38 protein-coding genes and 2 pseudogenes (2 of these 40 cut by a window edge) are annotated in these 57,671 nt (G+C 67.5%); 21 read left to right on the top strand and 19 right to left on the bottom strand.

What is annotated here, in order from left to right:
* Window positions 1-1,176 carry the 3' portion of an alpha/beta hydrolase gene (locus tag IE075_RS10215; protein ID WP_189456160.1) on the top strand. It extends 66 nt beyond the left edge of the window, so only the last 1,176 of its 1,242 coding nucleotides appear in the window; its start codon lies off the left edge, out of view; its stop codon occupies window positions 1,174-1,176.
* A 228-nt stretch (window positions 1,177-1,404) separates the two neighbouring features.
* Here IE075_RS10215 and IE075_RS10210 read toward each other — a convergent pair whose 3' ends face one another.
* The gene (locus IE075_RS10210) at window positions 1,405-2,268 is read right to left on the bottom strand and encodes an energy transducer TonB (RefSeq protein ID WP_189456158.1); all 864 of its coding nucleotides are present in this window, start codon (window positions 2,266-2,268) and stop codon (window positions 1,405-1,407) included.
* Window positions 2,269-2,411: 143 nt separating this feature from the next.
* Between IE075_RS10210 and IE075_RS10205 the strand changes: the two genes are divergently transcribed.
* The gene (locus IE075_RS10205; RefSeq protein WP_189456156.1) at window positions 2,412-4,238 is read left to right on the top strand and encodes a monovalent cation:proton antiporter-2 (CPA2) family protein; all 1,827 of its coding nucleotides are present in this window, start codon (window positions 2,412-2,414) and stop codon (window positions 4,236-4,238) included.
* Between the two features lie 14 nt (window positions 4,239-4,252).
* On the opposite strand, the gene IE075_RS10200 is transcribed toward IE075_RS10205, so the two are convergent.
* From IE075_RS10200 to IE075_RS10185, 4 genes are all read right to left on the bottom strand, one after another.
* Complete coding sequence (locus IE075_RS10200; RefSeq protein ID WP_189456154.1) at window positions 4,253-7,546, bottom strand: ankyrin repeat domain-containing protein; 3,294 nt, start codon at window positions 7,544-7,546, stop codon at window positions 4,253-4,255.
* A complete protein-coding gene (locus IE075_RS10195; protein WP_189456153.1) occupies window positions 7,539-7,811 on the bottom strand; it encodes a YcgL domain-containing protein in 273 nt (90 codons plus the stop codon). The genes IE075_RS10200 and IE075_RS10195 overlap by 8 nt, the downstream gene beginning before the upstream one ends.
* A gap of 275 nt (window positions 7,812-8,086) precedes the next feature.
* The gene (cydB, locus tag IE075_RS10190) at window positions 8,087-9,100 is read right to left on the bottom strand and encodes a cytochrome d ubiquinol oxidase subunit II (protein WP_189456151.1); all 1,014 of its coding nucleotides are present in this window, start codon (window positions 9,098-9,100) and stop codon (window positions 8,087-8,089) included.
* The gene (locus IE075_RS10185; protein WP_189456149.1) at window positions 9,100-10,518 is read right to left on the bottom strand and encodes a cytochrome ubiquinol oxidase subunit I; all 1,419 of its coding nucleotides are present in this window, start codon (window positions 10,516-10,518) and stop codon (window positions 9,100-9,102) included. Before IE075_RS10185 ends, cydB begins: the two co-directional genes overlap by 1 nt.
* Window positions 10,519-10,744: 226 nt before the next feature.
* On the opposite strand from IE075_RS10185, the gene IE075_RS10180 reads away from it, so the two are divergent.
* The 6 genes and pseudogenes from IE075_RS10180 to IE075_RS15670 all read left to right on the top strand — a co-directional run bounded on the left by IE075_RS10180 (window position 10,745) and on the right by IE075_RS15670 (window position 18,953).
* Window positions 10,745-13,147 (top strand): alpha/beta hydrolase family protein, encoded by a 2,403-nt coding sequence (locus tag IE075_RS10180; RefSeq protein ID WP_189456670.1) that lies wholly within the window; start codon window positions 10,745-10,747, stop codon window positions 13,145-13,147.
* Window positions 13,148-13,368: 221 nt separating this feature from the next.
* The gene (hemF, locus tag IE075_RS10175) at window positions 13,369-14,313 is read left to right on the top strand and encodes an oxygen-dependent coproporphyrinogen oxidase (RefSeq protein WP_189456147.1); all 945 of its coding nucleotides are present in this window, start codon (window positions 13,369-13,371) and stop codon (window positions 14,311-14,313) included.
* A 529-nt stretch (window positions 14,314-14,842) separates the two neighbouring features.
* A complete protein-coding gene (locus tag IE075_RS10170; protein WP_229792458.1) occupies window positions 14,843-16,714 on the top strand; it encodes a M4 family metallopeptidase in 1,872 nt (623 codons plus the stop codon).
* Between the two features lie 256 nt (window positions 16,715-16,970).
* Window positions 16,971-18,368 (top strand): M20/M25/M40 family metallo-hydrolase, encoded by a 1,398-nt coding sequence (locus IE075_RS10165; RefSeq protein ID WP_189456145.1) that lies wholly within the window; start codon window positions 16,971-16,973, stop codon window positions 18,366-18,368.
* 12 nt (window positions 18,369-18,380) lie between these two features.
* Window positions 18,381-18,545, top strand: a pseudogene (locus IE075_RS15675) (PPC domain-containing protein); the annotation flags it as partial.
* Entirely contained in the window at window positions 18,543-18,953 is a 411-nt protein-coding gene (locus tag IE075_RS15670) for a proprotein convertase P-domain-containing protein (protein ID WP_308427823.1), read from the top strand. The pseudogene IE075_RS15675 and the gene IE075_RS15670, both read left to right, overlap by 3 nt.
* Window positions 18,954-19,124: 171 nt before the next feature.
* On the opposite strand, the gene IE075_RS10155 is transcribed toward IE075_RS15670, so the two are convergent.
* The 6 genes from IE075_RS10155 to tssJ all read right to left on the bottom strand — a co-directional run bounded on the left by IE075_RS10155 (window position 19,125) and on the right by tssJ (window position 28,441).
* Window positions 19,125-20,150 (bottom strand): PoNe immunity protein domain-containing protein, encoded by a 1,026-nt coding sequence (locus IE075_RS10155; RefSeq protein WP_189456143.1) that lies wholly within the window; start codon window positions 20,148-20,150, stop codon window positions 19,125-19,127.
* 2 nt (window positions 20,151-20,152) lie between these two features.
* Window positions 20,153-21,676, bottom strand: coding sequence for a hypothetical protein (locus IE075_RS10150; RefSeq protein WP_189456141.1), 1,524 nt, complete (start codon window positions 21,674-21,676; stop codon window positions 20,153-20,155).
* Complete coding sequence (locus IE075_RS10145) at window positions 21,673-25,266, bottom strand: type VI secretion system Vgr family protein (RefSeq protein WP_229792457.1); 3,594 nt, start codon at window positions 25,264-25,266, stop codon at window positions 21,673-21,675. Before IE075_RS10145 ends, IE075_RS10150 begins: the two co-directional genes overlap by 4 nt.
* A gap of 122 nt (window positions 25,267-25,388) precedes the next feature.
* Complete coding sequence (gene icmH / locus IE075_RS10140; RefSeq protein ID WP_189456139.1) at window positions 25,389-26,180, bottom strand: type IVB secretion system protein IcmH/DotU; 792 nt, start codon at window positions 26,178-26,180, stop codon at window positions 25,389-25,391.
* 15 nt (window positions 26,181-26,195) lie between these two features.
* Window positions 26,196-27,527, bottom strand: coding sequence for a type VI secretion system baseplate subunit TssK (gene tssK, locus IE075_RS10135; protein WP_189456136.1), 1,332 nt, complete (start codon window positions 27,525-27,527; stop codon window positions 26,196-26,198).
* Between the two features lie 179 nt (window positions 27,528-27,706).
* Window positions 27,707-28,441: a type VI secretion system lipoprotein TssJ gene (gene tssJ / locus IE075_RS10130; protein WP_229792456.1), complete on the bottom strand. Its 735-nt coding sequence runs from the start codon at window positions 28,439-28,441 to the stop codon at window positions 27,707-27,709.
* Between the two features lie 99 nt (window positions 28,442-28,540).
* On the opposite strand from tssJ, the gene IE075_RS10125 reads away from it, so the two are divergent.
* The 12 genes from IE075_RS10125 (at window position 28,541) to IE075_RS10070 (ending at window position 45,291) form a co-directional block, all read left to right on the top strand.
* Complete coding sequence (locus IE075_RS10125; protein ID WP_229792455.1) at window positions 28,541-29,182, top strand: hypothetical protein; 642 nt, start codon at window positions 28,541-28,543, stop codon at window positions 29,180-29,182.
* Between the two features lie 57 nt (window positions 29,183-29,239).
* Window positions 29,240-29,737, top strand: coding sequence for a type VI secretion system contractile sheath small subunit (gene tssB / locus IE075_RS10120; protein ID WP_189456129.1), 498 nt, complete (start codon window positions 29,240-29,242; stop codon window positions 29,735-29,737).
* The gene (tssC, locus tag IE075_RS10115) at window positions 29,734-31,221 is read left to right on the top strand and encodes a type VI secretion system contractile sheath large subunit (protein ID WP_189456122.1); all 1,488 of its coding nucleotides are present in this window, start codon (window positions 29,734-29,736) and stop codon (window positions 31,219-31,221) included. The genes tssB and tssC overlap by 4 nt, the downstream gene beginning before the upstream one ends.
* 281 nt (window positions 31,222-31,502) lie before the next feature.
* Window positions 31,503-32,030, top strand: coding sequence for an Hcp family type VI secretion system effector (locus IE075_RS10110; RefSeq protein ID WP_189456120.1), 528 nt, complete (start codon window positions 31,503-31,505; stop codon window positions 32,028-32,030).
* Window positions 32,031-32,236: 206 nt separating this feature from the next.
* The gene (gene tssE, locus IE075_RS10105) at window positions 32,237-32,728 is read left to right on the top strand and encodes a type VI secretion system baseplate subunit TssE (protein WP_189456118.1); all 492 of its coding nucleotides are present in this window, start codon (window positions 32,237-32,239) and stop codon (window positions 32,726-32,728) included.
* Window positions 32,729-32,739: 11 nt separating this feature from the next.
* Window positions 32,740-34,575 carry a type VI secretion system baseplate subunit TssF gene (tssF, locus tag IE075_RS10100; RefSeq protein WP_189456109.1) on the top strand — a complete coding sequence of 612 codons (1,836 nt, stop codon included), beginning with the start codon at window positions 32,740-32,742 and terminating at the stop codon, window positions 34,573-34,575.
* Window positions 34,539-35,618, top strand: coding sequence for a type VI secretion system baseplate subunit TssG (gene tssG / locus IE075_RS10095; protein ID WP_189456102.1), 1,080 nt, complete (start codon window positions 34,539-34,541; stop codon window positions 35,616-35,618). The genes tssF and tssG overlap by 37 nt, the downstream gene beginning before the upstream one ends.
* A gap of 31 nt (window positions 35,619-35,649) precedes the next feature.
* The gene (tssH, locus tag IE075_RS10090; RefSeq protein WP_189456100.1) at window positions 35,650-38,406 is read left to right on the top strand and encodes a type VI secretion system ATPase TssH; all 2,757 of its coding nucleotides are present in this window, start codon (window positions 35,650-35,652) and stop codon (window positions 38,404-38,406) included.
* 153 nt (window positions 38,407-38,559) lie between these two features.
* Window positions 38,560-41,670: a type VI secretion system Vgr family protein gene (locus tag IE075_RS10085; RefSeq protein ID WP_189456098.1), complete on the top strand. Its 3,111-nt coding sequence runs from the start codon at window positions 38,560-38,562 to the stop codon at window positions 41,668-41,670.
* A gap of 41 nt (window positions 41,671-41,711) precedes the next feature.
* On the top strand, window positions 41,712-42,218 hold the full coding sequence (locus IE075_RS10080; RefSeq protein WP_189456095.1) for a hypothetical protein: 507 nt from the start codon (window positions 41,712-41,714) through the stop codon (window positions 42,216-42,218).
* A 26-nt stretch (window positions 42,219-42,244) separates the two neighbouring features.
* Window positions 42,245-43,879, top strand: a complete 1,635-nt coding sequence (locus IE075_RS10075) for a TIGR02594 family protein (protein ID WP_189456093.1) — start codon at window positions 42,245-42,247, stop codon at window positions 43,877-43,879.
* Window positions 43,880-44,394: 515 nt separating this feature from the next.
* A complete protein-coding gene (locus tag IE075_RS10070; RefSeq protein ID WP_189456092.1) occupies window positions 44,395-45,291 on the top strand; it encodes a hypothetical protein in 897 nt (298 codons plus the stop codon).
* Window positions 45,292-45,593: 302 nt separating this feature from the next.
* On the opposite strand, the pseudogene IE075_RS15995 reads toward IE075_RS10070, so the two are convergent.
* From IE075_RS15995 to IE075_RS10050, 5 genes and pseudogenes are all read right to left on the bottom strand, one after another.
* A pseudogene (locus IE075_RS15995) lies at window positions 45,594-45,775 on the bottom strand (phage baseplate assembly protein V); the annotation flags it as partial.
* A gap of 52 nt (window positions 45,776-45,827) precedes the next feature.
* Window positions 45,828-47,255 carry a phospholipase effector Tle1 domain-containing protein gene (locus tag IE075_RS10065; protein ID WP_189456090.1) on the bottom strand — a complete coding sequence of 476 codons (1,428 nt, stop codon included), beginning with the start codon at window positions 47,253-47,255 and terminating at the stop codon, window positions 45,828-45,830.
* The gene (locus IE075_RS10060; protein WP_189456088.1) at window positions 47,252-47,794 is read right to left on the bottom strand and encodes a DUF3304 domain-containing protein; all 543 of its coding nucleotides are present in this window, start codon (window positions 47,792-47,794) and stop codon (window positions 47,252-47,254) included. The genes IE075_RS10065 and IE075_RS10060 overlap by 4 nt, the downstream gene beginning before the upstream one ends.
* Window positions 47,795-47,858: 64 nt before the next feature.
* Window positions 47,859-48,764: a DUF4123 domain-containing protein gene (locus tag IE075_RS10055; protein WP_189456086.1), complete on the bottom strand. Its 906-nt coding sequence runs from the start codon at window positions 48,762-48,764 to the stop codon at window positions 47,859-47,861.
* 35 nt (window positions 48,765-48,799) lie between these two features.
* The gene (locus IE075_RS10050; RefSeq protein WP_229792482.1) at window positions 48,800-51,655 is read right to left on the bottom strand and encodes a type VI secretion system Vgr family protein; all 2,856 of its coding nucleotides are present in this window, start codon (window positions 51,653-51,655) and stop codon (window positions 48,800-48,802) included.
* A 229-nt stretch (window positions 51,656-51,884) separates the two neighbouring features.
* Between IE075_RS10050 and tssA the strand changes: the two genes are divergently transcribed.
* Window positions 51,885-52,931, top strand: coding sequence for a type VI secretion system protein TssA (tssA, locus tag IE075_RS10045; RefSeq protein ID WP_189456085.1), 1,047 nt, complete (start codon window positions 51,885-51,887; stop codon window positions 52,929-52,931).
* A 39-nt stretch (window positions 52,932-52,970) separates the two neighbouring features.
* On the opposite strand, the gene IE075_RS10040 is transcribed toward tssA, so the two are convergent.
* The 3 genes from IE075_RS10040 to tssM all read right to left on the bottom strand — a co-directional run.
* On the bottom strand, window positions 52,971-53,732 hold the full coding sequence (locus IE075_RS10040) for an OmpA family protein (RefSeq protein ID WP_229792454.1): 762 nt from the start codon (window positions 53,730-53,732) through the stop codon (window positions 52,971-52,973).
* A 68-nt stretch (window positions 53,733-53,800) separates the two neighbouring features.
* Window positions 53,801-54,796 (bottom strand): type VI secretion system-associated protein TagF, encoded by a 996-nt coding sequence (gene tagF, locus IE075_RS10035; RefSeq protein WP_189456075.1) that lies wholly within the window; start codon window positions 54,794-54,796, stop codon window positions 53,801-53,803.
* A protein-coding gene (tssM, locus tag IE075_RS10030) for a type VI secretion system membrane subunit TssM (RefSeq protein ID WP_189456073.1) crosses the window boundary here: on the bottom strand, window positions 54,796-57,671 show its 3' portion. Its footprint extends 910 nt past the window's final position; only the last 2,876 of its 3,786 coding nucleotides appear in the window; the start codon falls outside the window, past its right edge; the stop codon is at window positions 54,796-54,798. Before tssM ends, tagF begins: the two co-directional genes overlap by 1 nt.

The raw sequence follows: 57,671 nt of genomic DNA, 5'->3' as shown, positions 1-57,671 counted from the left end.
GCTGCCGGCTGCCAGCGCGACGTCGACGTCGATGCGGCGGCCGTCGAGGGCCCCGCCGGCGCGGCGGTTGCGACGGACGCGCCGGCCACAGGCACGCCGGCCCGACCGGACGCGCAGATGCAGGCCGTGCTCGACCAGCTCGCCCAGCTCGGCGGCAAGCCGCTTGAGACGCTGACGCCGGAGCAGGCGCGGCAGCAGCCGACGCCGGCCGACGCGGTCGGCGCGCTGCTGAAGTCGCTCGGCAAGGACCCGGGCCCCGAAGCGGTCGCGAGCGTCGAGAACCGCACGATTCCCGGCCCGGCCGGCGAGATCCCGATCCGCATCTACACGCCGATCTCGGCGGCACCCGCGGCGAACCCCGGCCAGCGTCCGGTGATCCTCTACATCCACGGTGGCGGCTGGGTGATCGCCGACCTCGACACGTACGATTCCAGCGCACGTGCGCTTGCGAACGCCGCCAACGCGGTCGTCGTGTCGACGCATTACCGCCAGGGCCCGGAGGCGATGTTCCCCGCGGCGCACGAGGACACGCTGGCCGCCTACAAGTGGGTGCTCGACAACGCCGGCTCGTTCGGCGCCAACCCGAAGCAGGTCGCCGTCGTCGGTGAAAGCGCGGGCGGCAACATGGCCGCGAACATCGCGATCGCCGCGCGCGACCAGAAGCTGCAGATGCCGGTGCACCAGGTGCTCGTGTACCCGGTCGCTGGCGCCGACATGACCACCGCGTCCTACACCGAGCATGCGAACGCGAAGCCGCTCAGCAAGCCGATGATGGAGTGGTTCGCGCGTCAGTACGTCGGCGACATGAGCCGGATGAGCGACCCGCGCATTGCGCTCGTGCAGCAGCAAAACCTCGCGAACCTCCCGCCTGCGACCGTGATCCTCGCCGAGATCGACCCGCTGCGCAGCGAAGGCCAGCAGTACGGCGAGGCCCTGCAGAAAGCCGGCGTACCGACTGTGATCGAGCAGTACAACGGCGTGACGCACGAGTTCTTCGGCATGGGCGCCGTGCTCGACAAGGCGCGCGAGGCGCAGCAGCTCGTGGGCCAGCGGTTGCGGGCGGCGTTTGCGGGGGCGCCGGGCGGTGGCCAGCCGGCTACCACCGCCGAGAGACGCGGCACCACGGGCAACGCGAACACCTCCGCGCCTGCACCGACAACGCCCGACGAAGGTTGACGCAGGAGCGCAAGCCCCCTCCGACGCAGTCGCACGCTCCCGCACGGCCGACGCCTGCGCCGTGCCGTGACTCGCTGCGACCTCGCGGTCCGCGACGTTAATGACTGCTTCGGATCGGGGAGCAGATGGCAAGCGCGACCACTACCGCCTAGCCGCTGGTGCGCGGAGGAAGCCCCCGCACACGCATACCCCGGCACACGGGGGCGTCGCCGCAGCCGTCGAGTGCGGCTATTGCGCGCCGAGCGGCGCCCTCAACCTCAGACCGAGACCCGGCAGATGCACGGTGCCAGATGCGAGCGCATCGCCGCTTCGCGCCTCCTCGGCAGACTCGGCATCACGTGCCCATGGCAACGGCATCCGTGGCCCGGGCACGTAGGCTCGCCATTCGAATTCGTTTGGCGGCGGCCTCGACTCATCGTCCATCATCACGAAATCAACCGGCACGCGCACGGCCCAACGTCCTGCGCTGGCGTTGGGACCTGTTGCGGGAGGCTCGAATGTCCACTGCTTCGCACCGCCCACGGCTGCCTGTGCAAACACACGCCGCCAAGCCGCCATCTCTGTCTCGCTCGCAATCACGCCCAGGTTGACCTGCTCCGCCGCCGCTTCAACGACGCGTCCGTCGTGTCCGACCAATGCCACGACGTAGACCGTGCCACCGACACGCGCGTGCAACGCCGGCATGGGATACCGCGGCGGCGACATCGAGACCGACCGCACGACGTGATCTCGCCTGTGCGAACCGAACTGCGCCCCGCGTACTTCGATCCGGTAGTCGCCGCCGTCGAGTTTCTTCGCGACCAGACGCACGCTCATCGGCGCGCGGCCGCGATCGGTGTCCGGATCAAGCGTGACCGGCTCGAACTGCCATTGCGGCACGGTGCGCGCCAGCAACTGCTTGACGGCCGGCGCGAGCTTGTCGGCGTGGTCCAGTGCGTAACCAAGCACGCGACCGTCGGCGGTGATGTCGACCGTGCCCTTGACCACGAGACTCGATTCGACCTGCTTGCGCACTGCGCCCGGTCCGTTCGCAAGCGCTGCAACGCTACACAACGCCAGCAAAAGTCCGCCTACCCACGCTCGCATCCCCATCGTCCCGCTCCTGAGTCTTTCGCGGCGCGAGCATAACCGTGCGACGACGTGCGCACGACGCGATCCATTCTCGCCATGCACCGTCCTGCAGATGCGCCGCGGGTCGAGCCGTGCGCACGCAATAATCGCCAACGGAGGTGGCCATGCACGGCGGCGGACTCGAACTGGCTCTGGTGTTCCTGCTCGCCGCGGTGATCGCGGTGCCGCTGCTGCGTCGCTTCGGGCTCGGGGCGGTGCTCGGCTACCTCGCTGCCGGCGTCGCGCTCGGGCCGTTCGGGCTGCGCGTCGTCGATGACGCCGCGCCGGTGCTCGCCGCGTCCGAAATCGGCGTGGTGATGCTGCTGTTCGTGATCGGCCTGGAGCTCTCGCCGGCGCGTTTACGTGTGATGCGCAACCCGGTGTTCGGCTCGGGCGGGGCGCAGGTCGCGCTGTCGGGGCTCGCGCTCGCCGGGCTTGCTTGGCTGGCCGGGCTCGATGCGCGCGCTGCGATCGTGGTCGGCCTCGCGCTCGCGCTGTCGTCGACGGCGGTCGGGCTGCAGTTGCTCGCCGAGCGGCAGGCGCTCACGGCCGCGCACGGCCGGCTCGCATTCGCGGTCCTGCTGTTCCAGGACCTCGCGGCGATTCCCTTGCTCGCGGCGATTCCGCTGCTCGGCCGCGGCCTCGACACCGGCGACGGCGCGCTGTGGCCGGCGGTGCTGCAGGCGCTCGCCGCGATCGGGGCGCTCGTGTTCGGCGGCCGCGTGCTGTTGCGTCACGTGTACCGCGCGGTCGCGCGGACGAACATGCCGGAAGTCTTCACGGGCGCGGCGCTGCTCACCGTGCTCGGCGCGGCGTGGCTCATGCAGATCGCGGGACTATCGGCCGGGCTCGGTGCGTTTCTCGCCGGTGTGCTGCTCGCCGATTCGGAATTCCGACACGAGCTCGAAGCGCAGATCGACCCGTTCAAGGGCCTGCTGCTGGGGCTGTTTTTCATGGCCGTCGGCATGAGCATCGACCTCGACCGCGTCGCCGCCGAGCCCGGCCTGATCGCAGCAATAGTGGTCGTGCTCATGCTGACGAAGGCGCTCGTGCTGTTCGGCGTCGGACTGCATCCCGGCGGGCTCCGGCCGCGCGATGCGCTGCAGCTCGCCGCGGTGCTCGCGCTCGGCGGCGAGTTCGCGTTCGTCGTGTTCGACGAGGCGCTGCGCGCGCGCGTGATCGATGCGGTGCTGCGCGACCGGCTCGTCGCCGCGGTCGGCGTGTCGATGGCGCTGACGCCGCTGCTCGTGGTCGGGCTCGCGCGGTTGCTTGCGGCGCGGCCCGCGCCCGCGCCGAAGCGCGAATTCGACGCGATCCCCGACACCCAGCCGCAGGTGCTCGTCGCCGGCTTCGGGCGGTTCGGTCAGATCGTCGCGCGTCTGCTTGGTGCCCGGCGCATCCGCTTTGTCGCGATCGAGCACCGCGCCGAGCAGGTCGACTTCGTGCGGCGTTTCGGCAACCTCGTCTATTACGGCGACCCGGCGCGGCCCGAGCTGCTGCGCGCGGCCGGCGCGGCCGGCGTGTCGGTGTTCGTCATCGCGCTCGACGATCCCGCGCACGCGCTGCGCACCGTGCGCACGATCCGCCGCCATTACCCGCAGGCGAAGGTGTTCGCGCGTGCCCGCGACCGACGCCACGCCTGGGCGCTCATGGATCTCGGCGCCGACGCAATCCGCGAAACGCTGCATTCGAGCCTGCGCATGGGCGAGGACGTGCTCGTCGCGCTCGGCGAGGCGCCCGGCGCGGCGCAAACGCATGCGAGGCGGTTTGCCGAGCACGACGCGCACCTGCTCGAAGTTCAGTACCTGCTGCAGGACGACGAGGACGCGCTGCTGCAGTCGTCGAAGGACGCGCGTCGCGAGCTCGAGCAGTTGTTCGACGCCGACCGCGGCGAGGAGGCACTGGCCGCCGTCGAAGCCGATCCGGTGCGCGCTGCAACGCCCGCGCCCTGACGCGGCGCGTTGCGTCAGCGGTGGTCGCGCAGGAAGCGCGCCATCGACACCGGCCCGCCCGTCGCGGGTTCGAACTCGGCGGCGATATCGACAAAGCCGCGCATCAGCGCGATCTCGCGCGGCGTGCGCCCGAGGCTGTCGCGTCGGTCGGGGTCGGCGCCCGCGCGCAGCAGGCGCTGCACCACGCGCATGAGCCCGTGCAGCGCTGCCAAGTGCAACGGGCCGAAGCCGCGCGCATCGACGGTCTCCAGGCTCGCGCCGTCGTCGAGCAGCCGCTCGGTCGCGGCGATCAACACGTCCTCGTCGGCCGCCGTGCCGGGTTCGGCGCGCGCGCCGAGCAGCAGCAGCAGCGGCGTGGTGCCGCCGGCTTCGCGGTCGACCTCGGCGCCGGCCAGCAGCAGGGTGTCGAGCAACGCGAGCAGCCGCGCCCGGTCTCGCGCGGTGAAACCGTACATCGCTGCGCAATGCAGCGGCGTGCGCTGCTGCGCGTCGACGGCCTGCACGTCGGCGCCGGCCGCGAGCAGGCGGCCGGCCAGGTCCGGCAGGCCGAGCGCGCAGGCGACCATGAGCACGGTGAGATCGCCCGGCAGGCGCTGCTCGAGCGGTGCACCGGCCGAGAGCAGGCCGTCGACGATGTCGGCGTGGCGCATGCTGACGGCCGCCGACAGCGCGGTCGCGCCCGACTGTGAAGCGAGCTTCGGGTCGGCGCCGCGCGAGAGCAGCAGGTCGACCACCGCGCGATGGCCGCCGCCGGCTGCACGCAGCAACGCGCTGCAGCCCTGTGCGTCGATGGCGTCGACCGGCAGGCCGAGATCGAGCAGGCGGCGGACGGCGTCGGCATCGCCGATGATCGCCGCCGACGGCACGTCGGCCGGCTGCAGCACGCGCCGGGGCAGCGGCCAGCCGCGCCAGTCGAGCCAGTCGGCGAGGTCGCGGCGCCCGGCCGACAGCGCGACGCCGAGCGGCGTCTGCCCGTCTGCCGCGAGCAGGTCCGGCGTGGCGCCGCGCGCGATCAGCGCCTTGAGCGCGTCGGCGCGGCCGAGCGCGGCGGCGAGGTGCAACGCGCTCATGCCGTGGCTGTCGCGCGCATCGAGCGCGATGCCGCTGGCCAGCAGACGCTCGAGCAGCGCCATCCAGCCCAGCCGCACGGCGAGCGCCAGCGGCGGGTCGCCGGCCGGCGAGCGGCCGAACGGATCGGCGCCGCGATCGAGCAGTTCAAGCGCGAACGCCTCGGCGCCGCGCGCTGGCGCGGCGGCATGGCAGGCGGCGAGAAAGCGCGCGAGGCCGCCCGCGCCGGCCGGCGACGCCGCGCGTGCGAGCAATTCGCGCATCGACGCGATCGCCGGTGCGCCGCGGCCGAGCAGCACGAACAGCGGCGTGTCGCCGCGCCGATCGGGCACGTGTGGGTCGGCGCCGTGCGCGAGCAGCCAGGCGACCGCACCGGGGCGCGCGGCGAGGCCGTCATCGTGCAGCAGGGCGCCGAGTTCCGTCGGGGTCACCAGCGGCAGGAGCGTTGCGTCCGGGGCGCCGTCGCGCAGTGTTTCGCGCAGCAGGGCGAACGGTGCGAGGTCGGGCATCGGCGCATCACCTGCATCCGCGTTGACCGCGGCGGGCAGTGCGTACTGCGGGTCGAGCAGCGAGACGAGTGACCAGCGCCCGCCGGCCAGCGCGATATCGACGGCGTTGCGGCCTTCGGCGTCGCGTTGCTGCGCATCGACGCCGAGTTCGACGAGGCGCGAGACCAGCGACGCATCGGCGCGCTCGGCCGCGCAGGCAAGCATGAGCGCATTGCGGCCCAGCGCGTCGGTCGCTGCGGCCTCGGCGGCAACGCCGTGCGGCAGCGCGTCGATCACGCATTCGAGCATCACCGCATGACCGCCGCGGGCGGCTTCGAGCAGCGGCGTGCGGCCCTGCAGGTCGGCCACGCCCGCGTCGGCGCCGGCGGCGAGCAGCACGCGGGCGATCTCCACGTGGCCCGCGAGCGCGGCCTCGTGCAGCGCGGTGCGGCCGTGCGTGTCGCGGGCGTCTACGCGCGCCTTCTGGCGCAGCAGCAGCTGCACGCCGGCGGGGTCGTCGTCCTCGGTGCCGGCCGCGGCGAGCAGCGCGGGCTGCCCGCCCGGGGGCTCGGGCTTGGCGCCGCGCTCGAGCAGGAATTTCGCGAGCCGCCAGTTGCCGGCCGCGCAGGCGACGCCGAGCGGGGAGCGTCCGTCGCCGTTGAGCGATTCGAGCTCGGCCTGCGCGTCGCGCAGCAGCGCGGCGACGCCCGGGTCGGAGCTGCGCGCGGCGTGGTGCAGCGGCGTGTTGCCGTCGGCGTCGCGGGCGCGCGGGTTCGCGCCGTTCGCGAGCAGCGTCATGACCGCTTCCGGCCGGCCGTGCCAGCTGTCGCGCGTGGCGGCGAGCAACGGTGTCATGCCCGCATGCGGGCGGTTGACGTCGAGCCCGTGCGCGATGAGGGCGCGCAGCAGTCTGAGGTCGGGCAGCACCGCGGCGAGCACCGCGAGGCTGCGCTGGTCGCGTCCCGCAGGCGGCGGCGCATGCAGATCGGCGCCGGCTTCGACGAGCTCGAGCGCGCGGTCGACCCGGCCGCCGCGCGTTGCGGCGTAGAGGGCATCGGCCAGCGCGGCCGGGTCCTTGGGTGCGGGCGCGGGCTCAACCTCGACGACCGGCGCGGTATCCACAGCGTCCTCGATCTCGATGTCCTCGACGGACTCGAATGCGGACGGCGGCGTGAGCGGCGGCGCGATGCGCTGCAGCAGCAGGTGCAGCGGCGCCGACAGCAGCGCGAGCGCGATGCCGGCGCCCCAGCGTGCGGGACCGTCGAGCAGCCCGGGCCAGGCGAGCACGAGCACGCCCGCGAGCACGGCGGCCACCGCGAGCGCCGCGCCCAGCCCACGCCATGCGCCGACGTCGTCGCCGAGCAGCGCGGTCCAATGGGTCGACAGTGCACCGCCTTCGCGCTCGAGCCCATTCCACAGCGGCCACAACCGCCACAGCGCGAGCAGTGCGATGCCGGCAACAAAGCTCAGCGCGAACGCTGCGCCGAGCGTGCCGTGCGCACGCAACGCCTCGAGCGGCATCATCAGCGCCGCGGCCACAAGTGCGAGCGCGCCGGCCCACAGCAGCAACAGGGTCATGCCGTCGCGCGCACGCCCCGGATGCTGCTCAGGCGCGACCGCAAGCGCGAACAGCGGCTGCGCGCCGATGCCCGCAAGCGCAGCGATCCAGCCCCCGAACCCGCCGAGCGCGGCCAGTCCGGCGCCGCCCGCCAGCAGCAGCGCGCGACGCGCACGGGTGTGCACCTCAGGCATCCGTGCCCCAGTCCTCGGTCATCGGGTCGGCCGCGCCGGTCGGCGGCATCTGCAGATGGAAGCCGCGCGAGACGAGGTTCTCGCGCACGGTGTCGACATTCGCCTGCGCGAGCTTGCGTCCAGGCGTGAGTTCGACGTCGAGCACGAACTCCAGCCGACCGAGCTGCTCGAGCACCGGCGGGGGCACGCGATCGAAGGCCTCACGCTCGGCGAGGAACACGTAGGCGCCTTGCTTGCGCAGGCTCTTGTAGACGTAGGCGTGCATGGGGCCCTGTATTCGGGATCAGGAAAGTGGGCGGCGACGCTGCGTGCGTTGCGTTCGGCAGGCTGGGCCAAGCATAGAACAAGGCGTGACGTGCATCTCGCCTGAAACCCGCTTGATCCGCCTGCGAATGTTCAATTCGCGTCAACGCGGTCGCGTGCGCGGCATGATCGTGCGTCGACCAGCGGGCGGTGTGCGCGTGTGGCCGACGATTCACGTCGGCGTTGCACGCAGCGTCTCGACCGGTCACTCCACCGCGCCAACCGCGCTCGCCGCACTCAGTGATACCCGGAATCGGCCGCGACTTTCCCCGCGAACACCTTGTACGTCCACCACGTGTAGCCGAGGATCGCCGGCAGCAGCACGATCGCGCCGACGAGCACGAACTGCTGCGACGACGGCGGTGACGCGGCCTCCCAGATGCTCATCGCGGGCGGGAGGATGTTCGGCCAGATGCCGATCACGATGCCGGCAAAGCCCAGCACGAAGAACGACATCGTGAGCAGGAACGGCACGGCGTCGCGCCCCTCGCGCATCGCCACGCGCCACAGCGCGACCGCGTTGGCGAGCGCGAGCAGCGGCACGGGTGCCAGCCACCACAGGTTCGGGCCCTCGAACCAGCGCGCCATGATCCGCGAGTCGAGAAACGGCAGCCAAGCGCTGACAAGCCCCATGAACGCGACCACCACGAGCACGAGCGGCCGCGCCATGTACCGCGCGACGCGCTGCAGGCGGGCCTCGGTCTTGAGGATCAGCCAGGTGCTGCCGAGCAGCGCGTAGCCGAACACCACCGCCACGCCGGTGAGCATCGAGAACGGGCTGAACCAGCCGAACGGTCCGCCGATGTACTTGCCCTCCTGCAGCGGCATGCCCTCCACGACGGCGCCGAGGATTACGCCCTGCGCGAACGCCGCGAGCGTCGAGCCGAGCGCGAACGCGCTGCCCCAGAAGCGCTTGCCGCGGTTCGCCTTGAAGCGGAACTCGAACGCGACGCCGCGGAACACCAGCGCGATCAGCATCAGCAGCACCGGCAGGTACAGCGCCGAAAGCATCGTCGCGTAGGCGATCGGAAACGCCGCGAACAACCCCATGCCGCCGAGGATCAGCCAGGTCTCGTTGCCGTCCCAGATCGGGGCGGCGGTGTTCATCATGATGTCCTTGTCCTGTTCGTCGCGCGCGAACGGTGTGAGCACGCCGATGCCGAGCACGAAGCCGTCGAGCAGCACGTACATCAGCACCGAAAAGCCCACGATGAAGAACCAGATCACCGGCAGCACGGTCGCGACGTCCATCAGCGCGCCTCCCGGATTTCTTCATCGTCGAAATCGTCGACCGTCGACAGCGGGCGCTTGGGCCGTCGCTCGCCGTGCTCGGCGTCCGGGCCCGGATCGTGCGGCAGCGGGCCTTTCTTGACCTGGCGCGTGATGTACCAGATGCCCGCGCCGAAGATGATCGCGTAGACCACGAAGAACGTGATCAGCGACGCGAGCACGCTGCCGGCCTCGACCGTCGGGCTCACCGCTTCGGCGGTGCGCACGAGACCGTAGACCACCCACGGCTGCCGGCCGATCTCGGTCGTGTACCAGCCGCAGAGCAGCGCGATGAAGCCGGCAAACGTGAGCAGCCGCCAGCCGTGCAGCAGCCAGCGCGTTTCGAACAGGCGGCCGCGCTTGAGCGCCCACGCCGACAGCGCCGCGACGAACAGCATCGCAAAGCCGAGCCCGACCATGATGCGGAATGCGAAGAACACCGGCGCGACCGGCGGGCGGTCCTCCGGCGGGACCGCGGTGAGCGGCTCGATGTCGCCGTCCCAGCTGTGCGTGAGGATCAGGCTGCCGAGCCGCGGGATCGCGATCTCGTACTCGTTGCGCTCCTCGGCCATGTTCGGCCAGCCGAACACCACGAGCGGCAGACCCTCGCCTTCGAGCGCGGGCTCCCAGTGCCCCTCGATCGCGGCGAGCTTGGTCGGCTGGTATTTGCCCACATCGAGCCCGGCCAGGTCGCCGACGGCGATCTGCACCGGCACGGCAATCGCGGCGAACAGCACCGCCCAGCGCAGCATCTTCTTGGCGGCCTCTACGTGCACACCGCGCAGCAGGTAACGCGCGCTCACGCCGGCCACCACGAGGCAGGTGGTGATGTAGGCCGCGAGCACCATGTGCGCGAGCCGCACCGGGAACGAGGGGTTGAACACGATCTGCCACCAGTTCGCCGGCTCGAACACGCCCTCGGGCGTGATCGTGTAACCGGCCGGCGTGTGCATCCAGCTGTTCGCCGAGATGATCCAGAACGTCGACAGCAGCGTGCCGAACGCGACCATGCAGGTCGCGAGGAAATGCATCTTCTCGCTCACGCGCTTGGCGCCGAACAGCATCACGCCGAGGAACGTGGCCTCCATGAAGAACGCGGTGAGCACCTCGTAGCTCATCACCGGGCCCATGATGTTGCCTGCACGCGCGCTGAGCTCGGACCAGTTCGTGCCGAACTGGAAGCTCATCACGATGCCCGACACCACGCCCATGCCGAAGCTCAGCGCAAAGATGCGCAGCCAGAAGAAGTAGATGTCGCGCCAGATGCTTTCGCGCGTGCGCAGCCAGCGCCACTCGCAGAACGCGAGCCAGCTCGCGAGGCCGATCGTGAACGCGGGAAACAGGATGTGGAACGACACCACGAACCCGAACTGGATTCGCGACAGCAACAGGGCATCCACGCAGCGTGTCTCCGCGGCGCGCGGGGGAGCGCCGCGCGGGCCATTCTGCACAGCCCGGTGTGGTCACGCCTTCACCACATCGCGAACTGCGCGCTGAACCAGACCTGGGCCGCAGGTTTGCCGAAGCGGGCCACCTGACGATGCGTGCGCGGTGGCGCAGGTGGCCACGGTCGCGGCTGATACGCTCGCGCGGTCCTCGTTCGACCGGAACCGTTTAATGCGCCTGATGCCGCTTGCCTCGTCGCTCGCCCTGCTGCTGTCGTCCTCTGCGCTCGCGCAGACACAGCCCGCTCCGCCGCCTGCTTCTGCCTCCGCGCCAACGCCAATCACGCTCGATCAGGCGATGGCCGACCCGGACTGGATCGGCCCGCCGGTCGAGAACGCGTGGTGGTCGTGGGACGGGCGCGATGCGTACTACACGCTCAAGCGCGAGGGCGCGACGATCCGCGACACGTACCGCCAGCCGGTCGCCGGCGGCGCATCGGTCAAACTCGACGGCGCGGCGCGTGCAGAAATCGACGCCGCGCGCCCCGTGTTCGACGCGGCCGGCACGCGCATGGCGTTCGTCCGCAACGGCGACGTGTTCATCCGCGACCTGCGCAGCGGCGCGCTCACGCAGCTCACCGCGACCGAAGGCGCCGAGTCGCGACCGCAGTGGAGCGAAGCCGGTGATCTCGTGTTCCGCGCCGGCAACGAATGGCACCGCTGGCGCGCGGACGGCGGCGTGCGCCAGGCAGCACTCGTGAAGGCCGAGAAGGACCCGGCCGCCGCGCCGAAGCCCGACGACCTGCGCGACCGCCAGCTGCGCCTCATCGAAACGCTCAAGAACGATCGCGACCGCCGCGAGGCCGCACGCGTGCAGGACGCGCAGTGGCGCCGCGAGGACGCCACGCGTGCGCCATCGCCCGTCTACCTCGGCGATGACGTGTCGATCGTCGACAGTGCGCTTTCGCCCGACGGCCGCTGGATGCTCGTCGTCACCGAGCCGAAAAGCGGCGACCACGGCCAGGCCGGCAAGATGCCGAAGTACGTGACCGAGTCGGGCTACGAGGAGTTCGAAGAAGTGCGCGTACGCGTCGGCCGCAACGCGCCGATGCCGCACCGTCTGTGGCTCGTCGACGCCGCGAATGCGAGCGCGACCGAACTCAAGTTCGACAAGCTGCCCGGCATCAACGTCGACCCGCTCGCCGAAATGCGCAAGGCCGCGAAGCAGGACGCGCTCAAGGGCGACCGCCCCGTGCGCATCGAAACCGACGGCGACGGCAGTGGCCCGGCGATCGCGTGGAGCGGCGACGGCCAGGCCGCGTTGCTCGTGCGCGCGGTCGACAACAAGGATCGTTGGCTCGCCACGGTCGATCTCGGCAAGAAGGCGCTCGACGTGCGTCACCGCCTCACCGACCCGGCATGGATCAATTGGGGCTTCAACGAGTTCGGTTGGGTGCCGAAGACCGGCGCGCCGGACACGCTGTGGTTCCTTTCCGAGCACACCGGCTACTCGCACCTCTACCTCGGCGACGGCGGCAAGCCGCGCGCGCTGACATCCGGCAAGTGGGAAGTCTCCGCACCGCAACTCACGCGCGACGGCCGCACGTTCTACTTCACCTGCAACCGCGCGTGGCCCGGCGATTACGAGGTCTGCGCGGTCGACGCGTCGGGCGGCGCGGTGCGCGAGGTGACCTCGCTCGACGGCGTCGAAGACTTCACGCTCTCGCCCGACGGCACGCAGCTGCTCGTGCGCCATTCCGACAGCTACGTGCCGCCGCAGCTCGCGGTCGTCCCGGCCACTGGCGGCGAGGCGCGCACGCTCACCGATACGCGCACGCCGGAGTTCAAGGCGCGCACGTGGATCGAACCGGAAATCGTGCAGATTCCGTCCAGCGACGGCGCCGGCACGATCTGGGGCAAGTACTACGGCCCGAAGACGCTCGAGCCGGGCAAGCAGTATCCGGTGGTCATGTTCGTGCACGGCGCGGGCTACCTGCAGAACGTGCACGACAAGTACCCGGTGTATTTCCGCGAACAGATGTTCCACAACCTGCTCGTGCAGGACGGCTACATCGTGCTCGACCTCGACTACCGCGCGTCCGAAGGCTATGGCCGCGACTGGCGCACCGCGATCTACCAGCAGATGGGCACGCCCGAGCTGCGCGACTACCTCGACGGCCTCGACTGGATCGTCAAGAACAAGCAGGGCGACCGCGACCGCGCCGGCATTTACGGCGGCAGCTACGGCGGCTTCATGACGTTCATGGCGCTGTTCAAGGAGCCTGGCACGTTCAAGGCCGGCGCCGCTCTGCGCCCGGTCACCGACTGGTCGCAGTACAACCACGAGTACACGAGCAACATCCTCAATACGCCCGTGCTCGACCCGGAGGCCTACAAGCGCAGCTCGCCGCTCGAACTCGCGCACAACCTGCAGGACCACCTGCTGATTGCGCACGGCATGATGGACGATAACGTGTTCTACAAGGACTCGGTGATGCTCGCGCAGCGCCTCATCGAGCTCAAGAAGGACAAGTGGGAACTCGCGAGCTACCCGCTCGAGCGGCATGCTTATGCGCATCCCGAGGCGTGGTACGACCAGTACCGTCGCATCTACGAGTTGTTCGACGAGGCGGTCAAGAAATAACCGGCACGTTGTGATCGGTGAGATGCAAACGGGCGGCTTCGGTCGCCCGTTCGCGTTCTGGCGTGCAGTGACCTCCGCTTGGCCCCGTTTCCGAGTGCTGCGACCTCCGCTTGGCTCCGTTTCGGAGTGCTGCGACCTCCGCTTGGCTCCGTTTCGGATTCCTGCAATGTCCGTCGGTTTGCGTTCCGGGAAGCTGCAAAGGCCTCGGTAGAATGCCGGCCATGACCGAACACGCGCCTTCACCCGGACCGGATTTCGACCGCGTCCGCGATTACCTCACCGGACTGCAGGACCGACTGTGCGCGGCCGTCGAGGCGGCCGACGGACAGGCCCGCTTCGCCGAGGACCGGTGGACGCGCGCCGAAGGCGGCGGCGGCCGCACGCGCATCCTGCGCGGCGGCAATGTGTTCGAGCAGGCCGGCATCGGGTTTTCCGACGTGTCGGGCAGCACGCTGCCGCCATCGGCGAGCGCCGCGCGCCCGGAGCTTGCGGGCGCATCGTGGCGCGCGGTCGGCGTATCGCTCGTGTTCCACCCGCTCAATCCGTATATCCCGACGACGCACGCAAACGTGCGCCACTTCCGCGCGATGCGCGATGGCGAGACGGTCGCCTGGTGGTTCGGCGGCGGCTTCGACCTCACCCCGTTCTATCCGTTTGATGAGGACGTGCAGCACTGGCACCGCACCGCGCGCGAGTTGTGCGAGCCGTTCGGCGGACAGGCGCGTTACGAAGCGCACAAGCGCTGGTGCGACGAATACTTCTTCCTCAAGCACCGCAACGAAACGCGCGGCGTCGGTGGGCTGTTCTTCGACGATCTGCATGAGGACTTCGAGCGTGACTTCGCCTACCTGCGCGCAGTCGGCGACGGGTTCCTCGATGCCTATGCGCCGATCGTCGAGCGCCGCCGCGACATGCCGTACGGCGAGCGCGAGCGCGAATTCCAGCTCTACCGTCGCGGCCGCTACGTCGAGTTCAACCTCGTCTTCGACCGCGGCACGCTGTTCGGCCTGCAATCGGGCGGCCGCACCGAGTCCATCCTCATGAGCCTGCCCCCGCGCGTGCGCTGGGAATACGGCTTCAGCCCCGAGCCCGGCAGCGACGAAGCGCGTCTCGCCGACTACCTGCGTCCGCGCGACTGGCTTGGCGAGTCCACCGGTCCCGGCTGACCGGAGCGACTCGATCCCGAGGCATGGGCTTGGGCGCGTTCGATGGGCCGATCTCCTGCGCGTCAGCCCCACCCACCTGCCGACCAGGCGTCGGCGCTCTAGGGGCCGCCGGCGCGGCCGGCATGGCTCATCACCGGACTTTCATGTTGCGGCGCATGATGAACGCCGCATTCATGTTGTTGGCCCGTTTGACGGGATGACGCGGTCCGGTGCGTGGCAAGCCCCGCTGTATCAGGCGTTTCGCATTGCAGACGCTGCGTGGCGGCGGTTCGAACGCGGGTGCTGCAGCGCCGGCGCGTGCATGCGCGTGCAATCGATGCCTAGTGTTGCGCCTGTTGGCGCCGGGGGGAGCCGACAGGATCCCCTCGACGGTCGCCAGCGGCCTGCGGGTGGCCGCCGGCAGTGCCGCGCGGGCACTGGATGCACGGGCCCGACCCGGCCGATCGAGTGGATGGCAGGACCGGCGCGGACCGCCGGATGTTCGCACCGCGCCGCGGTGCGTCCACCATCGATCAAGGAGTCGCACGTGATGTCAGCTCATCCCCGCACCACCGCAATGTCGATGCTCGCCGTCGCAATCGGCCTGTCCGTTTCCTTCCAGGCGGCCGCTGCGGAGCGCGTCGCGCTTCGCTCGCAACCGCTCAATGCCGTCCCGCAGAACCTGCTCGCCGAACGCCTGGGCCTGGGCCCGCAGGCCACGCTGCAGGCGCGCGGATCGGCGCCGAACGCAAAGGGCACGCGCACCGTCCGCATGCAGCAGATGTACCGGGGCGTCCCGGTGTACGGCCACGTGGTGACGGTCGAGCAGGACGCGAGCGGCAACGCGCTGAGCGCGCACGGTGAGATCGCGCGCGACCTCGCGTTCGACCTGCCATCGGTGACGCCAAAGCTACGCGGCGCGCAGGCGGTCGGTCGCCTGATGCAGGTCCATGGCGTCCCGCCGAGGCAAGTGCAGGCCGCGATCAACCAGCGCGCCGAACTGTTCGTGCTGCCGCGCGGCAACGGCGCGAGGCTCGCATATCTGACGTCTTACTTCCTCGACAACGACGGCCACCCGACGCGTCCGCATGCGCTCATCGATGCGAACACCGGCGAAGTCATCGAACGCTGGGAAGGCCTGACGCATGCCAGCGCCGGCGGCCCCGGCGGCAACCAGAAGGTCGGCCAGTACACCTACGGCAGCGGGCTGCCGTATCTCAACGTCGCGCAGTCCGGCAGCACCTGCACGATGAACAATACGAACGTGAAAACCGTGAATCTCAATCACGGCACCAGCGGCAGCACCGCGTTCTCGTTCGGTTGCCCGACCAACACGGTCAAGGCGATCAACGGCGCCTACTCGCCGCTCAACGATGCCCATCACTTCGGCGCGGTGGTGTTCAACATGTACCGCGCGTACATGAACCAGGCGCCGCTGACGTTCCAGCTGACGATGCGCGTGCACTACAGCAACAACTACGAGAACGCGTTCTGGAATGGCTCGTCGATGACGTTCGGCGATGGCGCGACGAAGTTTTACCCGCTGGTTTCACTTGACGTCGCTGCGCATGAGGTCAGCCACGGCTACACCGAACAGAACTCGGGGCTGCAGTACTCCAACCAGTCCGGTGGCATCAACGAAGCGTTCTCGGACATCTCCGGCGAAGCGGCCGAGTTCTTTGATCGTGGCGCGAACGATTACCTGATCGGCTACGACATCGTGAAGGGCAGCGGCTCGCTGCGCTACATGTGCAACCCGCCGCAGGACGGCAGGTCGATCGACAACGCCGCGAACTACACGACCGGGATGAACGTGCATTACTCCAGCGGCGTGTACAACAAGGCGTTCTGCCTGCTGTCGAAGAAGACCGGCTGGGACGTGCCGCGGGGCTTCAAGGCGTTCGCGCGCGCGAACGACCTGTACTGGAGCGCGACCGAAAACTTCAACAGCGGCGCCGCCGACGTCGTACGTGCGGCCTGCGACCTGGGCTACAACGGCTCGGACGTGGTCTCTGCGTTCAGCGCGGTCGGCGTGAGTGCCGGCACTGTGCCGGCCGGCTGCGGCGGCAGCGGGGGCGGCGGCCAGACCTACACGAACGGCGCCGACTATGCGATCCGTGACAACAGCACGGTCGAAAGCCCGATCAGCGTCTCGGGCCGCAGCGGCTACGGCTCGAGCTCGACGCCGGTCGCGGTCAACATCGTGCACACCTACATCGGCGACCTCAAAGTCGACCTGGTCGCGCCGGACGGCAGTGTCTATGTGCTGCACAACCGCTCGGGCGGCAGTGCCGACAACATCAACACGACCTACAGCGTGAACCTGTCGACCGAGCTGCTCAACGGCACCTGGAAGCTGCGGGTGAATGACAACTATTCCGCCGACACCGGCTACATCAACAGCTGGAGCGTCACGTTCTGATGCGTAAGCGGACCGCTGCGGCCCAGGCCGTGGCGGTCCTTATCTGAGCCATCGCAATGCGCGGGCGATCCGCGCGATGCATCCGGTACGCGGCGACCCGCCGCGTCACCGCGCCGATCAGATCTGGTGCGACAAGGGGGCGCCTCGCCTGCGGGGCGCGGGCATCAGCGCTTCATCCAGCCGGACGCGTGCCCGCGTGGCTGCGCGTCCATCCCAAAGGACCGTCCCGCCGGACGGATGCGAAGGAGTCGACCCGATGAAACTGCCGCACCCCGCTGTGCTCACGGCCGCGCTCGCAATGCTCATCAGCTCGCCAGTGGCAGCGCAGACCTATGCGCCCCGCAACGACCATGTCCACACGACCGCCGCGCTCGATCGCAGCGCCGACCCGTTCGCGCAGGTCTACATCGTGACCTCACGCGAGCTCTACCGCCGCGGCATCCAGTCCATTACCGGCAACGGAGCCGCGATCGGCCGCCGTGACAGCCTGGGCCAGGAGCTCGTGATGCTGCCGGTCCGCGCGCACCAGCTCGACGACATCACCCGCTTCGTGCACGAAAACGAAAAGCGCTGCGGCGGCTACTTCGCGTTCGACAGCCAGGCCGAGGCCGATGCGTTCATCCGCTCAGACGCCGCTGCGCGGTCGGTCAACGGCACGTTTCTCGCGAGCTATCCGATCGACAACCGCGCGACCGTCGATCCGTGGCTGTCACAGGTCGTCGAGCGCAACATCTACGACACGATCAGCCACCTGTCGGGGTACCAGAACCGCTACTACACCAGCAGCACCGGCAAATCCTCGGCCGAGTGGATCCGTAACACCTGGCAGGGCCTCGCCGCCGGGCGCAGCGACTTGACGACCGAGCTGTTCACCGCGTGCAGCGACTGCTCCACGCAACCGTCGGTCATCCTGACCGTGCAGGGCAGCGAGCTGCCGAACGAAATCGTGGTGATTGGCGGGCATCTGGATTCGATCAACTCCAGCGCCGGCGGCAGCACGAGCCAGCGCGCGCCTGGCGCGGACGACGATGCCTCCGGCATCGCAACGCTGACCGAGATCATCCGCGTCTCGCTCGCCAGCGGCTGGAAGCCCAAACGCACCATCAAGTTCATGGGCTACGCCGCCGAGGAAGTCGGCCTGCGTGGTTCGAAAGCGATCGCGCAATCGTTCAAGAACCAGGGCCGCAACGTCGTCGGCGTGCTGCAGCTGGACATGACGAACTACAACGCCGGCGCGCCCGAGGAGATGCAGCTCGTCACCGATTACTCGAACGCCGACCTCAAGACTTTCGTCGTCAATCTGTTCGACACCTACCTCGCGCCAATGGGCCACACCCGCGGCACTTACACCTGCGGCTACGGCTGCTCCGACCACGCCTCGTGGACGCACGCCGGTTACCCCGCCGCGATGATGTTCGAAGGCGGCGACGTCAGTGGGCGACCGTTCTCGCAAATCCACACCGCGAATGACACGCTCGCGAACATGGGCGACAGCGCGCGCCACAGCGTCAAATTCGCCAGGCTTGGGCTCGCGTTCCTCGGCGAACTCGGTAAGACCGCCGGCGGCGGCGGTGGCGGCAACACGCTCGAGAATGGTGTCGCCGCGACCGGCCTGTCCGGCGCCCGTGGCGCAATGCTGCGTTACACCATGTAGGTCCCGGCCGGCGCATCAGGCCTGAAGTTTGTGACCGGCGGCGGCTCGGGCAATGCCGACCTGTACGTGAAGTTCGGCAGCCAAGCGAGCACGACGAGCTACGACTGCCGGTCCCAAGGCAGCACGAATGCGGAAACATGTTCGATCACCAACGCCCAGGCCGGCACTTACCACGTGCTGGTCTACGGCTACAGCGCGTTCTCGGGTCTGAGCCTCAGCGGCAGCTACGGCAGCGGCGGCGCGGCGCAGACTTACAGCAACGGCACCGACTACGCGATCCGCGACAACGCAACGGTCGAAAGCGCGGTGTCAGTCTCCGGTCGCAGTGGCAACGCGCCGTCTGACGCGAAGGTCGCGGTCAACATCGTCCACACCTACATCGGCGATCTGAAAGTCGACCTGGTCGCTCCGGACGGCTCGGTCTACATCCTGCACAACCGCTCCGGCGGCAGCTCCGACAACATTGCGACCACCTACACGGCCAACCTCTCCAGCGAGCCGCTCAACGGCACCTGGAAGCTGCGCGTGAATGACAACTACGCAGGCGACAGCGGGCGGATCGATAGCTGGAGTGTGACGTTCTGACGTGTGTGGGATGCGGGTATCGCCCGGCTGTGGATGCGTCGAGGCAGCTTGGACCCGGCTCGTGGTCGTCAGCCGCTGACGCGGCTGACGACCGGATGCCAGCGGTCACGGCGGCGCTAAATCACCGCTGGCCTCGTAGCCTGCCGACCGGAACCGGCAGGCTACGAGGCCTCACAGGGCCGGAGAGGACTGGTCCGGCGACCACTGCCAGAACGTAGCGCCGTAAGCGCTGTATTCGATGTCCGGGAAAACACTGCCCTGCTGGAAATGACGGCGACTGCCCTGCTGTGCAGCGCTGAACCACCAACCAGCACGGGGTGCCGGCTGACCCGCGGGCACTCGCAGAATTGCGGCGCCACTCGCGTCCGCTTCGGCGGCCCCGACCGGTGGGCGACCGACGCTGCGGGCGTAGTCGACCAGGTCCTTCGGATAGAACTTCTTGTCGCGGTAGCTGCTGTCGTCGATGCCGAGAATGAACGTGATCGCGGCGGCTTCCAGTGACCAGTAACCCGGGAAATAGCTGCTCTTGTGTCGGTCGTAGTACGGCTCGCGACGGCTCGCGTCGTACCACTCGTCCAGGTACTTCGCCATCAACGCAGGCCGCTGCTCCGGTTTCGCATCGAAGATCTTGCGTGTCTTCCGATAGGGCAACTGCCGCGTGTAGACCTTCGAACCGGGGCGGCCTGGCAGATAGGGCGCCACCAGATCCTCCAGCAACGCATCCTGGTCGTCGTTCTCGTAGACCAGCAGATCCATGATGGCCTGCAGCTGGTCCGAGTGACCTAGCAGGATGGCGAAGCAGACGAGCTGCAGGGCCTCCCAGTAGTCGCGATCGTAGAGATCCAAGTGTGGAACCAGGTGACCGTCACACTCTTTACTTTGGTGGAATGCAACGTGGTGCGTCGCGAACTCTTGCCAAAACGAAAGCGTAGAAGGAAAGCCCTGAGCCATGACTTGCACCTCGCCCCCGCCGGAGTAGCGGTAGAGCATCGCCCCGAGCGCGAGCTCTGATCGGAGGCGCGCGCAAGACATTATTCCTGCCTTGGTGTCGCTTTCCTCGATATTCGCCAGCGATTCGGTGGCAACAGCGATATCCTCGGTCGCCGATGAAAGACGCCGCTGATAGTCCGGATACTTCTGCAGTGGTTCACGACGACGCTGCTGCCATTCGTCTTTGGCAAGAAGAGATGAGGACATAGTTATTCGACCAACACATCATCGGGGATCAGCACGACAGGCGGCTGGACTAAATGTGTCTTTCCGCGCGCCCTATCGTGTATTTCATACTGTTTTCCGGTGACCATGAACAACTCTCGGTGATAGATGTCCGGGAGTCGCTTGCGAATCAGGGAGCGCCTGATCGATTCAAGCAAATGTTCTTTGTGGGCGCTAGAGACCGTGCTATCTGCTTCTAGCGATTGCCTGACCCACCGATGACCCATCTGCCGCCCCTTGGTCTTGTTTGTCGACAAGGTGCCCCCGCCCCCTTTGCTGCTCGCCAACGCACTCTCGTCACGTATCGGGACCGATGAGCTTGCCGGTTTGTCGGGCGTCATCGCCTCTTTCCCGGTGTACTCACCCTTGCCACCCAGCACCTTGCCGGTGTCGGTGCGCGTGGCCTCGACAGCCTCACGGTCGCCAGCCGCCATACCGGCCAGGAAGCTGAAGTGGGCAAATGTGCTGCCCTTTGTCTCGCCTACGGTGTACTTGCGACCGCGATGCGGACCGAACCACAGATGATCAATGCCCTGCACTGTCACTGCCGAGACGCGCACGGCGGCGCCCCCAACTTTTTTGCTGCGCTCCCATTCTTCCGTCAACCGGCCGTGGTCGTTGATCTTGCGCACGGCGGGTCGCGCGGTGCGCACGTGGTACTCGGTGATGTGCTCGGCGGCCACGCCTTCGGACCATCGCTTGCGCTTGCTCTGGCGAATCTGGTGCGGGTTCGGCGCGCCGCGGCCTGGGACATTGTTTCCGGTCTGGTCCTTTGCGCCTGAGCCCGTGGATTTGCCCTTACCTGCGGCAGCGGGCAACGGCGGCGCGGCCAACCTCGGGTTGACCTGAGCGGAGCTCTTCAGCGGGGCGGCGCCCGTCAGCTCGTCCGCGATCTTCTTCAGCTCGTCGGCGGCTTTCGAGAGCATCGTGGGCGCGTCACGCTTGACTTCGCGCAGGCTTCGGACGAGGGCACCCACCTGCTGGCGGCCGGCCAGCTGCTCGACGCCCCACCCGTCGAGCCCACGGATCATGCCGTCGATCATGCCGTTGAGCAGCTGCGGGCTTTCGCGTTTAACCTTGCCCCAGTCGAGCTGCCTGAGGGCCGCACGTGGGTCGACCTGCATGTGGGCGCGCATGGCGTCGAAAACCCGGGCCGGCTTGGCGCCGCCCGACTTCGCCAGTTTGAACGCGGCTTTGAAGCCGTCGCCTAGACCCGGAATGCAGCCGATCAGGGTGATGAGCAATTCCACCCACGCCCACGGGCTGGCCGGTGCAGCGACGATCGCGATGATGCAGCGGATCAGGTCGCGTAGGTCGAAGAGCTGGCCGACGACAGGTACGCAACCGAGCACGGCGGTGACGATGATCTGGGAGGGCGAGTTGCCGCTTCCGTCAATGAGCTCGAGCAGCCATCCACCGACGGACGCTTCAGCGTCCCGGATGTTCTTCGCGCTTACGGGTTTTGCGCGAGGGGTGCTCGAGGTAGTCCTGGCGACTACGGTGCTCATGCCAAGCTCTCCTTGTCTTGTGTCTGCTCGGGATGTTCCGCGCGATAGTCGGATGTGGCGATGTCGTGCTCACCGTCGAGCCGGTAGTCCTGGTACGCGTCGTGTGCGTACGCATTCCACTCCTGCGACTGCATCTCCTCGATTTCGTCGTCGAAGAAGTAATCCTCGAGGAATGCGCGCTCCGCCGCCGCGTATTGCTCCAGCAAACGGTGCGCCTCCTCGGCAGTCGAGGGCGCAGTGCCGAAGATGGGATTGGCGAGCGGTTCGATGAACGGCTCGGGCGTCGTACGCCTGTCCTCGCCGTACTCCACTTTCACCGCGTGGCCGGGCGCGTTTTCGATGCGGGCCCTCCCCTCCTCATCTAGCGTTCCGCTGATGGTCTGACCGTTCGCGAATACCAGCTTGAACGGGGCGCCCTGCACGGGCGCGAGGTTGCGATAGGTGTAGAGCAGCTCGATGGCTTGGTCGGTCAGCCCGTCGGGCAGGGTATCGAGTGCCGCGGATGCGCTCGCTCCGCCCGAGAACGGATGCTGGCTCGCCTTCACCGTAAAGGTGCCCGGGCAGGCAAACGTGATGTCCCCACCCTCGAGCGTGATCTGCGTCTGCCCTGCCTGCAGGACGATCTTCTCCTTGGCGAGCACGTCGATACGGTCGTCGGTCGCGGTGATCGTCACGCTCTGATCGGCGAGCAGTTCGAGGGCGCCGGTGTGCGCCTGCAGGCTCATCGGGCCGTTCGCGGCGATGACGCGGATCGGGCCGGTCTGCGCGAGCAGCGCGGCGTGGCGGCCGCTGACCGCGGACCAGGTCTGGCCGGCGGCAATGTGTGCGTCGCCCTGCGACGTCAGGTGCAGGTTGTTGCCGGCGAAGGCGAGCGCGCTGGCCGGGGTGGTCATCACGATCGTGTCGGGGCTTTCGGCGAGCAGCACGGGGCTGGCGAAGCGTTCGACCGGGTCACCGCCGTCGCGGGCCGAGCCCGTGGGCTTCGCCGCGGCCTGCCCGCCGACCGGGCCGGTGTAGCGGCCGTCCTGCTCGGCGTCGATCTGGCGGATGAACGCGTCCTGCTGCTCGTTCGCAGCGAGCCCGGCCACGTCGTGCTGGCTTGCGGCGTCGCTGAGCGCCTGGGCCGTGTCCTGCGCGGCCTTGAGCTGGCTGACGGCCTCCGCGACGTCGAACTGCGTCGATTGCGCGCGCGAGCGCGCCGTCGTCGACAGCAGCACGCCCTGGCCGGCGCGCAGGTTCGCCCAGCCCAGCGTTGCCAGATCAAAGCCCTGCCCGCGCAGCGCGCCGCGCTGGCCGTTGTGGTGCTCGATGAGGTAACCGAGTTCGAGCCGACTGTCGGCAATGCTGGTGTGCAGCCGCTGGCGCAGCTGGCCGGGTGCGTCGTCGATGACCCACTGCTGCGTGCCGCTGCCGTCGAGCGACTGCGTGTGCAGGCCGCTGAGCGTGCCCGGGTGGTTACTGGCGTCGGTGAGCGCGAACGGCGGGGCGACCTCGCCGTTGTAGAGCTGGCCGGTGACGACGGGCTGGTCGATGTCGCCGTGCAGGAACTCGACGAGCACCTCGCTGCCGATGCGCGGCAGCGCGTGGCTGCCCCAGTTCGGGCCGGCCAGCCATTCGGCCACGCGCACCCAGGTGCCGCTCGTGTGATCGCCCGGCGCATGTCCTTCGGGATTGGATCGCGAACCAGTGTCGGCCAGCCCGCCCGGGTTCGGCGCGCGGCCGCGCTGCCACGGGAACTGGATGCGCACCTGGTGATCGCGATTGCCGGTGACGGCCGCATCGGGAAGTCCGACGACGCGCGCGGTCTGCGCGCCCGGCGCGAGCGGGCGGGTCTGCGCGGCCGGCACCAGCGCGGTGTCGGCCGGCACGGCGAGGAATCGGTTGCGGTAGCTGCCGCGTTCGAGTTCGACGTCGTCGAGAATCGCGACAATGCCGGTGCCGAGGTTGTTGGTCGCGACGTGCTCGATCGCGACTGGCACGAAACGCTGCCCGTCGAGCTCCGGATGGCCGACGAGCGTGAACGCCGCGCCGGCCTCGAGTCCGCGTCCGGTGCCGCCGCCGGCGTGCAGGGACTGCGACACGCGCAGTGCATCGAGCTGCAGTTCGGCGGCTTGCCGGACGTGGGCCTCATCGGTGAAGCGGCCCGCGCGCGGCATGCCGTAGACCTCCCGGCGCGGGAGATTCGGCCCGGCCGGCGCCAGTTCGGCGGTCCCGGCCACCGCCTCGACGCGCTCGGCCTGCCAGCTTCCGACAACCACCGCATCCGGGGTCATCTGGCGTTGCTGAGTGAATGCGGTGATGGCGTCTTGGCGCTCGCTCGCGTTGCTGCGATGAAAGCGCAGCGTGTCCGGACGAGCGGAAGGCCGCTCGGCCTGGCGGTCGAAGACGACGAGCGTGTGCAAGCGCGCGTCGTCAGCGGACGCGCCTTGCCGATGCTCGAAGCGCCAGGCGAGGCCGGCGTCGGCCAGCAGCCGCGCAACAAATGCCCAATCGGTCTCGCGGTACTGGGTGGTCACCGCACGCGTCGGCAGCGGCTGCGTCACGTCGATGCGCCAGTCGGCCTGCGGATAGTCGGCGAACACCTGCTCGAGCACGCCGCGCACGTCGTGATCCTGGAAGATCAGTGCGTTGCGCCGCAACGCGAGCAGCGCGGTCCACGGCTCCACGGTCAGGCGGTAGCGCGCGTAACCGCCGTCGCCGCCGAGCGGCGCGACCTGGGTGCACAGGCCGTGCCAGTGACGCCAGGCCTGGTCGACGCAACGCTGGCGAAGTGTCACCGACTGGCCCAGCAAGACGCGGGTGTCGAGGAACGCCGACACCGACAGGCAGTCGATCTCGAACTTGAACGGTGCGCACACCGCTTCAGTGCCGGTGTAGCGCTCGACCAGGAACGCGCCCGGCAGCGCCGTGTCGATCTCGAGCAGCCGCGGCTCGCCCGACAAGCGCCCAATCAGCGACTGGGCCAGCAGCGATGCGCCTGCGTGCCGTTCCGTCGCCGCATACGACACAGGCGCGCGGCGATCTGCCGGTCCACGCGCATTGCCCGATCGGGCGAGACCCGCGGCGGCGCCCACGTGCGCCACCCCGGCGACGCCGCCGGCCTTGCTCGCCACCGAGGCGACGTCTCGCGCTGAAGCAGCGCCCGATGGGAGCGAGTCCGCACCGAATGGCGGCGTCGCCAAGCCGCGTGACCCACTCGCACGCGCCTGCGCCGCATCGGGCATCAGCACGTCGGCCGGCGCCGAAGCCAGTTGCGCCGCCACCGCCCGGCGGTCGCGGCCGCGGTGCAGCGCACGCAGCGTGCCGGCAACCAGCGGTGCAAGCGGCGCGAGCTTGCCGAGCACGCGCTCGTAGTCGATCGCCGCGGCCATCGCCTGTTCGGCCGGCATCGCGCGCGTGATCGCCGGCACGTGGCCCCGCGCCATCGCAAGCAGTTCCTCCGCCAGGGCGGTGCGGTCACCGCCGTTGCGGATCAGCCGCAGCAGCTCGTCGGCGAGCGCCGTGGCCGGCGCCAGCGGCGCGAGCTCGGGATCGGCGGCGATCGCGTTGGCGGCATCGCCCAGCGTAAATGGGCTGTAGGGATCGGCCATGACGCATCTCTCCTTGAAGCATGGCGGCATGCACATCCGGCTGTGCATGCGGAAACCCGCAGCGAAAACGGGCACATCGCAGGCATCGCATCGCGATGCCGCGATCAATCACCGGCGTGCGGCTAGGGCAGCGTGATCGTCAGTCGTGCGGTCCGCGCCGGCATCTGCACGACATCCTCGTACTGCGCGAGCTGCTGATCGGTGTTGCGGTTTCCGAGGGTGTGCAGACCGAGAAATGCGACGACGCCGAGCGCGGCCATCGCGACTGCGGGCGCCCAGACTGGCACCACGCGCCGCAGTGCGTGCACGACCTTGTCGGGCGGCGCCCAATGCGGCGCAAACGGCGCCCGGCGACCCTTGAGGTAGGCGATCTCGTCGCCGAGCCTTGCAGTCAGGTAGCCGAGCTTCTCCGGCCCTTCAAGACGGTATTTGCCTTCGAAGCCGAGCAGCAGGCAGTAGTGGTAGACCTCGAGCGACGCGAGGCGCGGCGCACCCTGCGCACGCAGCTGTTCGAGCCGGTCGAAGAAGTGCTCGCCGGCCAGGTGCTCGCCGAACAATCGCAGCTGCAGCGGTCGACACTCCCATTCCTCGCGCAGCGCCGAGGGCTGCGACAGGATCGCTTCGTCGACCACCGCGCAGAACGCGTACTTCGCGGCGTAGATGTCTTCCGACGCGATGCCCAGCTTCACTGCGCCGCGTTCGACGCCATCGAGGAAGCGCTGCACGGATTCGGCAAAGCTCGCTTCGCTGGCCGGCAACTGGCCGCGCTTGAGCAGCATCAGCAGGTAGAAGCCGTCGGACATCAGGTCCAGCAGGCTGCGTGCGCTGGACGCCGTCGACACCGGCGCCGGGTTGACCAGCGACGGCGACAGCGTCGGCATGGCCTGGGGAATCGGGGGTTGCGGGTAGTTCATGGCGTCCCTGCCTGATTACGGGGTCAGTGCGATGAGTTCGAGTTTGAGTTCGCGCAGCCCGCCCGGCACGTAGATCATCAGCGACTGCGCCTTGAGCATGCGCTCGTACAGCGGGCCCCGGGGCTCGAGCGCAAAGTAATGGCTGCCCGGCCGCACCGGGATCGCCGCCGGCACCTGCGCCGCGTGGACCAGCTTCACACCCGGCAGTGCGGACAGCACGCACTTCTCGACGTCGTCCGGTGCGCCGACCTTGAAGCGGACCGGCACCGTCTGCACCAGCTCCGGCCCCGGCATGTCTGCCGATACACCAAGGTAAAGCGCGGACTTCTCGTCGATGCGCTGCGAGTCGAGACGGCCGACGTAGTACGACGACTTCACTTCGCTCAGCGCGATCTGAAAGTACCGCGCCGAGATCACGGTATCGAGCAGCTCCCGCAGCATGCCGAACAGCGGCTCGAACGACGCCTCCGGCCGCGCATGCGAGTAGGTCGGCAGGTCGGCCAGGCTGTAGGCCTTGGAGAACGTCAGCAGCCCGCCGGCAAAGCGCGTCAGCTCCTGATGCAACCGCTCCGGATGCAGGCCGGGATGCTGGAACAGATGCGACAGCGCGGCGAACGCCGAGTTCACCGTATGCAGCAGCCAGAACGAGGCGATATCGCCGGACCGGAACTCGATCACGTGCTGCGACGGCTCGCGATGCAGCCCGTAGAGCGCATCGACCTTCGCCTGCAGCGCATCGAGCAGCCGGCGCAGCTGCGCATGCAGCGTCGGCGAAGCCGCGAGGCTGACGCTCGGCGCGATGAAGTTGTCGTCGAATTCGAAACCACCGGTGGCCGTCCGTCGCACGCGTGCGATCGGCAGCGTCACGAACGGATCGCGCGGCTCGTCATCGGTCAGCAGGCGGACCGATTTGTGCAGGTAGGCGAGCTCCGCTTCGCCGGCGTCGGTGTACAGATCGGCGGTCGGCCGGTTGCTCTGCACGAACCGCACCGACGTGCCGACCTCATCGCCGCAATTGCCGCCGTGGTCCTTGAGCAACGGAAGCGCGAGATGGACCGTCGTCGACTGCACGCCGGGCGGAAGATCGGCGAGCGAGAGGGCTTCGGGCAACGCGTCATTGCCGGGCGCGGCGTACAGCTCGCCGTCCGGGAAGATGACCGACAGCTCCTGCGCGCGCAGCGTGCCGGCGCTGAGCGCGGCAGAATCGAAGCGCACCTTGCGAAGGCCCCAGGCGTACGGATGCACCGCGCCCACGTGATCCTGCAGCCGCGCCTCGTGGTACGCATCCTGCCGCTGAAAGTGGTGAGGCCGTAGAAACAGACCTTCGCCCCAGAAAACTTTTGACATCCGACTCACTGACCGACGCCTCGCTGCAATCCCTTGACCCGTGCCATCGCCCCGACCCGCGTTACCGGCGGTGCGGCCGAGACGCACACCGCGCGGCCCGCCGCCTGGGCGAGCCTGTTAGAACCTGAACTCGCTCAACCCGAGCCGGTGTGACGTCCCGCATGTCGTCGCGCGCGTACTCACCGGCGCTTGCCAGCGCAGTTGACCGACGACAACGCATGCGCCTCGCTGGCCAGCTGCGTCTGCAGCGCCGCGCTCGTGGTCGTCAGTGCACACGCATGCAGGCCGACCGTGATGCCTTCGGCCACGGCCTTGCGACTGTCGAATGCGAAGCGCCAACGGCTGCTCGCCGGCGCGCGGAACAACGCGACGATGCCGATATGGCTCGCGTCGGCCGCCATGCGCTCCTGGAGCTCGTAGCGCTGCCCCGGAGTCAGCAGCACCTCGTTCGCCGCAACCAGATCGTTACCGAGCGCGGCACGCTCTGCGTCCTCGTCGAGGAACGCGTCGAACGGGGCCTGCTCGAACCGCTGCAACCCCTTCAACTGGTACACGCGGACCACCAGCGCGAGCGGGCGCGTGCCGCTGCCGGCGTTGAGGTTATCGGCCGCATAGAGCCGCAACGGGACCACATGCTCTTTCGGCACCGCCTGCTTGAGGCCGGCCGATTCCATCGCCTGCCCCATCGCCTCGCGGACGCCGCCTGCAGCACCGCAACCGGCCAGAACCACAGCCACTGCGACCGAGAGGACGAGCGCAGTCAACGATCTGCGCGCGCGCGGCGTCGACCCCCGGTTGGCCACGTGAATCTCCATATCCCCTGCCTCCATGGAAGGCCGCAGCCGACCCACATCCACCGCCAGCACGCACCCGGCTGATTCAGAAAACCGGAGTTGCGCCACCGCCGTCAACAAGCTCTACTATAGCGGCAATACATGCCCGCACGCGTCATCAATTGACGCCTTTGGATGCGCGGGACAGGACACCGGTTTCCCACATGGAGCGTGCACGTCATGACAGCCTCGCCTTTTTCCGTTCTCGTTCGCCTGGTCGTCGTTGCGACCTTGGCGTTTGGCCTGGCTGACCCCGCATCGGCGGCCCGCAAGAAGCGCGCGCCCAGCTATGAGCAGCTGATGGAATCGGCCGAAGCCGAGATCAGCGCGGGCCGTATTGAAACCGGGCTGGCGAATTTCAACAGCGCCGCGATGGCCGACCCGACCCGCAAGGAGCCGTGGGTCCGCAGCGCGCAGCTGCAGTTCGACGCGGGCAACTACGGACGTGCGATCGTCGCGGCCGAGGAGGTGCTCAAGCGCGACCCGGCGGATCTCGTCGCTGACAGCGTTGTGACCGTCAGCGGTCTGCGTGTCGCGGCCGAATCGCTCAAGCGCCTGCAGGGCGGCGGCGCGATCGCGTCCGAATCGGCGCGCCGCGAGGCCGAGCAGCTGCGCGCGACGATGATTTCGACGATGGGCAACGAGTTCGTCACCGGCGTGCCGGCCCAGAAGGAAAAGCCCAAGGCCAAGCCGAAGCCCCGCGCCAAGCCGCGTGCACGCAGCACCGCGGCCGCTGCGCCGGCTGCCGCACCCGCGCCCACGCCGGCCGCGCCGGCGAGTGCCCCGGTGCGCAGCACCTCCGGCAGCAATCCGTTCGATTGACCTGCCTACGGCGCCCTTGCGGCGCCGCCAATCCGCATCGTCAGGGAGACGAGTGAGATGTCGAAGAAGGAAAGCGTCCAGAAGCGCCTGCAGAAGGTGCGCCCGCCGCGGGTCCAGCTGACGTACGACGTCGAGAAGGGCGACGCGATCGAGCAGAAGGAGATCCCGTTCGTCGTCGGCGTGCTCGGCGACTTCAGCGGCCAGCCCGAGCAGCCGCTGCCGAAGATCAAGGATCGAAAGTTCGTCAGTGTCGACATGGACAATTTCGACGAGGTCATGGCCGGCATGGCGCCGCGCGCCGCGTACCGCGTGTCGAACAAGCTCAGCGACGAAGGCGGCGAGTTCGCCGTCGAGCTCAAGTTCAAGTCGATCGATGACTTCCGCCCCGAGGCGGTGGTCGAGCAGGTCGAGCCGCTGCGCAAGCTGCTCGAAGCGCGCTCCAAGCTCGCGGACCTGCGCAACAAGCTGGCCGGCAACGAGAAGCTCGAGGACCTGCTCAGCGACGTGCTCAGCAACACCGAGCAGCTCAAGAAGCTCGGTCAGGAGTCGGCATGAACGCGACACAGACGGCAGCGGCGGAACCGGCAGCGCAGGCGACTGAGGTCGGCCTGCTCGACCAGATCATTGCGCAGAGCAAGGTCGCGAAGTCGGACGCCGAACATCGGCGTGCAAAGGACATCATTTCCGAGCTCGCGCGCGAGGTCATGGACGGCACCGTCGTGGTGTCGGACAACCTCAACCTCACGCTCGATTCGCGCATCGCCGAGCTGGACCGGATGCTGTCCGAGCAGCTCAGCGCGATCATGCATGCGCCTGAGTTCCAGCAGCTCGAGAGCAGCTGGCGCGGACTGCATTACATGTGCGCGCAGACCTCGACCGGCTCGGCGATCAAGATCAAGGCGCTCAACGCGCCGAAGAAGGACCTGGTCCGCGACTTCAAGTCGGCGATCGACTTCGACCAGAGCGCGCTGTTCAAGAAGGTGTACGAAGAAGAGTTCGGCACGTTCGGCGGCTCGCCGTTCGGCACCCTGATCGGCGACTACCAGATCGGCCGCCAGCCCGAGGACATGTACTTCCTCGAGCAGATGTCGCACGTGGCCGCCGCCGCGCACGCGCCGTTCATCGGCGCGGCGTCGGAGGACATGTTCGGCCTGGAGAGCTTCACCGACCTCGGCAAGCCGCGTGATCTGGCGAAGATCTTCGACACCGTCGAGTACGCAAAGTGGAAGTCGTTCCGCGAAGGCGAGGACAGCCGCTATGTGGGCCTGACGCTGCCGCGCTTTCTCGGCCGCCTGCCGTACAACCCGAAGGACGGCACCACGGTCGAGGGCTTCAACTACGTGGAGGACGTCGACGGCGCGGACCACAGCAAGTACCTGTGGTGCAACACGGCGTACGCGTTCGGTGCCCGCCTGACCCGCGCGTTCGAGGATTTCGGCTGGTGCGCCGCGATCCGCGGCGTCGAGGGCGGCGGTCTCGTGGAAGACCTGCCGACCCACACGTTCCGCACTGACGACGGCGAAATCGCGCTCAAGTGCCCGACGGAGATCGCGATCACTGACCGCCGTGAGAAGGAACTCTCCGACCTCGGCTTCATCCCGCTCGTGCACTGCAAGAACACCGATTACGCGGCGTTCTTCGGTGCGCAGTCCGCGCAGAAAGCGAAGAAGTACAACACCGACGCGGCGAACGCGAACGCGGCGCTGTCGTCGCAGCTGCAGTACATCTTCGCGGTCTCCCGCATCGCGCATTACCTCAAGGCGATGATGCGCGAGAAGATCGGCAGCTTCGCATCGACCGGCAATGTCGAGGACTTCCTCAACCGCTGGATCACGCAGTACGTGCTGCTGGACGACAACGCGACGCAGGAAGCGAAGGCGCAGCACCCGCTGCGCGAAGCGTCGGTCCAGGTCACCGAAGTGCCAGGCCGTCCCGGGGTGTATCGCGCCGTCGCGTTCCTGCGCCCGCACTTCCAGCTCGACGAACTGTCGGTGTCGCTGCGTTTGGTCGCCGAGCTTCCGACCGGGGCCAAGAAGTAAGGCCACGCAACAAGCCATCGCGGGAATCGATGGCGATGTGGACCACGGACGGTCCGTCGATACGGCCTTGCACGATGCAGGGCCGAGGGGCCGGTCGCCGAGATGCGGCGGTCGGAAGTGCCGGGCCGGGAGCCAGGACGGTTTCTCCGGCACTTCTTCCCTTGGGCGCAGGCCCATGCAGTATTGGTTTGATTTGCTCGACTTCGCGGTAATTGAGTATTCGCGTCATAGAAGTGCTCGACTGAATCAATTCATGTCACATGGACGATAAGGAACTATTCATGGCAACGCAGAACGAAACGAAGCGTCAGAAGCCCAGCGCATTCCTGGCCCTCGACACCATCAAGGGCGAGTCGCGCATCGAGCGTCACAAGGACAAGATCGAAATCCGCGACTACGAGCTGTCGCTGAACCAGCCGCGTTCCGCCACGGCGTCCACCACCGGTGGGCACACGGCTGCGCGCGCCGAGTTCTCGACGCTTAAGTTCGTCAAGCCCGTCGACATCGCCAGCGGCCCGTTGTTCCAGACCGCGTTCAATGGCGCGACGCTGCCCAAGGGCGAGATCGTGTTCACGCGCGATGACGGCGACAACAAAGTGGTGGACTACTGGGTCGTCAACCTACTGAACGTGGTCGTCAGCAAGGTCCAGACGCGCATCAGCGATGAAGGCATGCTCGAAGAAGAAGTCGAGCTGTCGTTCGGCGCGATCAAGCAGACCTACACGGCCCAGAACCCGGGCGGCGGTGCAGGCGGCAAGGTCGTCATGCAGGCCAGCCCGACGCTCGGCAAGCCGACCTTCGCGGTGTAAAACCGCTGCATGCGTTGGTGGCTCCGGCCGCCATCGCGTGTCGACTGTGGCAGCGTGGCAACGCGCTGCCGCAGTGGAAGCACCAACAGCCGAAATCCGCCGCGGCGTCTCCGCCTCCGCGCGATCGGCACACGCAATACACCGCGCGTCGGGCCCACGCCCCCGCCCGGACCGATCGAACAGGCGTTTACAGGCGAGCGCGGTGCATGAAAGGTTTCGAGCCGAGTCTGTTCGAGAAACTGTTCGACGATGAGCCGCGTTCTGCCTCGGCCGCCGGGATGTTGAAGTCGATCTCGCTCGAGCAGTACAAGGAATCGGTGGCGCACGACCTAGAAGGGTTGCTCAACAGCCGCTGCGCGTTCACCGACGACCGCCTCAAGCCGTTTCCAAACTGCCAGAAGTCGCTGGTCACCTATGGCCTGCGCGACTTTTCGACGATGAGCCTGGCCAACGCATACGACCGCGCGTCGATCTGCCGCTCGCTGGAGCAGGCGATCGCGCTCCACGAGCCGCGCCTGCACAACGTGCGGGTCGGGCTCGAGTCGAGCACGCGCAACAGCGTCGGCGGATTGCATTTTGCGATCCATGCCTTGCTCGACGTGCGCCCCGCGCGCGAGCCGATCAGTTTCGACGCGATGCTGCAGCCGAGCACGCTGCAGTACTCGGTCAGCCGCTTGCGCCGCGTTGCGGCGGCGTAACGGGAGTTGCGATGGATGACCTGCTGCCCTATTACGAGCGCGAGCTCGGCTTTCTGCGCGGCTATGGGCGCGAGTTCGCGGAGCGCTACCCCAAGATTGCCGGCCGGCTGCTGTTGTCGGCGGACGGCAGCCAGGACCCGCATGTCGAGCGGTTGATCGAGGCGTTCGCGCTGCTGTCGGCACGCGTGAACAAGAAGATCGAGGACGACTACCCGGAGTTCACCGAAGCGCTTCTCGAGGTGCTCTACCCGCACTATCTGCGCACCTTCCCGTCGTGCTCGATCGCCCGCTTCGATGCGGGCCCGGCGGTCGCCAAACTCAGCGCGCCGGTGACGATCCCGCGCGGCACGCTGCTGCATACCCGGGCAGTGCGGGGCGTGAGTTGCAAGTTCCGCACGGCCTACGACGTCACGCTGGCCCCGATCCGCATCGCGAGCGCCGCATTCAAGCCGATCACCGACGCGCCGATGTCGGTGTCCCTGCCGGCCGGCGCCGGCGGTGAGATCGCGCTGACATTCGAACTGCTCGGCGACCGCCCCTCACTCGACAGCCTGGGACTGGACCGCCTGCGGCTGTTCACGGAGGGCGAGCCCTCGTTCTGCGCCACGCTGCGCGACGTGCTCGCGATGAACGTTCGCGCCGCTTATATCGAACCGGCAGGCGCCGGCCGCTGGCATGCGCTCGAGGAGTCGCCACTCAAGCAATGCGGCTTCGCTGAAGACGAGGCGCTGATCGATTTCCCGCAGCGCTCGCACCCGGCCTACCGCCTGCTGACCGAGCTGTTCGCGTTTCCCGAAAAATTCGGCTTCTTCGACCTCGACCTGCGCCCGCTGCGCCGCCACGGCGGTCGCAGCTTCACGCTGCACCTCGTGCTGGGCAGCCTGCCGGCCGACTCGGCCGCCGCGCGCGTGCTCGAGCCGATGACGGCTGACAACGTCCTGCTGGGCTGCACGCCGGTCGTCAACTTGTTCGCGCAGCACGGCGAGCCGATCCGCGTGACGCATCGGACCGCGACCTATCCGGTGATCGCTGACGCCCGACGCGCGTTCGCGTTCGACGTGCACTCGATCGATTCGGTCCGCCGCATTCGACAGTCGCCCCAAGGCGAGCAGATCACCGAGTTCCGCCCGTTCTACTCGCTGCACCATGGCGAGAGCGCCGACCACACGGGCCACTACTGGCTCGCACGCCGCAATGAGCAGGTCGCCCGCCACAGCCCCGGATTCGAAACCGAACTGTCCTTCGTCGACCTCGACTTCAACCCGGCGCAGCCGCAGACCGACGTGATCAGCCTCGAGCTGACCTGCAGCAACCGCGACCTGCCCAGCCACCTCGCGTTCGGCGTCCAGGGCGGCGACCTCACGATGGAGGGCGGCGGCCCGGCGCGGACGATTTCGCTGCTGCGCAAGCCGAGCCGGCCGCTGCAGTTCGAGCGCGGCCGCGGCGCGCACTGGCGGCTGATCTCGCACCTGTCGCTCAACCATCTGTCGCTGACCCAGAGCGGGTTGCCGGCGCTGAAGGAGATGCTGCGTCTGTACGACCTCGCCCGCAGCGCCGTCTCAGGCCGCCAGATCGACGCGATCGTCGCGCTCGAGCACCGGCCGGCAACCGCGTGGTTGCCCGGCAAACATTTCGCGAGCGTCGTGCGCGGGGTCGAGATCCGCCTCACGGTCGACGAGGGGGGCTTCGTCGGCACCGGGCTGGCCGCGTTCGCGCGTGTGCTCGACCACTTCTTCGGACTCTACGTGCACGCCAACAGCTTCACGCGCCTGACCCTGCTGTCGCACCACAACGGCGAGACCCTGATCCAATGCCCAGCGCGCAGCGGCGAATCGACCCTGGTGTAGCCGGGCAGCTGCTCGCCGAGCCGCATCGCTTCGAGTTCTTCCAGGCGCTGCGGATCCTCGAGACGCTGTACGTGCGCCAAGGCATGCGCAGTGCCGATGCGGTGCCTGCGCGGCTGCGCTTTCGCAACAGCCTGTCGCTCGGCTTTCCCGCGAGCGAGATCGAGCAGCTCGAGGCGTTCGACCGCGAAGGCGAGAGGTTGCCTCATGGGGCGGCTGCCGACGCGGACACGCTCGATGCGCTTGGCGAGGTGCACATCACGCCCGCGTTCACGGGCCTGCTCGGCACGGCGGGCGCGCTGCCGCGCCACTACACCGAGCAGATCGCGCATCGCGAACACTACGAGCGCGACCGCGCCGCACGCGCGTTCCTTGATGTGTTCACGACGCGCGCGGTGGCGCTGCACTACGGCGCACACAAGAAATACCGGCTGCCGCTGCAGTACGAACTCGACCGCCGCGAGCGGTTCTTGCCGATCGTGCTCGCGCTTGCGGGCGTCGGCATGCCTGCGCTGCGCGACCGCCTCGTCGACGGCACGGCGGACGTGTTCGACCAGGCGATTGCCCATTACGCCGGCGGCATCGGTCAGCGGCCGGTGTCGGCCGCGTTCCTTGAGCGCATGCTGTCGGACTACTTCCGCGTGCCGGTGCGGGTCGAGCAGTTTGTGGGCGCGTGGTACCGCGTGCCCGCCGAGCAGTGCACGCGGCTGGGCGTGGGCAACGCGAGCCTCGGCTCGACCGCACTCGCCGGTGACCGCGTCTGGCAGCGCGACCTGCGCATGCGCCTGTGGTTCGGGCCGCTCGACCGCGACACCTTCGACAGTCTGCTGCCGGGCCACGACGCAGCGCTCGCATTGACCAAGTGGCTGACGCTGCTGACGGGCGCCAGCCTCGAGTACGAGGTTCGGCTCGTGCTCAAGCCCGAACACGTGCGCGGCGTGGCCATGGGCGGCGGCGCGCGGCTGGGCTGGGACAGCTACCTGTGCTCCCAGCCCGCCTCGCAGCCGCGGTCAGACACCGGCTACACCCTGCTTACCCTGACCTGACCTTCCACCTTCGTTGCATGGACCGCACCGCATGAGCATCAACCTCAAGACCCTGATCGGAAAGCTCGACGACACCTGCCGGCAGGCCGCCGAACGCGCGGCGAATCTGTGCATGCAGCGTGGCCATTACGAGGTGGACCTGGAGCACCTGTTCCTCGCGCTGCTCGAGCAGCCGCGCTGCGATTTCGCGCTGATCACCCAGCGCAGCGGCATCTCGCCGGACGGGCTGCGCGGCGATCTGGAAAACGAGATCGCGCGCTTCCGCAACGGCAACACGCGCACGCCGGTGTTCTCCCCGCACCTGCCGACGCTGTTCGAGCACGCCTGGCTGATTGCCTCGCTCGACTCGCAGACCACGCGCATCCGCAGCGGTCATCTGCTGCTCGCGCTGCTCACCGAGCCGGCGCTGTCGCAGCTTGCGTTCCGCGGCTCGGGCCGGTTCTCGCAGATCAAGCGCGAGGAGCTCAAGCACGACTTCGCGCGGCTGACGGCGGGGTCCCAGGAAGACAGCCAAGGCGTGCGCTTTGCCGACGCCGGGCCGAACGCCGGCGACGATGAGCTCGGCACGGACGTCGACGCCGGCGTCCCGGCGAACGGGCTGTCGAAAACGCCCGCGCTCGATCAGTTCACGACCAACCTGACCCAGCGTGCGCGCGACGGCAAGCTCGATCCGGTGGTCGGCCGCGAAGGCGAAATCCGCCAGGTGGTCGACATCCTGCTGCGCCGCCGCCAGAACAACCCGATCCTCACCGGCGAGGCTGGCGTCGGCAAGACCGCAGTGGTCGAAGGCCTCGCGCTTCGCATCGCGGCGAACGACGTGCCCGACGTGCTGCAGGGCGTGGAGCTGCACGTGCTCGACATGGGCCTGCTGCAGGCCGGTGCGAGCGTCAAGGGCGAGTTCGAGAACCGCCTCAAGAACGTCATCGACGAGGTCAAAAAGAGCCCGCACCCGATCGTGCTGTTCATCGACGAGGCGCACACGATGATCGGCGCCGGCGGTCAAGCGGGGCAGAACGACGCCGCGAACCTGCTCAAGCCGGCGCTCGCGCGCGGCGAGTTGCGGACCATCGCGGCGACGACCTGGGGCGAGTACAAGAAGTACTTCGAAAAGGACGCCGCGCTTGCGCGGCGCTTCCAGGTCGTCAAGGTCGAAGAGCCCAGCGAGGCGATCGCGGCGGCGATGCTGCGCGGGCTCGTGCCGCTGATGGAGCGGCACTTCGGCATCCGGGTGATGGACGAGGCGATCACCGAAGCGGTGCGGCTGTCGCATCGCTACATCAGCGGCCGCCAGCTGCCCGACAAGGCCGTCAGCGTGCTCGACACCGCGTGCGCGAAAGTCGCGCTCGGCCAGAGCGCGACGCCGGCGATCATCGAGGACACGCGCAAGTTCCTCGAGCGCCTCGACGCCGAGCTCGGCGCACTCGAGCGCGAACGCGCCGCCGGCTCGTCGCATGAAACGCGCCTCGCCGAGCTCGTGCAGCAACGCGCGGACGCCCAGCGCGTCCTGGCCGACAACGAGGCCCGCCTCAAGCAGGAGACGGAGCTCGCGCAGCGCATCCAAGCGCTTCGCACGCAGCTCGAGTCCGAGCCCACGCGTGCCGATGCGTCGGTCGACGCCGCGGCAGACGAGGGCGAAGTCGCGGTCGCCACACGCAGCCGCGCCAAGAGTGCGAAGGCCAAGTCCGCACCGGTCGACTCGCGCCAGGTGGAGTTACACGTGCTGCTCGCCGAACTTCGCGCGCTGCAGGGCGAAACGCCGATGGTGCCGCTGCAGGTCGACGGCGCCGTCGTCGCCGAGATCGTCAGCGCCTGGACCGGCGTGCCGCTGGGGCGCATGGTCAAGGACGAGATCCGCGTGGTGCGCAGCCTCGCGTCCATGCTCGCCGAACGGGTGATCGGCCAGGACCACGCGCTCGAAGCCGTCGCCCAGCGCGTGCGCACCGCATCGGCGAAGCTCGAAGACCCGAACAAGCCGCGCGGCGTGTTCCTGTTCGCCGGCCCGTCCGGCGTCGGCAAGACCGAAACCGCGCTCGCACTCGCCGACATCCTCTACGGCGGCGAGCGCAAGCTCATCACGATCAACATGAGCGAGTACCAGGAAGCGCACAGCGTGTCCGGGCTCAAGGGTTCGCCCCCGGGGTATGTCGGCTACGGCGAGGGCGGCGTGCTGACTGAAGCCGTGCGCCGCAACCCGTACAGCGTGGTGCTGCTCGATGAAGTCGAAAAAGCCCATCCGGACGTGCTGGAAATGTTCTTCCAGGTGTTCGACAAGGGCGTGATGGACGACGCCGAAGGCCGAGAAATTGACTTCCGCAACACGCTGATCATCCTGACGAGCAACGTCGGTTCCTCGCAGATCATGCAGGCCTGCCTCAACAAGCCGGCCGACGAACTGCCGAAGGCCGACGAGCTCGCCGATGCGCTGCGCCCGGTGCTCATGAAGCACTTCAAGCCCGCGTTCCTCGGCCGGCTGAAAGTGGTGCCGTATTACCCGATCTCGGACGACGTGCTTGCGCGGATCATCGCGCTGAAGCTGCGCCGCATTGGCGATCGCGTCCAGTCGAACCACAAGGCCGTGTTCGAGTGGGACGAGCGTCTGGTCGACGCCGTGCTCGCGCGGTGCACGGAAGTCGACTCGGGCGCCCGCAACGTCGACCACATCCTCGGCGGCACGCTGCTGCCGGAGATCGCCGAGACAGTGCTGGCGCGCATGGCCGAAGGCGATGCGATCGAGCGCATCAAGGTCTCCGCCGACAAGAAAGGCGCGTTCAAGTACAAGGTGCAGTAAGTACTTTCACGCGCGTGCGGGCGAGCGTGCGGCGGTATGATCGTCGCCGGTCGCGTTTGCCGAAGGCGTCGCGACCGACCGCCTTCGCACGGACTGTCGAGGGCGTCGCCGCAGCCGGTGTGCGGCCACGCGCAGGATAAGGAGATCGATGCAATGGATGCCCTCGCCACATTGTTCGGCCCGATGGTCGGTGCCCCGCGACAGGACGACCGCCTGCTGCGGCTGCACACGCCGCTCGGGCCGGACGTGCTGGTCGCCGAGACGCTCGACGGCGTGGAGTCGCTCGATGCGAGCGGCTACCGGCTGGCCCTGACCGCGCTGTCGGTCGATGCACACCTCGACCTGGCCGAGCTGCTCGGCCAGCCGGTGCTGCTCGAACTGCTGACCGCCGAGTCGATGTCGGCGCGGCGCCCGTTCCACGGACACGTCACCGCATTCGAGCGCCTGGGCAGCAACGGCGGCCTCGCGCGCTACAGGCTCACCGTCGACCCCTGGCTGTGCTTCCTGCGCCAGCGCCTGGACAGCTACGTGTTCCAGGACATGAGCGTGGTCGAGATCGTCGAGTCGGTATTTGCCGACTACGCGGACCAGGGCCGGCTCGTGCCTGCCTGGCGCTGGGACCTCAAGGACCCGGCCGTCTACCGCAAGCGCAGCCTGACCACGCAGTACGAAGAAACCGACTTCGCGTTTATCGAGCGCCTGCTCGCCGAGGAAGGCATCCACTGCCACTTCGAACACAGCGGCGACGCGACCGGCGAAACCCTCGGCGCGCACACGCTGGTGCTGGCCGACCACAACGACGCGTTTGCCGACATCGGCCCGATCCGCTTCCACCGCGCCGACGTGACCGAGCGTGAGGACAGCATCCAGCACTGGCGCAGCACGCGGCGCTGGCAGACCACGCGCCTGGCACGCGCAAGCTGGGACTACCGCAGCCTGGACCTGCGCCCGGCGGCGGCCGAAGGCGCGCAGCACGGCGACGTAATCACCGAAGACGTCGACATTGCCGGTCCCTACGCCTGGCCCGATCGCGAGACCGGCGAGCGCTACGCGCGCCAGCACCTCGAAGCGCTGCAGGTGGCCAGCGCGACGATCGACGGCGAAGGCCGCTGGCGCCGGCTGCGGCCGGGCGCGCGTTTCGAGCTGACGCAGCACGATCACTACCGCGACTCGGCCGAGGCCACGTTCCACTGCCTGCGCGTGCACCACCGCGCGCGCAACAACCTCGGCGCGCGCATCCTCGACGAGGTCGAGCGCGCGCTCGGCCGTGCCGACCTCGCATCACCGCCGCTGCCTGTGCCACTGTCGGGGCTGTCGCCGATCCACCGCGACGCCGGCGGCGCCGTGGACCGCGAACTGGCCGACGGCGATGCCGACGCAGGCTTCTATCTCAACCGCTTCGACGCCCTACCCGCTGCCGTGCCGTACCGGCCGCGCACGGTCGACGGCGACGGCCTGCGCCTGCACCCGAAGCCGCGCGTGCACGGCACGCAGACCGCGATCGTCGTCACCGACGGCGCGCCGCTGCACACCGACCGCGACCACCGCATCAAGGTGCAGTTCCCGTGGCAGCGCGGTGCCGATGCCTCGCATCGCCTCGACCACCCGGGCGGCGAGAACAACGCCCCCGGCAGCGGCGCGGCCTGGACCTGGGTGCGCGTCGCCGGCCCGTGGGCGGGCGACAACTGGGGCAGCGTGCTGCTGCCGCGCGCCGGCCAGGAAGTGCTGGTGGCGTTCCTCGAAGGCGACATCGACCGCCCCGTCGTCATCGGCGCGCTCTACAACGGCCGCGGCCAGGACGACGCCGCGCACAACCGCATCGCAGGCGGCAGCGCCGGCGCCACCGGCAACGCACCGGCCTGGTTCGACGGCAACGGGCATTGGTCCGTGTTCACCGGCTTCAAGACCCAGCAGCTGGCCGCCAGCGGCCACGGCAGCGGCGGCTACCAGCAACTGCGCCTCGACGACACACCCGGCCAAGGCCGCGTGCAGGCCGGCACTACGCAGCACGACAGCACGCTGACGCTAGGCCACCTCAAGGGCGGGCAGGACAACGTCCGCGGCCGCGAGCGCGGATTCGGTGCCGAACTGGCCACCCATGCCGGCGGTGCGGTGCGTGCCGGAGCTGGTCTCTTGCTCACCACCGAGCAGGGGCGGTCGCAACTCGCCGCGACTGACGCCGAACTCCAGCTCGCCCGCACCGAACAGCAGCTGCAGAGCCTCGCCGAATCAGCGCGCAACCAGGCTGCCGGCCTGCCCGACGAGGCCGCGGAGCTGCCGGCCGGCGTCGCCCTCAAGACCTCACTGGACACGATCGCGGTCACCCAGAGCGGCAGCGCCCCCGGCAACGGCATCGGCGGCGGCGCCGGCGAAGTGCCCGGCTGGTCCGCACCGATCCTCGTCGCAAGTGGCGCAGCGGGCCTGACCGTCGCGACGCCGGCCGACCAGGTCTGGGTGTCGGGCACGCAGACCGTCCTCGGCGCGGACACCGATTTCATCTGGACCAGCCAAGGCGAGACCGTCATCAACGTGGCCGGCGGCATCGGCCTCTACACCCACGGCGCCAAGCCGCCGGCGGGGAAGCCAAACGCCGAGACCGGCATCGCCCTGCACGCCGCCCAAGGCAACCTCAGTGTCCGAGCCCACGCCGACCTCGCCCGCGCCGCGGCACTGACGAGCGTGACGATTGCGAGCACGCGGGCCGACGTCAGCATTGCTGCGCCGAGCAAGCACCTGCTGGCAACGGCAGCGGGCGCTTATCTGAAACTCGAGGGCGGGAACATCGAGCTTGGCGCGCCCGGGGCAATCAAGTTCAAGGCGAGCAAAAAAGAACTGACCGCTGCTAAGAGCTCGCACTCAAAAGCGCCTGCGCTGCCCCGCTCGGATTGGAGCAGGCTGAACAGCCTGCGTTTCGCACTGGAAGGCAGCGACGAGCTCGCTGAAGCAATGGGCTGGGTTGGAAAGCCGTTCAAGGTTCTGGACGAACAAGGAGACGTCCTTGCTGGCGGCGTGGTAGGCAAGGACGGTCGACTTCCGCGGGTGACCTCCAATCGCGCTGAGAGCATTTGCCTCGTCGTGGGCGAGCCGGGTTGGAATCTGATCGAGGTCCAGGGGGGCGGTCAGGAGCAGAGCTCGGAGACACCTCAAGAATCCGAGCTCGACGAAATTGACCCAAATGACCCATATGCCGCACAGCTAGCGGATAACGACGATGCTTTGCCGACCGATCTGGTTAGAACTCTCATAGAGGCGGACAACACGTGATCAACGCTATGCATAGATCCTTCGCGCTGGCGCTAGCATCCATGCTCGCCCTCACCCCCGCGCAGGCTCAGCAATACCCGGGGGGAAGCCACGCTATCGCCGGGCCGCAAGGGACGCTGGTGATCAACTCGGGCTTTGTCAACAACCTCAACGTCCATACGTTCCAGGTCTATAGCTTCCTCTTCAAGCCGAAGTCGAAAACCGGGAGCTGGCACCAGATCCCCGTTCTGGAGGGCGATGACACCAACAACCTTAAGTTCGTCATCACCACCGCAAACACGGCCGATTTTCTTCTGCGCGACGCCAAGGTGTCCGTATCCGGCCAAAAGATGCTGCTCCACGTCGCCCAAAAGAAGTACAAAGACACGCCGTATGATGACGACGCAACCGTCGAGGTGCGTCGCTATGAGCTGCAGCAATCACCCGACGAGCAGCGCTGGATATTCCGCCTGACGTCCGTGCGCGACGCCGGAACAAAGGCAACTGTAGAGCAGGCGCTGCACCTCATCCCGACACCGCCCCGCGCGGGAACGACGAGGCCGAAGTAGACCCAAAAGGTAGCGGGTGATCTGCCATGAAAAAATTTATCAAAGCCGTCTTCCACCAGGACATTCGCACCATAGAATTCATGGCTGAGAATGGTGACCGAATGCTGCGCTCAGGTGGAACGCTGGCATGGCTTTTCAACAATCCGGGCAACCTCCGACCCAAAAAGAATTCCATCTATCCCGGACAGATCGGTATAGGCGAAACCAAGTACGGAAAGCTTTGTGTCTTCTCATCCGTGGAGGCAGGCCGGTCGGAAAAACGGGCGCTGCTCCGTCGAAAGTACAATCCGATGACCTTGCGCAAGGCGATCTATACCTACGCGCCCCCGAACGATAATAATGATTCCGAAGCGTACCTGTCGTTTGTAAAAAGAAAGACAGGACTAAGCGACACCGTCGTACTCGAAGATCTCTCCGACGCCCAGCTCGATTCACTGATGGCGGCGATGGAACAGATGGAAGGTTTCGACGCCAAGAAAGAAACCCGGAAAGAAAAGTGGGTGTGTGCGACAGTCGTCACCTTTTCCGACGGTGCCCGGCCACTACCCAATCAACCCGTTGTGATCAAACGGGGAGCCTCGACCGTGGAAGCGACGACCGATGCCTACGGTCGCCTACCACCTCTCGTGACGCTTACTGCGGGGGAGCTCGTTACCCTGTTGGTCAGAAAGGGTAGCGAATCACTCGAACAGATTGGAGAGTTCCTGCTTCCGGCGCGATCGCAGTCGCTCGTCTTTCTTCGCTCGAGTGAAGAGCACGCAGGCACACTCGCCGGCCACAATCCCCGCCCGTCAAACCGCCGAACAAAACCCAAGCCGGTACGTTATGTGATCCAGCCCGGCGACACGATGGCCAGGATAGCGGAACGTTTTCGTGTAGATGCGAAAGAGCTTGCCGCAGCAAACAAGGATACAGTTCGAAACCCAAATCGCATATTTCCGGGTCAAGTGCTTTGGATTCACGACGGCCCCGCTCCTCAGTCGGCGCAGCCACAACAATTAGCCAGTGTTCGCAAGCTGGCACCGGCGGCGAGAAGCAAAGAAAACACGGGACACCCGCTGGCAATCGTACCCCTCAGGTCAAAGCGCGCACCTTGGATGGAAATCGCCATTGCAGAGCTGAAGCGATGGGGCGGAATTAAGGAGGTAGTGATTGATGACTCCATCAACTACCACAAGGAGATTGGGCTCCAGTTCAGATCCTTGTCTACCGCATGGTGCGCCTCTTTCGTGAATTATTGCTTGAAGTCCTCAGGATTCAGGCACTCCGGCAGTGCAGGTTCTCAATCCTTTAGGACGTCCCAAAACTTTTACCGATTGGCTGCGCCCGTTTACGGCGCGCTGGTGGTGTACAGCAATCCAGCGAAGCCCGGCCAGGGGCATGTCGCATTCGTTTACTGCAAATTAAAGGGAGGCGACCTTGCAGTGCTCGGGGGCAACCAAGGCGACAGCATTACATTCAATCCGCACAAGAGCGTCTATATCCAGAAGCTAAAGTACAAGCTTGAGGGTTACTTTGTCCCGATTGCGTATAGGGAATATGCGGAGCAGCAGCTGGCCCAAGGGGGCGACCTTGGGGACGCGACCCTTACGCTGGCATCCCTGCGGTCGGAATTCGGCAAAACCACTACAAGCACGCAAGCAGACCAAAACACGAGGTGATGGAGTGAATCGGTTACTAGCGGTTTCGATAGCAGGTCTTCTGCTGTGGCTTGAAGCAGCATGTGCTCAGTCTTCAGTGCCTGTAAGAATTGGCGGCAGCCCCGAGGTTGACGCCTGCACTGCGGTCGCCCAAGTGACCGGACTGAAGGCCCATGGAGATGGGTTCTTGGCTGTGCGAACTGGTCCCGGAACGTCCTTCCCGATGATCGACAAGCTACATAACGGGCAGCTTCTTTTCGTTTGCGACTCGTCCCAGCGTGGCGCTTGGATGGGTGTTGTGTACGCCCCGGGTGATGACGATTGTGGCGTCACTTCGCCGATCTCAAAGGAGCGAACCTACACCGGACCGTGCAAGGTGGGCTGGGTCAGTTCCGCTTGGGTTGAAGTAATCGCTGGCTAGGTCGAAGCGTGAAATCGGCGCGTGCCACGTGAATGGCGATATGCGTCTAATTCGCGCCATGTAGGACCGTGATGCCAGTATCAAACTGAGAAATCTTGGCGACTTGGAAAGGCGCATGAAGACGCTTGTTAGTTGGCTAGCCTTGCCAGTCTTTGCCTTTCAGTTGAGCTCGTGCACGCGAGCTTCGCAATCGGTCGAAGCGGCTTCGATACCTACCCGATCACCTTCTTCAACGACGCAGGAGATCCGTCAGCCGGCTGTCGCTGTTGTAAGGATGGATGGCGCCACGCTGCGGGAACCAGCTGGTTTTTGCGAGTTGCTACTCGATGTGCTGGCCTCGTGCGCGACGCAGCTGCGCTGCGATGAAGATTTGACTATGTACCTACCGGGCGCAACGCGGGGCGGCCTGATCGCGGCTGAACGCCACGCTGCATTTTCCGAAGCGAACTTTCACCGCTACTGCCAGCAGGCTTGCAAAGCGCAGACGGCTAAAGTGGACGAAAAAGCTTTTGCCCAGGATGTCTGCATTGTTGCCCGGGTCGCCGCGGGTCCCGGTGACGAACAGGCGGGCGTCCCAGACCCCGCGGTCGTAGCGTTTGCGGTGAGAGACACGTTACGGGTTAGCGAAGAAGGCTTACCACTAGAGGAAGTGCGGCAGGCGCTCGGCGCACCGGAAGAAAACTCAGCAACCCCATTCGAATGCGGCAGCGCTTTTTCCGAAGGCGACATCCGCGAGTTTCGCTACCCCGATCTGGTGCTGGAGACCGATGGCAGTAGGGCAGTTGTGCGGAGTATGGTCGTAAGCGACCGCAACCAATTGGTCCTGTCGAGCGGGGAGAAAGTCGGACAGGTCAATGAAGACCAGTTCCAGCGCCTGTTTGGCGAGCGTGCCGAGCGCGTCGGAGAGTTTTACCGCATCGGTGCAAGCGGCGATGGCAACTGGGAAACCGCTTACGACTTCTACTTTGAGAATGGCCGACTGGCGCACATCGCCTACTGGATTGGGTGCTGATCCTGCGGCCTCGAACCCATCAATCCAAGAGATTGCGGCCGCAGAGAGGTCAACCAGTCGTAGACGCAGCAGTCACCGCCGTGTGCCGCACGGCCGCAGCCGCTGGCCACTTGGCCTCTACCTCCTACTTCACCGCGCGCCGCGCCGAGCACGCTTCCGTCGACCTCGCTCTAGCTGTCTTAAGCAGCGCGCATAGCGATATGTCACCTGGGCACTTGGCTCGTCGGGCTCAAGCCGTGCCGAACCAACGCGTGGCCAAGATGCCAGCATCATCCCGAGCGCTGCGGGCGCGCCGACAGCCACGGCCAGTCGATATCGCCGTCGAGACAAAACGACCAGCACCTCTTGGTGGATACGCGGTAGGAACTGCGCGCCGAGGCCCGGGCCTGCGTAGCGCTAGGCCACGCGCAGCCCGTACTGTCGGGGCCTTACTGCTGCTGGTCATGGACTGGAAATGGAAGCGCAGGCGGATGCGGCCGCGAGCCGGCGTGCACACGGTGAGTTAGTAGCAGCACACACACGGCGTTCTGCCGTGCTCAGGACTTGGGTGCGAGCACCTTGCGGATGCGATAGAGGTCGTACTCATTTGTATCGATCAGCCGGGTTCCCGACATCAGAAAGTGCGCCTGAGAGTCATGGACGTAGTTTTCCAGCACGTACTCGACGGCCGCGGGCAGCATTCGTTCGGTAACCGGATGCACTGGCTTTCCGAAAAGTGCTCCGTGCCCCTTTCCTTGCAGCGTTCGAGCCTTCTGTGATACAGCTGATGACATTGCCACAAGCTCCTTTCGACGCTCTGCCGCCTGTTTGTCAGGTGCACGCCAGTATCGACTGAACTTGCCACCTGTGTCCTCTGCAGCAAGCCCCGAGTCCACCCATTTCCAGAACCACTTCATGTGCGAAGCAAACACCTCGGGTAGCGCGCCTGACGGCTTGTCAATGTGAGACATGTAGTTGTCGAAGATTTCCTTGGCATTTTTAGACAACACGAAGGAATGGCGGAGCTTGAGTTCCCATTCGTCCCCCGTTGAGATCATCTCGGCGACGGACAGCATCTTGAGTCCGGCCGCACGGGCGTGATCGAGCATCTGCAGCAGCGCAATTCGATTGATGGCGTTGATTCGCGCCTGCTGATTGGCCGCATAACCACCACCAATGTCGGCATGCGCACCCGGGTACACAACGGTGGACCATCCGGCCCGGCTGCGGCCAAGGTCCGTTAGCGAAAATGATGGACGCAGCTCGTGGGCGGCCACGACGTGAAGCAGCTTCTCGACATACTGCGGAATACTGGTGGGGATGACATCGGATGCGTTGTTCTGCGTGCCCACGCCGATCGACTCCACGGTATCGTACAGACCAAGGAACTTGAAGTTGAGCGGAATGCCGTCGTATTTAAGTTTTCCGCCGCTTTTGGAAACTTTGCTGTGCGCTTCGACCCAGTGCACGAACGCCCGCGCGGTGGTCGCACCGCGTGAAAAGCCAAAAGCAGCGACGTTGATTTCATCAACGCGCTGGCGCCGCCGAATGCCCTCAATGTAGTCCTCGAACTCGAACAACGCCTTCTCAAGACGCTTGTCGATGTTTCGGCCCATGGATTGGTTGAATGTGTTCTCCTCTTCCACGTGGCCTTTCAGCTCAACTACTCCCATGTGTGGGTTGTAGAGCCGCTCATAACGATCCTCGAACTCAAAATCAGTTCCGCAGCCTTCGTAGTAGAACGGGCGAACTCCTCGCTCCAAATAGAACTGGTGCGCTTGAAATAGAGCTACGACGTTAGTGTGCCGTACTGGGAAATCCCGCTCCTTATGGTTATCAGTACCATCGAAAAAGAAGCTGATCCACAACGCGATGTTGCAGGTCTGACAGGCAGGAGGCGCTGGCTTCTGTCGAGTCTTTTGGCGGGATCGCCGCACCATGTTCTCAACGGCGCGGACTCGCGGCATGATTGCGCTCGCACTCATCTGGAGATCTCCGAATAGTCGACATTCGTCTCCGGGCCTAGATCCCACATGTGCGGATTCTCGATCACGTAGTTCTGTATGCCGAGCGCATTAAGCTGACTTTTCAGTAGATCCATCCTCGGAAAAGGGAGGCTTGACGAGATCGAGAGCTGTACCGTTCGCCCGGGCAGCACGTGAATCGCGAGGTAGTGACCGTATCCGTCCGGCGGCCAAGGCTGCTCGATCGGCGCATCGACAATGTAGTCCCCATCGATATATTGAATAGTGACGCGCGCTGTCTTTGCGCCTTTCTCGATCTTGACGCAGCAAATTGAACCGCCACCCGTGACGCCGCCCGGTTCGACTTCACTCAAAACAGGGCCTGCCCATTTGCCGTTTACCAGCACGTGGCCGAATGCCTGTTCTCCATAGTTGTACGCAATTGCTGTTAAGCTTTTCTGCTTGGGCTCACGCGAGCAGCCCACGCTGGCCCACAGCACCCCTGCGACGGCCAAGGCTCTAATGGCCCACTTCCAGTCGGTGAAGTCGATCAAAATCAAATTCCCTGCTCATTGGTTTCGTTTTGGCCGGTCGTGCGGCCCGGCGCTTACCGGCACTCTGACTTCACATTTGGTGGCCTTCGAGCTCGAGCGCCTGCTGCCATTGCTCCCATTCTTCCGAATCGATTTCGTCGACTTCGTCGCCAAACGAAGCGTGCTTGGCCTGGCTGCGTGCGAGGGCTTCAGCAATCGGTCCGGAGCGATCGAAGGAGTCGGGCAACTGCAGGCTCAGGACGACGAACAGAGCAATGTCCTCATCGGTTCGCAGTCCGTGTCCACGGGCACGATCAGACCGTTGCCGTATCAAAGTCCATTGCGCGCACTTCGTTTTATCGGCGAGCAAGGTCGAGTCGACCTCGTTGGCTTGGAGAATGACAGTCCCCGGATGCAAGGCAGCGGACAGCGATTCCAGCTGGCGAGCATCCAGGCGCAATTCGCTATCGGACCGGGTTCGCAATTCATGGGGCGTCCTGGCTGCAATGTGCAGGGTCCCACATGGGTCCGTGACGGCCCACCGGCTTGCCGGGCCCAGCAACGAAACAAGTTGGTCGCCGCGTAGCAGGGGCAGCAGGTTCGAAAGCACCAGCGGGTCCTGGAATCGAAACAGCAGCCGTCCGCCGTCGGGCTGCGTCTGGCGGCCCAGCCGTTGTAGGTGCGTGGCCAATGAATCGACCTGATTGAGCGCAACGCAAATCACTGCGAGGTCGCGCCCTTCCTGCATGGCAGCGCCAATGGCAAAGAGGTTTGCGGCCAACAGCGGCACGAGTCGAGGCCCGGTCCTTCGGAACTCGGCCGAGAAGGCGCTGTAGAGGTTGATCCCGTTCACAAGCGTCTGCTCGGCCAGGCCGAGTGCTTGCGCGACGTCAGCCTCGGATTCGGCGTGATCCAAGCTAACGATCGCGTATAACGCATGATCGTCCGGGCAATCGGCGGTCAATCGCGCGAGCAGATCGGAGTGCGACGTCGGCACGTACCGTTCGAGGGCTACGCGGGCTCTTGCACTCATCACTCGGGCACCTTCACGAATGCGCTGTTGGCTTCAGCTGCAGCCTTCATGCAAGGCGCGTTGAGGCTGGATTCCGGCCATTTGACAAATTGCCGGTTGAGGCTGGTTGGCCCAACAAATGACTTCTTCGCCGCATGCACCGTGAGGTTGCCGGGGCAGGCCACGGTGATGTTCCCACCCTCGATCGTGATGCTCGCCCCGCCCGAGGTCGCCAGGTGCACAGTCTTGCCGGCCGCCAGCTCGACCTCGGCATGCGCGCTGACGATCTTCAGCTCGTCGCGTGCCTGCAACTTGAGCACGTCGTGCTGCGCTTCGAACTCGAGCTTGCCTTCGGCGGTGACAAGCGCGAGTGCGACCGGGTTGGCTTCGCCTTCGATCGCATGCGCGAGCCAACCGATGGCCTGGCCGCTGTGGATGCGCAGGTCGCCGGCGATTGCGGCGTTGCTGGCTTGACCGCTCATGAGGGTCAGGGTTTCGCCGACCGCCCATTGCAGGCTCTGGCCGGCGACCAGGCCGATACCGGCCGGCGCGGCGAGGCCGAGCAGTGCATCGCCGGTGTGCGGCACGCGGTCGGGGCCGGCTGAGGCCCGGCGGTTGCGTGCATCGCCGAGCGCGGTGTCGAGTGCGCTTGCGTCGACGGTGGTCTTCGCGCTCTTGAGCAGCGCCTGCAGCGGGGCATGGTCGTCGATGAGCGCGGACTGGCCGGCTTTGCGCACGCCCTCGTGCGCGGCGAGCTTGACGGTGCGGTGCGTGCCTGCGGCCTGCGACAGGGTCTTGGCGGCTTCGCTCGCCTGCTTGAGCAGCGCGGCCGGGCCCAGGTGCTCGCCCGCGGGGGCGTCGGCCGGGGCGTCGTAGGCGCTGATCCAAAGGCCGCGCTCGCCGCGGATCGCGCCCCAGGCGTCGGTGCGCAGCTCGAAGCCTTCGCCGCGGAAGCTGCCGCGGTAATTGTCGGCCTGGTGGATCAGGTGGCCGAGCGTGAGCTGGGTGGCGGCGTGCGTGGTCGCTAGCTGCAGGCGCAGCTGGCCGTCGCTGTCGTCGAACACGAGGCGGCTGTGGCCGCTGCCGCCGAACTCCTTGGATTGCACGCCGAGCATCGCGGCGGCGTTGCGGTGGCCGTCGGCGTCCGGGCTCATGCCATGCCAGACCGGGGCGTGTCCGCCGCGCAGGTTGGCCTGCGCGCTGGGCTGGTGGTCGCCGGCCTGCGCATAGGCTGACAGGTCGGACTCGGCCGCCGCGCCGCCCGGCGTCGCGGGGATGCCGGCATCGCCCTGCCCGTTGTAGAGCGCGCCGACGATGACCGGGCGGTCGATGTCGCCGTCGAGAAAGCCGACCAGCACTTCCTGCCCGATGCGTGGCAGGAACTGCGCGCCGACACCCGGGCCCGCGTAGCGCTGGGCGACGCGCAGCCAGGTGCTGTCGGGGGCTTCGTCGCCACCGGCCACGGACTGGAAGTGGAAGCGCACGCGGATGCGGCCGAACGCGTCGCTGTGCAGCTCGTGCGCACCCTGCGGCGCGGTGCTGCTGTCGGGGCCGACCACGATCGCGCTCTGGTAGCCGGGCGCGGTCGGCCGCGGATTGACGCGCGCGCCCGTGCCGTCGAGCAGCGTCGGCCGCCACGGCTGCGTGCGCGGCAGCGCGGTGAACGCGTTCGCGTAGCCCTGTGCCTGCGCCTGCGTGAGCACTGCCTGCCAGAGTGTCGGGGTGATGCCTGCGCCTCTGGGCGGCGGTGCGTCGCCGAGCACCGCGGCGATCGCGTCGCGCACGGCGCGCGGCAGGTCATTGACGCCGGCGTGTTGCACGGTGACGAGCAGCGCCTCCTCGGGCGGTTGTTCGCCGTCGGACGGGGCGCCGTGCAGGGCGAACCACGTGCCGGACCGGAACGTGCGTACGCTGCCACGACCCAGCCAGACTTCGCGCTGCGCTTCGCGCGCCTGCGCGAGCAGGTTGCCGTAGCGCTCGGCTTCGGTGTGGTCGGCGAACGCGTAGGCGCCGGCGGGGTCGTAGACCTCGCGCGCAGCGCCGGTGTCGGTCGCGTCGAGTGGCACGCTGATGCCGAGCGCTTGCACGGATTTGTAGTCGTGGCTTAGCAGCGTGAGCACGCTGGACTCGAGCCGGCGTGTCGCGCCGAACGCCTGCACGCTGTCGGACGACTCGGTCGCGTCGGCGCGGTGGAAGCGGATGCCGCCATCGGCTTCGGCGCTCGCATCCTGCGGGCCCTCGCCGCTGTCGGCGAACAGCACGATGCGGTGGCCGCCGACGGACTCATCGTCTTCTTCAATCCGCCAGCCGAGCCCTTCTTCGGCGAGCAGGCGGCTGACGAACGCAAGGTCGGTCTCGCGGTACTGCACGCAGTAGCTGCGCGGGCGGGCCTGCTGCAGGAACGGGCCGAGCTCGTCGCTGCAGCGCCATGCGGCGAGCGCACCGTACGCGGCAAACACCGACTCGACGATCTGCTGGACGGTGCGGTCCTGGAACACGCGCGAGTGGCGGCCCTGGCCGAGCAACCACGTCCACGGCACGAGGCAGAGGCGATAGCGCGCGAGGCTGCCGTCGCTGCCCAGGCACGCGGCCTCGCGCACGAGGCCGCTGCGGCTTGCGCGGGTGCCGTCGGCGAGCCGGGTCCACAGCCGCGCGGATTGCCCGAGATAGTCATCGAGCGACAGGTGTGCGTCGACCGACAGCGCGTCCACCCACCACTCGAAACCGCCGTCCGGCGCGCCGGGCGCCAGCGCCTCGCGGCCCTGCCAGCGTTCGACGACGAGCGTGTCCGACGCGTCCGCCAGATCGAGGCGGTAAAGACGATCGCCCGCGCGGTACCGGGCCAGCGCGGTCTGCAGTTCGCGCAGTGCATCCAACGAGCTCACGCCTGTTCCTCCATGAAAAAGCGGGGTCCCGTGGCGCAACGCCGCGGGCCCGGGCGACCGACCTGGGTTCCATGAGGCTTCGTGTTTCGAAGCCCGGCCATCGCACTTGCGCAAGTTACCAGAACTCGTCGGGCGGGTGCCGCGCCGGGTGAGCTTGTGCCGTCGCACGTCAGTCGTTGCTCGCTAGAATCGCGACTCACTGAACATTCAATGGACTGACATGCTGGATCTGGATGCCCTGCTGGCGCCGATTTCCGACGCCTCGCCGTGCGGCGAAGACCTCTCGTTCTCGGTCGAATACGACGCGATCATGGAAGCGCGGCGCGCGGACGATCCGACGCTCGAACAGGGCGAGTGGATCACCGAGCTCAAGACGGCCGAGTGGCCCGCCGTGGCGAACCAGTGCGGCGGGTTGCTGCAACAGCGCAGCAAGGATCTGCGGCTGGCGGCGTGGTGGACCGAGGCGCAGACGCGGCTGCATGGCATCGCCGGGCTGGCCGAGGGCTTCCGGCTGACCGCGCGGCTGTGCGATCGCTATTGGGATGAGCTGCATCCGGTGATCGAGGACGGCGACATCGAGCAGCGCGTTGGCAGCCTGCGCTGGCTGCTCGACCAGTCGGTGCTGTGGCTGCGGCAGTTGCCGTTGATCCAGTCTCCGCACGGGCGCTTCGGCCTGGCCGACATCGAGGCCGCGCATGGCCGTCGCCACGAGGCCGACGGGGTCACGGCGGAGATGATCGACGCGGCGCGGCGCGCGACGCCCCGCGAGTTCTACCTGCGCCTAATCGACGCGCTGCCCGCCAGTCGCGAGGCGCTGCAGGAACTGCAGCAGGCGGTGGACGCGCGGCTGGGCATCGACGGCCCGAGCTTTTCGGGCGTACGCGACCAGCTCGAACGGTTTGCCGACACGGCGCGGCGCTTCGCGCGTGAGGCTGGGGTGCTTGTCGACGGCGTGACCAACGACGCGCCGGTGCCGGTGTCGCACGAGGTGAGCGCAGCCGTCGGGTCGACGGCGGGCGCGGCCGTGGCGACGCCGTCCGGCGCAATCGACTCACGCCGCGAGGCGCTCGCGCATCTGCGGCGCGTGGCGGAGTTCTTCCGACGCACCGAGCCGCACAGCCCGGTGGCCTACCTCGCCGACAAGGCCGCGAACTGGGGCGAAATGCCGCTGCACGTGTGGTTGCGCCGGGTCATCAAGGACGACAGCACGCTGAGCCAGCTCGAAGAGCTGCTCGATTCGAAGGACGAGACGACCAGCGACTACTGAGCCTGACGGACGCCCCGGCGACGCGCCGGGGCGTGGGGCTCACAGCACGCGGAACTCGATCCGCCGGTTGCGCGCACGACCCTGCGGGGTCGCGTTGTCGGCCACCGGCTGATCCGGCCCCAGCCCACGCACGCTGAGGTTGTCGGCCGCAATGCCCTGCTCTTCGAGGTAGGCCTTGACCGCCGCCGCGCGAGCGAGGCTCAGCGCCACGTTCGCGTCGCGGCCGCCGACGGCGTCGGTGTGGCCGATGATCTGCACGCGCGACTGGCCGATGCGACGCATCGCCGCTGCCATTTCGTCGAGGATCACGCGCCCCTGCGGTGCGAGCGTCGCGCTGCCGCTTTCGAACTCGATGATGCGGTTCGCAAGTGCGGCATCGAGCAGCTTCTGCTGGCCGCTGCCGTTTCGAAGCGCATTGGTGATCGTGTACGTCGGGTTGTTGAGCGCCGTGGCCATGTCGCTCACTACCTGCTGGCGCTGCGCTTCGTTCGCGACCTCTCCGGTCACGCGGACCGCGTTGCCGCTGATGTCGACCTGCCCCGCCGAGACCTGCTGCAACGCGGGCGTCAGCATCGTCACCACGTGCTGCTGCCAGTTCGGCGGCGCGACGACGCCCGCGTCGATTTCGATCCGGTCGACGACGCGCTGCGCGCCGTAGAGCTCGCGCAGCCGACTCAGCACCGCGGCACGCGTTGCCTCATCGGGCACCGTGCCGGCCGCGACGATGGGCTTCGGAGCGGCCGCCGCGCTTGCAGCCGGCACGCCCTGCGCCAGGGCAAGCGGAGCGGCGACGCACAGCATCGCGAAGGCCGCGGCCCGGATCGTTCGCGCGGGAGCCGCAGCGCCCCGCCAATAGCAACGCCGCATGTTCAAACTCCCAGAAAAACTTCGCCGAAGATGGCGCGCGCCATGCGCAGGGACAGGTCGTCCCGCTCGAGATAGGTCGCCAGTTTGTCCAGCGCGTAGTCGCCGGACACCTGGTCGGCCACCCACTCCGCGTCGTCGACGCGAATGATCTGCTCGAGCGCGACCTGCGGATCGAGCGCCGCCTGCAGCAGGCGGCCGTCGGCGCCGTTGAAGCCGACCACCAGTTGCGGCGCCGTCGCGAGCGGGCCGCTCTCACGAATCATCACCGCGATTTCGAAGTCGGCGCGCGCGGTGAAGCCGGCCAGCAGGTCGAGCCAGAACGCGGCCACGAGCGGCCGGTACAGCGTGTCGCGCGGCAGCGGCAGCGCGAGCGCCTTGTCGATCTGCGTCGCGCCGCCACTCAGCAGTGGCTGCAGCAGCAAGCCGAGTGCCGGCAGCGTCCAGCGTAATTGGAGCTCGCCGTGGCCTGACCCGCGCAACAGGGACTGCAACGAGCCGATGTCCTGCATGTCGAGGAAATCGTTGAATGGCGCTGCGTACACCGCCGGGTCGGCGTTGACGGTGACCGGGCTGTCGACGAGCTCGCGCAGTGCATCGCGTGCGTCGTCGGCCTGCACGGCCTGACGGCTCAGCCGGGCCAGGCCGCTCCACAGGCGTGCGAGCGCGAGCGGGCTGCGGCCGATGAACGCGATCGGCTGCGGCACCTCCAGGCGCGTCGCCGACAGGAACGGGAAGCGTCGCCCGGTGGCGTCCCGGCTCGGCTGGAAGTGGCCGGCGATCGCCAGCCGGCTTTTCGAGCCGAGGAACGCGAAGTGGATCGGCGCGGCGGTGTCGTAGAGCTGCTTCCAGTCCGGGTTCTGCGCGAGCAGTTCGACGCCGCCCGCGGCCCAGCGATCGAGCAGCACCATCAGCGGGTGGTGGTCGACCGTGCGCACGAAGTCGCCGCGCGACGGCAGCTTCCCGAAGTAGCTCACCGGCAACGTGTCGACGGCGAGCATCAGCGGCCTCCCGCCGTGGCGGGCGTCGAAGCGCCGCCCGTCGCGGACGCCGTGGCCGCGCCCGCTGTCGAGGCAGCCGTCGGCGCAGGAGCCGCACCGGCCACGGCTTCGGGCAGCCGCAGGCCGCGCAGGCTGTCGCCGCCTTGCGCAGTGCCCGACTGCGGCATGCTCACGATGCGCAGCTCAAAGCCGACATCGATCTCGCCGCCGCCGACCGTCATCTGAAAGTGGTTGTCGGCCAGGCTGCGGCGCTCCGCGGCGCTGTACAGGCGCGACATGCCGTTCGGGCCCGGCGCGTTGAACACCTCGACAGTGCGGCCGTCGGCGGTGATCGCTTCGATCCGCACACCGGGCGCGCCCCCTGCGCCGGGGTACTGGAACGTCGTCCACTGCGGGGGCGTGTTGCGGTAGCGCAGCTGCTGGCCGTCGATCGTGATGCTGTATTCGCGGCCGTCCGCCGGCGACGGCAGGATCTCGAACACCATGCCGCTGCTCGACGTCGCGCCGCTGCCACCGACCCAGTTCGCGTAGTGGTTCATCAGCTCCGGTCGCAGGCTCACGCCCATTTCGGCCCAGCGCTGCGGCGTCATCGTGTTGCCGCGGCGGATCACGAGGCTGCCGAGGGCATCGTTGCCGAACTTCGCGATCGCACCGGCCGGGCCGAAGATCTGCTCGATGTCGCTCTGCGCCGCTTCGACCGACGCCGAGGGGCTGAACGGGTACTTCTGCGCGAGCGTGCTCTGGAACGGCTCATAGACCTGCGCCTGCCAGGTGCGGTTGATCTCGCCTTCGGCCGGGCGCACGAGCGCGGCGTAGCTCTGCAGCAACGGACGCATCAGCAGCGGCCGCAGCGCCTGTCGCTGCGCATTGTTGAGGCCGTTGACCATCTGCTCGTCGACCAGGCGCTGCGCTTCGCCGAGCTCGGAGCCCGCGCCGTCGAGCGTTTCCTGCATCAGCTTGCGCGCGCCCGGGCCTGGATCGCCCTGCGTCTTGATCGTGTTGAGGCGGCTGCGGACCTTGCCGAGCGCGTCGAAGTAGCCGTGCAGCAGCGGAGGCGCGCCGTCGCGCGCAGCGAGCAACCGCGCGAGGCCTTCGAACTCCTTTCCGATCGGGCCCATCGGCACCGGTTCTTCCTTGCCGGTGACCGGATTGATCTGGACAGGAATCGATGTCGGGTTGCGCTGCATGACCACGCGCTTGAACCACTCGACAAAACCGCTCTTGGCGGCCCCGACGAGCTTGCTCTGCGCGGCCGGGTTGTCCCAGATCGTCTCGCGGTTCACGGCTTCGAGCAGCTTGCGCAGCGGCGAGCCGGCCGGATCGCCGAGTGCGTTCATGCGGTCGACCGCCTGGTCGAACGTGCCGAACTCGGCGATCGTCACGCCCTGCAGGAACTTGTGCCACTCGCGTGCGTACTCGGCCTTGTACAGCGCCTTGAGTTCCTGCGCGATGTGCTCGGGGCTGCCGGCCAGCGTCAGGTCGCTCTGCACGGTCTGCTCAAGCACCCAATCGGTGGTGCTGAGCTGGGTGTTCGCAGCTTCCTTGATTGCATCCTTGACGTAGCCCTCCCACGCGGCCTGGGAGAACGCGCCGTTGATCGCATGGCTGCCGGCCACCAGCGCGCTGCCCTTGTCCTCACCGAGCAGGCTCGCAACGGTGATTGGCGCGTAGCGCGTCGCCGCGCGCTGCTTGATCTGCGCATACACGCGGTCGCGCGCAGGCGTGCCTTTCATGACCTGCTTGAGGGCTTGGCGGCTGTCGTCGACGAGGCTGAACTTCGGATCGAGCTGCGGCCAGTCCGGCCGCGTCGACTGGCTCACGTAGTACGTCATCAACCGCTCGGCCGCGCGTGCCATCTCCTCACGCGGCAGCCCGCCGCGGTTGTTCTCGAGCCAGCCGCGCCAGAAGCGCGTCAGCTGGTCGTTGAGGTGGCTCGTCTCGGCCTTGCTGCGGTCGGCGAGCATCAGATAGGTCTTCAAGGCCGCATAGGCGTCGTTCGCATCGGTCGGCGAAACGGCCTGGTACAGCGCGCCGGCAGCCGGCGCGGCCTGCGCGGTTGCGTCGGCCGGCGACGCGCCGCCGACCGGTGGCTGCGCGAGTTCGGCGCGGCGGGCGATCACCTGCCGCAGGTAACTCTCGAGCTCGGCGGTCACCGGCGCGAGCATCAGCTGGCGCATGCCGTGGAAGTACTCCTCGCGCAGTTTCTGCTCGATGCGCTCGCCCTGGTACAGGCCCAGGCCCATGCCAACCGGGTGCTCGTCGCGGTAGCGGTCGAGTTGCTCCATGCGGTCTTGCAGGATCAGCAAGGCCTTGATACGCGACTGCAGGTCGATCTGGTTTTTCTGCAGCTCGATCGCCTTGTCGAGATCGGCGGTGACGTTCGCCACGAGCTGGCGGTTGCTGGTGTACGACCACGTCCAGCCGGTCAGCGCGATTGCGAGCGCTGCAACGGAGGCGAAGAACACGGCATAGCGCAGGCGGTTGCGGGTGGGGCTCGAGTACTGCCGGACCAGCTGCTTGTCGGCGAAGATCACCTTGCGGAACAGGCCGAGCAGGAAGTGGCTGTTCTCCGACAGCGGCGCGCGCTCCGTAGCGGCCGAGCGCGGTTCGAGCGCGAACTGCCGACCGATGCGATCGGACGCGTGCTGGACCGACACGCCTTCCTGCAGCGCACTTGTGAAGTAGAAGCCGCGGAACACCGGCTTGAACTGGTACGGGTTTTCCTCGAACAGCGTCGCGATGAACGTGCGCAGCGCAGGCTTGATCGCGGCGAATTCGAGCGGCAGCGTCAGCAGCGCCGGCGCGACCTCGCGGCCGCGCTGCATCGCCATCTGCGACAGGCTCATCTCCTTGAGGCCATCGCTGAGTTCGTCGA

It is taken from the genome of Cognatilysobacter bugurensis (assembly GCF_014652095.1).
In the GTDB taxonomy this organism is placed as follows: Bacteria; Pseudomonadota; Gammaproteobacteria; order Xanthomonadales; family Xanthomonadaceae; genus Cognatilysobacter; species Cognatilysobacter bugurensis.
The sequence above is the reverse complement of the archived record's forward strand: the minus strand, read 5'-3'. Positions and strand labels throughout refer to the sequence as shown.

Bases quoted from the DNA above. Each gene is read 5' to 3' on its own strand.
- IE075_RS10210 (WP_189456158.1), bottom strand. From the start codon at position 2,268: ATGGGGATGCGAGCGTGGGTAGGCGGACTTTTGCTGGCGTTGTGTAGC.
- IE075_RS10205 (WP_189456156.1), top strand. From the start codon at position 2,412: ATGCACGGCGGCGGACTCGAACTGGCTCTGGTGTTCCTGCTCGCCGCG.
- IE075_RS10200 (WP_189456154.1), bottom strand. From the start codon at position 7,546: ATGCCTGAGGTGCACACCCGTGCGCGTCGCGCGCTGCTGCTGGCGGGC.
- IE075_RS10195 (WP_189456153.1), bottom strand. From the start codon at position 7,811: ATGCACGCCTACGTCTACAAGAGCCTGCGCAAGCAAGGCGCCTACGTG.
- cydB (WP_189456151.1), bottom strand. From the start codon at position 9,100: ATGGACGTCGCGACCGTGCTGCCGGTGATCTGGTTCTTCATCGTGGGC.
- IE075_RS10180 (WP_189456670.1), top strand. From the start codon at position 10,745: ATGCCGCTTGCCTCGTCGCTCGCCCTGCTGCTGTCGTCCTCTGCGCTC.
- hemF (WP_189456147.1), top strand. From the start codon at position 13,369: ATGACCGAACACGCGCCTTCACCCGGACCGGATTTCGACCGCGTCCGC.
- IE075_RS10170 (WP_229792458.1), top strand. From the start codon at position 14,843: ATGTCAGCTCATCCCCGCACCACCGCAATGTCGATGCTCGCCGTCGCA.
- IE075_RS10165 (WP_189456145.1), top strand. From the start codon at position 16,971: ATGAAACTGCCGCACCCCGCTGTGCTCACGGCCGCGCTCGCAATGCTC.
- IE075_RS10155 (WP_189456143.1), bottom strand. From the start codon at position 20,150: ATGTCCTCATCTCTTCTTGCCAAAGACGAATGGCAGCAGCGTCGTCGT.
- IE075_RS10150 (WP_189456141.1), bottom strand. From the start codon at position 21,676: ATGAGCACCGTAGTCGCCAGGACTACCTCGAGCACCCCTCGCGCAAAA.
- IE075_RS10145 (WP_229792457.1), bottom strand. From the start codon at position 25,266: ATGGCCGATCCCTACAGCCCATTTACGCTGGGCGATGCCGCCAACGCG.
- icmH (WP_189456139.1), bottom strand. From the start codon at position 26,180: ATGAACTACCCGCAACCCCCGATTCCCCAGGCCATGCCGACGCTGTCG.
- tssK (WP_189456136.1), bottom strand. From the start codon at position 27,527: ATGTCAAAAGTTTTCTGGGGCGAAGGTCTGTTTCTACGGCCTCACCAC.
- IE075_RS10125 (WP_229792455.1), top strand. From the start codon at position 28,541: ATGACAGCCTCGCCTTTTTCCGTTCTCGTTCGCCTGGTCGTCGTTGCG.
- tssB (WP_189456129.1), top strand. From the start codon at position 29,240: ATGTCGAAGAAGGAAAGCGTCCAGAAGCGCCTGCAGAAGGTGCGCCCG.
- tssC (WP_189456122.1), top strand. From the start codon at position 29,734: ATGAACGCGACACAGACGGCAGCGGCGGAACCGGCAGCGCAGGCGACT.
- IE075_RS10110 (WP_189456120.1), top strand. From the start codon at position 31,503: ATGGCAACGCAGAACGAAACGAAGCGTCAGAAGCCCAGCGCATTCCTG.
- tssE (WP_189456118.1), top strand. From the start codon at position 32,237: ATGAAAGGTTTCGAGCCGAGTCTGTTCGAGAAACTGTTCGACGATGAG.
- tssF (WP_189456109.1), top strand. From the start codon at position 32,740: ATGGATGACCTGCTGCCCTATTACGAGCGCGAGCTCGGCTTTCTGCGC.
- tssG (WP_189456102.1), top strand. From the start codon at position 34,539: ATGCCCAGCGCGCAGCGGCGAATCGACCCTGGTGTAGCCGGGCAGCTG.
- tssH (WP_189456100.1), top strand. From the start codon at position 35,650: ATGAGCATCAACCTCAAGACCCTGATCGGAAAGCTCGACGACACCTGC.
- IE075_RS10085 (WP_189456098.1), top strand. From the start codon at position 38,560: ATGGATGCCCTCGCCACATTGTTCGGCCCGATGGTCGGTGCCCCGCGA.
- IE075_RS10080 (WP_189456095.1), top strand. From the start codon at position 41,712: ATGCTCGCCCTCACCCCCGCGCAGGCTCAGCAATACCCGGGGGGAAGC.
- IE075_RS10075 (WP_189456093.1), top strand. From the start codon at position 42,245: ATGAAAAAATTTATCAAAGCCGTCTTCCACCAGGACATTCGCACCATA.
- IE075_RS10070 (WP_189456092.1), top strand. From the start codon at position 44,395: ATGAAGACGCTTGTTAGTTGGCTAGCCTTGCCAGTCTTTGCCTTTCAG.
- IE075_RS10065 (WP_189456090.1), bottom strand. From the start codon at position 47,255: ATGAGTGCGAGCGCAATCATGCCGCGAGTCCGCGCCGTTGAGAACATG.
- tssA (WP_189456085.1), top strand. From the start codon at position 51,885: ATGCTGGATCTGGATGCCCTGCTGGCGCCGATTTCCGACGCCTCGCCG.
- IE075_RS10040 (WP_229792454.1), bottom strand. From the start codon at position 53,732: ATGCTGTGCGTCGCCGCTCCGCTTGCCCTGGCGCAGGGCGTGCCGGCT.
- tagF (WP_189456075.1), bottom strand. From the start codon at position 54,796: ATGCTCGCCGTCGACACGTTGCCGGTGAGCTACTTCGGGAAGCTGCCG.